Raw genomic sequence first — 44358 nt, forward strand, 5'->3', positions numbered from 1 at the left:
AGTGCCCATGTCGGCGGCGGAGCGTCGGTTGGGAAGGGTGTATCCGCCAGCGCCAGTGCACCCGTCGGCGTCGGTGTATCCGCACTTGTCGGAGTCGGCGGATTCGTCGGGGGCGATGCGACTCCCGCGGCGGTCAGCGCGGCGACGATTCTGGTCCACGCCCAGCCTGGTGGCACGCCGAGGTCGGCCGGGCTCTCACCACGTGCGGTGATCCAGCCGTCGGCCGCCAATGCGGTCGAGAGCTCCTCGGCCAGAGCGGTTTTCCCGGCACCTGCCTCGCCGGTCAGCAACACCAGCTGCGCGTGACCGTGCCGGACGGCGTCGTCGGCGGCACGGTGGAGCGCCCCTAACTCGGAGCTCCGACCGACAAAACCCTTTCTATGCACAGCGGTTCGAGCGGTCTTGGTCGTCGGCAGTAGTTGTGGTGCCTGCGCCAGGATGTCGGCTTCCACCTGTCGCAGCTCGGGACCAGGGTCGGCGCCCAACTCGGTGCGCAAAAACTCGCGGATGCGCCGCAGTGCAGCCAAAGCATCACTCTGCCTGCCGGATCGGTACATGGCGATGGCGAGCAGTTGCCAAGCGTGTTCGCGCAACGGGTGCTCGGCGACGAGGGACTCCAGCCCCGAGATGGCCTCGGCCGGCCGCGCGAGATCGACCAGCGCGGCGGCGCGATGTTCGACGGCGAGCTGTCGCAGGCCGTCGAGCCGGTCGACTTCGGCACGCGCCCAACCCTGTTCGGCGAACTCCGCGTAGGCAGGTCCGTGCCACAGGTCGAGCGCCGCATCGATCGTCGGCAACGCGGCATCGGCCTGTCCGGCAGCCAGCAGCTCGGCGGTGTGGCGGACGGCGGCAGCGAAGCGGTCCGCGTCAACGGCATCCGGGGCGGTGCGCAGCGCGTAGCCCGGCGCGGCCGTCACCAGGACCTCGGCCGGGGTCCTGGCCTGGCGCTCCGGCTCGAGTGCCCTGCGCAGATCGGCGACGAAGGTCTGGATCGCGCCGACCGCACCGCGCGGCGGTTGTTCCCACAGGTCGTCGATCAGCTGGTCCACCGAGACCATGCGCCCCCGTGCGACGAGCAGGCGCGCGAGCACCGCACGGTGCCGCGGCCCTTTCAAGGCCAGTGTCGACCCGGCCCGTTCGGCGCGAAGGGGACCGAGCACCCCGAAGCTCAGCTGCGCCACGCGACGGGTCCGATCCTTTCGACGAGAGCAGCCGTACTCAGTCGCTGCTGATCAGATGCTGAGTGCCAGAGCAAAGACTGTCCGGTGTCACCGACGAACACTGGAAGGACACCCGATGACATCGAAGATTACCGGATTCGACTACCAGCGGATCGCCGTCGCCGACGGCGTCGAGCTCAACGTTGCAGTGGGCGGCGCGGGCCGCCCGATCGTGCTGCTGCACGGGTTCCCGCAGACCCATCTGATGTGGCGCCACGTCGCGGCCGACCTGGCCGCCGATCACACCGTCATCTGCCCTGACCTGCGCGGTTACGGCGACAGCGACAAGCCGGCGGCGACCGACAGTGGTGTCTACTCGAAGCGGACCATGGCCGCGGATGCCGTGGCCGTCGCGCGCGCCCTCGGTCACGAGCGGTTCGCGCTCGCCGGGCACGATCGCGGCGCCCTGGTCGCGATCCGCGCCGGACTCGACCATCCCGACGCCGTCACCCATCTCGCCGCACTCGACACGCTGCCCACCCTGGACATGTGGGAGGTGCTGCGCGGTGTCACGGCGGCCGTCGGCTTCCACCTGTACCTGATGGCACAGCCGCCCGGCCTGCCCGAGCAGCTGATCGCCGCCGCTCCGGACGCGTTCTTCGGCCACTTTCTCGACATGTGGTCCGGCGACCCCGCCGCGATTCCGGCCGAGGTGCGCGCCGCCTACCTGCACGCCAGCGCCGCCGCGGTGCCGAGCATCGTCGCCGACTTCCGCGCGTCCGCAGGCATCGACCTCGAGCACGACCAGGCCGATCGCGCCGCGGGCAACCAGTTCCGCATGCCGGTCACTGTCCTGCAACAGGATTGGGGCGCTGCCCTCGGCTTCGATGCCGAAAGCCGCTGGCGCGCTTGGGCGCCCGACCTGAAGCACCACACCGTCAGCTGCGGTCACTTCATGGCGGAGGAGTCGCCGGCCACCGTCACCGACGCCGTGCGAGCACTGCTCGCGCGTTGACGGATTTCGTCGCGACGAGCCGAAGTCCCGGCCGGAATGTTGACGCAATATTGATGTGGCAATCATCACTCGCCAATTCCCCGAGTGGTGGTTGTACATTGGCGACGAGCACCTGTAGTCGAGGAAACCTCTCCGCTTCTACAGGTGGTTTGTCCGTAATTGTGCGATGCCGGTGACAATGTTGTCCGTATCGGCCGCAGAAATGGCGGAGGCAAGGTCGACGCAGCGGTCGAGCGACGCGGATGCGGCTCCACCTGCGTGTATGTCACTAATCAACGGCCCGGGGCCATATATCGGAAACGGGCAGCATCTCACCAGGAGCGACGATGGCAACCATCTCTCGCGACAGCAAGCAGACCGGACGAAAAACTGCTCTCCGAAATGGCGGAGCCGCTCCGGTTTACGTCAATCTCACCGACAAGGCGTTCTTGCGGTTGCATCACGGTTATGGACTGCCCGTCATTACTCAGACGCTGACCTTCGTCGAGCGCAGGCTTTCCGATGCGCAGTTGAATGCGATGTACACACTGTTGAAGGCGGGGCCGCTGACGCGACGCGTGCGCCGCCCTGCGGTGCCGTTCGCCCGCGCGCGGTGGGTGCCGACCGATTCGGCGCTGCCACTGTCGGTGGAATCGGATCCGATACCGGATGCCGACGCCATGGCATGGGCGAACCGTCAGGCGCAGTTCCCGCTCGATCCCGACGCGGGCTACGGCTGGCGGCTGTCTGCCGTGCCGACCAGTTCCGGCGGGATGATCGTCTGCCTCAGCAAGTCACACGCTGTCGCCGATGGTCACGCAGGTCTGATGGCCGAGGCCGGGCTTGTCGATCCGGAGCGGGCCACCAAGGGTGCGCTGGCCACCGCTGTCGGCTTCCGCGATGAACTTGCCGACGGCATGCACCGCGCCACCACCATTGCCAAGCAGGCCTTTTCGGAGATGCGCCGCGCAAACCAGGATCCATTGCATCGCAAGGCCGTCGTCACCGCGTTGACCACCCGGGAACCCAAGACCGCGCAGGGTTCCGCCGAATGGCAGGAGCAGTCGGCGGTGCTCACCTTCGACGCAGCACAGTGGCGGGCGATCGCGGCGCGCGACGGCGGCACCGCCAACACGCTGTACCTTGCGCTCACCGCCGATCTGCTGCGCAACTGCCCGCTCATCGACGGCATCCCGCCGGTGCTCACGCCCGCCGTCCGAATCCTGCGCGAGCACAACCAAAGTGACGCGAACTCCTTCACCAGGGTGCCGGTGGTGGTGCAGCGTGACTGGCTGGACAATCACGACCTGACCGCGCTCCGGGCAGCGAGCAAGGGCGCGTTCGCCGCCGCCGACACGGTGGGTGGCGGCGTTCTCTCGCGCCCGCGCAAGATGCCACCCGACCTGATCGACTTCCTGCCGGAGGGCGTCGTGCACCGGCTACTGGAGACACCGCCGATCACCATCGGAATGTGTTCCAACATGGGTGTTCTCGATGACTTCATCGCCCCCGAACTCCGCGAGTCCACCCCGCTACTGCATATGAAGCGCGCGGTAGTGCAAGGCCTCGATCTCCCCACCGCCGTCAAACAACCTGTCGCACTGGCGACCTGGCTCTCGGAAGCCGGCGAACGAATCCACTGGAACCTGGAAAGCCTCAAACCGGAGATGTCCCGTTCCGCAACAGAATTAGCGAATCAAGCGACAAAGGTCGCCGCCTCGTGGGGCTTACACCCGCTCCGTATCGACACGAGCGACTCCGGCGCATAGCGGGGCCAACCGCGATCATCTCCGGCTTCCGCGTAACCGTCTGCTCGGCACGGAGGATTCTGGGAGTCTGAGATCCATGACGTCCGATGCTCCGCTGCCCGCGGCTCGCCTCTTCGATATCCTCGGCGCCGATTACGAGCGGTCCTATCGGGATCTTCCCGAGCAGCGCGCTGCGCTCGAGTGGTTGTCTGCGCGCTTGCCTGCGGGCGCGGAGGTGCTGGACGTCGGGAGCGGCACTGGGGTGCCCACCGCACGTACCTTGTCCGACAATGGGTTTCGGGTGGTGGGTATCGATGTTTCCCCTGTCATGATCGATACCGCCAAGCGGCAGGTGCCCGGTGCCACCTTCTATCAGGCAGACGTGCGCGAATACTCGGTCGAGCCTTCTAGTTCGGCGGCCGTCTGCGCGTTCTTCCCGCTGCTGCAAATGACTCGCGCGGACATCGACGCCTCGTTGGCGCGCATGGCGAGCTGGCTGCGACCGGGCGGCTACCTGATCTTCGCCACCGTCCCCGCCGACCTCGAACAGGTCGACATCGTCTTCATGGGCCACCCGGCCGTGGTGAGCAGCTATGCGGCTCCCGATCTCCTCGACCGTCTCCGCGGCGCAGGTCTCGAAGTCGTCGAAGCGCGGGAGACCACCTTCACCCCGGACTACGAGGGCGCCACCCCCGAGCCCCACGTGTTCGTCTACTGCCGCCGTCCTGTGTGAGTCGTCCCGACCTTGCGGTCGGTCGCAACTACGCGAGGTGTGCACTGCCCGCCGACCGTGTCAGTTGGCGTGTCAGATCGCTGTCAGGTCGGTATCAGCCGGTCTGGCGAAAGTACTCACATCGACAACGCAGCACTCACGGCCACACCGGCCGCAGGGGCTGCCGCAGCAAGGAGTACTGCAATGCCTACTTTCCAGACCCTGGCACCGATCACCGTCATCGCCGACATCCTCTCCGGTGAGCTCACCGTGCGGGCCTCGGACCGCACCGACACCGTCGTGCAGGTCAACCCCGCCGATCCCTCGAAGAAGGCCGATGTGCGCGCCGCCGAGCAGACCCGTGTCGACTTCACCGGAGGCACCCTGACGGTCAAAGCATCCAAGGACTGGCGCACCCACACCCCCTTCGGCGGCAACCCCTCGATCGAGGTGCTCATCGAGGTGCCCACCGGCTCACTGCTCACAGCAGGCTCCGGCGTCGGCCGGCTGGTGGCCGTCGGCGAATTCGCCGACACCGACCTCGAAGTCGCGGCGGGCGACATCACCGTCGAACGCCCCCGCGGTGCGGTCAGCGCCAAGGTCGCCAAGGGCGACATCCACATTCACGACGCCGCCGCAGGCGAGCTGCGGCTGGAAACCTCCTACGGCGAGCTCGAGATCGGAATCGCCGCGGGCAGCGCCGTGCAGCTGGAAGTCAACGCCACCAGCGGCACCGTGCAGAACCTGATGCAACCGGTCGACCCGACCAACGCCGAAACCGTCCGCGTCCACGCACGTAACTCCTTCGGCAACATCATCATCCGCCACGCCGTCCTGGTCTGAACCGACCTGAAGCTACCGAGACTCTGAAGAAGGACTACGTCATGACAAGTGCAGTTAGCAGGACATCCGGTGTCGAGGACGGCTGGGGAAAGGTCGCCGACGCGTTCCATGCGAACTTCGACGGCAAACCCGGCGAAGTGGGCGCGGCGTGCTGCGTCTACGTCGGCGGCCGCAAAGTCGTCGACCTGTGGGCAGGGCAAGCCGACCGCGCGGCGAACCGGCCGTGGACCGCGGACACCATTGTCCAGGTCGCGTCGACGACCAAGGGTGCCACGGCGATCTGTGCCCATCTGCTTGCACAGCGGGGTCTGCTGGATCTCGATGCACCGGTGGTCGAGTACTGGCCGGAGTTCGGCGCCGCAGGCAAGGAACGAATTCCGGTGCGCTGGTTGCTTTCCCACCAGGCAGGTCTGCCTGCGATCGACGGACCGCTGACCTACGAGCAGGCGCTCGACTGGCATCCGGTCATCCGTGCACTCGAGGCGCAGAAGCCGCTGTGGGAGCCGGGGACCGAACACGTCTACCACGCTATGACTTTCGGGTTCCTGGTCGGTGAGGTCGTGCGTCGGATCTCCGGTAAGTCGCTCGGCACGTTCTTCGCCGACGAGGTGGCGGCGCCGCTCGGACTGAGCGCCTGGATCGGGCTGCCCGAACAGGAGGAGGCGCGGGTGGCGAAGCTCGAGTTCGCCGCGCCGTTCAGTGTGGAGGAGCTGACCGCAGGGATGGTCGCGACGTCCGGGCTCGACGCGGCAACGGTCACCGCATGGATCACCGCCATGTTCAGTCCCGGCTCGATCCAGATGCGCGCGGCCGATCTCGGCGGCGCCATCGACAACGGTTCTGATTACTTCACCCAGCGTCCTTGGCGCGCAGCCGAATTCCCGGCCGCGAACATGGTCGCCGACGCGGAGTCGGTGGCGCGGATGTATGCGGCAACGGTGAGCGAGATCGACGGGATGCGGCTGCTCGAGCCGTCCACTGTCGAGCGGATGACCGTCGTGCAGACCGACAAGACTCGGATGTACGGGCTGCCACCGGAATTGGACATCCCGGCCGAGCGTTCCTTCTACATGTCACTCGGCTTCATGCGCTCCAGCGTGATTCTCCCGATGGTCGGGCCGGGTTCGTTCGGTCACCCGGGCTCCGGCGGTTCGATCGGCTTCGCGGACCCGGACGCTGGTGTCGGCTTCGGCTACGTCACCAACCACTGGCACTTCCCGCCTGACGATCCGCGTGCGGCCAGTCTGGCCAAAGCGGTCCGTTCCTGCCTCTGATGACAAAGACCCTCCCGCTGAGCCTTCGGTGGGAGGGTCTTTCCATTTGTAGTGAAACGTCTTCTGTAGGAAGAGGGTTCAGCACCCCGCGGCGGTCAGCTGGTAGTCGGCTTCGAGCAGCATCCACCCGCTCAGCTGGATCGACAGATCGCGGCTCTGGTTGGCGGGCGGCGGTGTGAACGCGTTCGAGAGCTGGGGGAAGATTCCGCCATGCGCCGGAACCGTCACGGCGCGGGTCCAGTCGGCGCCGAACAGCGGCAGGCCGTCCACCTCGGCGCGATGCTCCCAGGCCGCCCGCGCCGAAGCGTGCACGATGTTCGCGGCGGTGGTGTCGCCGAGCGACAAGGCGGCGACGGTGAGATACCGGGCGAGGATGCCCATGAACAGCCCGCTGTCGTCCCCGGCGGCGCCGGTGATCACGCCGTCCTTGGTGAGCTTCGCCTCGACCGCTGCGACGATCGCGGCGGCGCGCCGACGGTGCTCGGATTCCCCTGTGCGCAGGGCCAGTTCGGTTTCCAGTCCGATGGCGACGCCCTGCGAGTAGGTGGTGATGGCCCGGTTCACGCGGGCGCCGGGTTCGTGGACGCCGTCGAGGATCAGCCCGCTGTCGGTGTCGCGCAATCGGGTGTGCAGGAATTCGGCGAGGCGACCGGCGCAGGTCAGCTCGCCAAGCCGTGCCAACGCGATGCCGGTCGGACCGATCGACGGGGTGTTGTAGTAGTCGTCGCCGATCCGCCACGGCACCGCGCCGACGTCCGGATTCCAGCCGCCGAGCAAGGCGGCCCGCAGATCTCCGACGGCATCGCCGAAGCGAATGCCGAGCAGCCGGTCGGCGCGTTCGAGCGCCAGCGCCAACCAGGCCATGTCGTCGTAGTACCGGTTGGTCCAGCCGGTGAGATTGCGGGTGCGGATGCCGCGCGCGAGTGCGGCGACCCGATCGATGCGCGCTACGGTGCGGTCGCGGTGCGCGGCGTCCACCGCGCAGTCGAGCAGGTGGGCTTGCCACCAGTAATTCCATTGCAGGAAGGACTGTTCCGCCAAGGGGCGTGGCCAATCGGACACACCGAGCCGCACCCCGGGCAGACCCCACAGGCTGCGCACGTGCCGCGTCACAATGGCCTGTTCCGCCAAGTCCACCCGTTGCCCGCAGGTATCGGCTCCCGCGGACACCTGCCGGGTGATCGGCGCCGCCTGTATCGGCCGCGACAGCACGGTGACTGCGATCCCGGTACCGGCGGCATACAAGAGGGTGCGCCGGCTCAGCCCCTTGTCCCGGCGTTCCATTCGCTCGGACTCCCCTTGCTGAACAACGATCATTAAAGCTGGAAACCGTGCACTGCGAGTTTATCTCGCTAAAACCACGACGGCACGACGCTCAGCGCCCGTGGTGAGCTAAGACACGGGACCGAGTTGCTAGTTCGCGCTGATTTCTTCGTGAATTCACGGACCGTTTCTGATCTACGTAAAGCAACGTTCAACTCTTTTGCCGGTGAATTGCCGCGTCGCCCGGAAATGCTGTGGCCAATGCGCGTTATGGCGCGCTGACGGCAGCAAGCTTCGCGGAGTTGAGCACCGCGTACAGCGCCACGACGTGCCCTGCGCTGTCGACCTCGAATGCGGCGACCAGGAACGGCACACCGCCACCGGTGACCAGCGCGCCGGGACCGCCGTTCACCGAGGTGACATCGACGCGCAGCGCTGCGGGCCAGAACGGCGCCGCGATACGGAACCACTCGGCGATTGCGACCGCGCCGTACATCGGCGCCCGCGGTGTCTCCCGCTGGCCGTCGGCATCGGCGCGGAACTCGGCATCGGGCGCAAGGAGTTTCACCAGCACTTCGATATCGCCATGCACGGCGGCGGCCATGAACCCCGCGACGAGTTCGCGGTGGTCGCCGTTGTCCGGCTCCTGGCGCGGTCGGCGGGCTTTGACGCGCTGGCGGGCGCGATACGCCAATTGCCGCACCCCGCGTTCGCTGCGGCCGAGCAACTCGGCGATCTCGGCGTGCGCGAAATCGAATGCCTCGTGCAGCACGAATACCGCCCGCTCATCCGGCGTGAGTGTCTCGAGCAACAGCAGTAGCCCGACTGATGCGGATTCCCGCAACGCGACCGCCTCCGCGAGGTCGCCGACCAGCGGTTCCGGCAGCCACGGGCCCACGTAGTCTTCCCGCCGTGCCCGCGCCCGCCGCAAGTGGTCGATGGACTCGTTGGCGACAAGCCGAAACACATAGGCACGCGCGTTCTCGACGGTGCTGCGATCGACGCGATGCCAGCGCAGCCACGCCTCCTGCAGCACGTCTTCGGCATCGCTTCGGGTGCCGAGCATGCGGTAGGCGACACCGAACAGTGCGGCACGGTCGAGCTCGAACGGATCCTCTGCCATCGCAAGTCGAACGTACCAGCGCGTGACGCGGGGCCGCCCGAATCCGTCTGTCCTACATGAGCAACCGAATGATCGTCGAAAAACTGCTGCACCTCATGTTCGACAAGCACGACCTGTCCGCCGCTTCGGCCCTCCTGCACGACGAGTTCCGCTCGCACAACCCTGTTGTCCCGCACGATCCCGCAGCAAGGACCGGCCGCGAAGCGTTCCTCGACTTCCTCGCTTCGCCGCAGGGCCAGGCAATGATGCACGCCGAATCCACCACCCGGCGCGTCCTCGCCGACGGCGACCTCGTCGCAGTGCACAGCAGCCTCACCTGGCCCGACGGATCGACGATGGCGATTGTCGACATCCTCCGTATCCGCGACGGCCTCGTCGTCGAGCACTGGGATGTCGTCCAGCCGGTCCCGGAAACCGCGGCCAACCCGCACGGCATGTTCTGAGCAACCGCTGTGAACAACCTGCGGTGCGGGACACCCCTCGCACTACCCGATGATCGGAGCATGACGTGTCGTTGATCGATGGCAAATAGTATGGCGCGCGAAGCTTTTCGGACATCGTACGAAGGACGGCATGACTACGCCCGACACCAACCAGGCCTCGACACGCGGCTCGTACCACGCGATCACCGAGGTCGGCAATCCCGTCTTGCACCAGCGCTGCCGCGATGTCACCGAGTTCGGGACCGAAGCGTTGGCTCGACTCGTCGACGACATGTTCCACACCATGTACGTCGCTCGTGGAGTCGGCTTGGCCGCCAACCAAATCGGCGTCGATCTGCAGGTCTTCGTCTACGACTGCCCGGATGACTACGACACCGCCGAGGACGAGAGCCGCCGCAACGTCGGCCACATCTGCAACCCGGTGCTCGAGAATGTCACCACCGAGCCGCAGATCGTCGGCAGGGAAGGCTGCCTTTCGGTACCGGGCCCGGTGGCACAGCTGGCCCGCGCCGCCCACACCATCGTGCGGGGCAAGGACATGCACGGAAACGACGTCACGCTCGAGGGCACCGGACTGTTCGCCCGATGCCTGCAGCACGAGACCGACCATCTGGCAGGCACGCTCTACATCGATCACCTCACCGATGCGGAGCGCGCCGACGTCCTGGCCGAAATGGCGCAGAACCGTGACGCTGTGCTGGCAGACCGCGAGGAGCGGGCACAGGCTTGTTAAGCGGAGTTACCGGTCCTCGTTAAGGCTCCCTCTCTACTGTCGCGGCGTAGTTTGCTCGACGTGGGGAGGGTTCCGTGCCGCAGGACGACGAGGCAGCGGTCGAGGCGCACTGGCATCCGCTGACGCGCATCGGATTTCGTTTCGGTGTGTGCTATTTCGGTGCGATCGGCCTCGCCGGTGTGCTCGGGCTGATCCCGATTCTGTTGGCGGGCTTGGGGATCGAAGCGGGCTCGGTGCTGCACGTTGTCACCCTCGCGCGCCCGCCGATCGAATGGACCGCCACCCATGTGCTCGGCCTGCGGGTGACGAGCACGCAGGTGGGCAGCGACAGCGCGTTCCAGTGGACCGGACTGTTCCTCCTGGTGGTGCTGTCCGCGGTGGCCACGGCGGCATGGTCGGTGCTGGATCGCCGACGGGCCAGCTACACCCGGCTGTTCGCCTGGACTCAGCTGTCGCTGCGGTTCGTCCTTGCGCTGGCGATGTTCTATTTCGGGATGGCCAAGGCGATCCCGACCCAGATGCCGTTCGTGCTGAACCGGTTGGTGGAGCCCTACGGCAATTTCAGCCCGCAAGGCGTGCTGTGGTCGCAGATCAGTGTGTCGCAGCCGTATGAAATCGCGCTCGGCGCAGCGGAATTGCTGGCAGGTCTGCTGTTGCTCGTGCCGAGGGCCACCGCTGCTGGGGCCTTGCTTTGCGCGGTGGACATGACGCAGGTGTTCCTGCTGAATATGACCTATGACGTCCGCCTGAAAACAGTCTCGTCGCAGTTTCTGCTGCTGAGCCTGTTCCTGCTCGCACCGTATGGGCGCCGGTTGCTGGCTGCGCTGTTCGCGGGCCGTCCCACGCAGGCGACCCGGCCCGTGCCGCTGTTCGGTTCCGCGCGGGCCAACCGGATCGCGCTCGTGGCACAGCTGGTGGTCGGCCTGCTCTTGCTCGGCGTGATCGGGGCACAGAACTGGCGGCAGTGGTCGAAGGAGACCCCCGAGCTGTACGGCATCTACCGAGTGGACGGCTTCTCCTCCGAGGGCTATGCCCGCGACCCGCTGCTGACCGACGAATTGCGTTGGCGCCGAGTCATTATCGACCGCCCCTTCCACGTCTCCGACCCGATGGTGCTCACCATCCAGCACATGGATGACTCCTTCGAGGTGTACGGCGGCACCATCGACCCGAAGCGCCACCACATCGACCTGCGCCACCGCATCGCCCTCGGCACCTTCGAAGAGACCCCGATCCGGGTACGGCTCACCTACTGGTGGCCCGAACCCGGCCGCATGGTCATCGACGCCGACGACTATGCCGGGCACCGCATCCACGCCTGGTTCACCGAACTCGATCCGCAGTCCTTCCCGCTGCTCGAACGCGGCTTCAGCTGGGTCCAGGAGACGCCCTACAACCGGTGAGCCCCGCCCATGAGCTACTCTTCGGCAATCGCGATCGACGAGCTTGATCCTGCCCAGCGCAGCGTTTGTCCGCACAAGCGAGAGGAGCATGATGCTCGAGCAGGCGCGTCTGGAAGTAGTGCACGAACCGCTGGCCGACCGCACGCCGGAGGCACCGTATTTCGAAGCGAACTATCGCGTTCGCGCCGGTGACATCGATCAAGAGATGCGGTTGCGGTTGGACGGCGTCGCTCGGTACCTCCAGGATGTCGCCAACGACAATCTGGAAGCCACGGACTTCGCGAACACCGACCCCTTCTGGGTCGTCAGGCGCACCGTGATCGACGTGATCGAACCGATCTCCTGGCCTGCCACGGTTACCTTGCAGCGATGGTGCTCCGGACTGTCGACGCGATGGGCGAATATGCGCGTGCGAATGACCGCGACCCATGAAACAAGTCGCCTCAATCCGGTGCAGCGCCCCGACGGCCTCGTGGAAACCGAGGCCTTCTGGATCAATGTGAACGAGAACGGCATGCCGACGAGAATCAGCGACGGCGGGTTCGCGTGGCTGAGTTCGATGAACGACAACCATCGGTTACGAATGCCGATGAGTCCGCGAGCAGTGCCCGACCATGATCCCGGTATGCCCGCTGACCGCAGCCATATCCTCCGCACCGCGGACTTCGACCCGTTCAAGCACGTGAACAATGCGGCGTACTGGGTAGTCGTCGAGGACGAATTGGTCGAGCACCCAGATATTCTCGATGCCCCGCATCGCGCCGTGATCGATTACCTGCGCCCGATCGCGCCCGGATCCGACGTGATCGTTCGGCGGCGCCGCGACGGCGAGCAGCTCCAGATCTGGATGATCGTCGACGACCGAATCGTCACTACCATGACAGTAGACAAGCTGAGTCCTGAACACAGCCGTGGCCGGTAGCCTCAGCCAACCCGCGCGGAATGTGCTGAGAGAGAAGGCAGCCCCGAGGGGGCGCGATTCGACCGCGTGAACGCGCATCAGGCCATACCCGTTCGGGCCGGTCGTCAAGCCAAGAAATGTTGCGGGTTTCATCGACCCAACGAATGGTGTATTGCTCGGATTCGAGGAATGTTAACGGTCTCCAAAGCTCGATCGCTGGACGAGTCGGCGGTAGGGGTTGTCCGATAGGATGAACGACGTGGGTGCGATCTTGCTGGTGACTTCGTACAACGATGCCAGCGCATGCGAGGCCGGGCGGGGGGAGACCACCGGTCTGGTGCTCTCCTGGAGCGATAGCGCGCCGAACAATCACTTCGACAGCCACCTGTGCCAGTCCGTGCAGGGTTGGGCCGACCCCATTTTTCCGAGTACTCCGTCGTAGAAGGATCGACCGATGGCAGACGACAGCGAATTCGACGGCCTCACCAAAGCCGCGAAGGGACGCCACATCCGGCTGAAGCCAGACGCCGCGCAGAACTGCGCCAAGCTGTGCAGTGACATGATCATTGAGCTCAACAGTGCGATCGGCAACGCAAGCAAGCTCGCCAACACCCAGGGTTTCGGCAACAACATCACGAACGCGAACGATCTCGCCAAGCGCTACAACGACCGCGCGACCACCGGCGACTCCTCGCTCCATCACGCGCTGACGAAGCACCGTGAGATGGTCAACGACATGATGGAGACCTTCATCGCGTCCGGTCGCGCCTACCTGGAAAACGAAAAAGCCTCTGCCGCAGAGCTTTCCAAGTACGAGACGGCGATCAAGGAACTCCGGCCGAAGTCGTAGGATTCCGACTGTCCTTGCGCCATGGAGGTGACCAATGGGTGACTCAGCACCGAACAATCCGAAGCGATACAACCTGGAAGAGTTCAAGCCGAAGAACGCGGGCAACGACAAAACCACCGTGCTCGGCGACAAGTCGGTTGCGACCGAGAACGGCCAAATCGCCTGGGAGACATACGGCAAGGACCTGGACACCCTTGTCGGATTCCGCGATTCGATCAATACCGGATCGGTACGCGGAATGGCGAACAGTTGGCGCGGGCACGGCACCAAACTGGCCGAACTCGCCGGCAAATTCTCGAACGCTGTGAAAGCGACGATCGTCGATTCCTGGGATTCCGAGGGAGGTCGCATCGCGTCGGCGGCGGTGCAGCGCTACGCCGATCAGTTGTCAGCGCTCCCCACCGTCATCAACGCGGTCGCGAACAGTCTGGATTACTCGGCGAATTTCCTCGACACCACGCGAAACAATATCCCGGACGGCAAGGGCAACCTGGCCAACGGCAAGTCGATCGTGACGAGCTCCGGCCAGTACGACAACGAGCAGACACGTAACCAAATGCGGCAACTGCTCACGCAGCGGGCCAACGACGTCATGAACCAGGTCTTCGTTGCCGGCGGGAAGTCCGTGGACGCGGCCATGCCGATATTCCCGCTGCCGCAACCGGTGACGCAGGGGCTCCCTGACCCAACGCAGGTTGGTAACCCCGGTCCTCCTGGTCCCCCCGGGCCTCCCGGACCTCCCGGACCCGGTGTGAAACTCGGGCCAGGACCTGGGTTGAACAAGGCCGCGCTCAAACAACAGCAGCAGCAACTCGACGATGCGCGCAAGCGGGCGGAACAGGACGCCAAGGACCGGGCGGCGGAGATCGCCAGGCAGAACAAAGAGGCCCAGCAGCGGGCGGCAGATCAGGCCGCGCAGCAGAAGGCGCAGGCAGCCCAGCAGGCTGGACTGCAGGGCCTGCAGGCCGCGCAGCAGGCGGCGGAAAAGGGTCTGTCGGCCGCGCAGCAGGCGGCGGCGGAAAAGGGTCTGCAGACCGCAAGCGCGGCAGGTTTGCCCAGCTCGCTGGCCGGTTTGAATCCTGAGCTGAGCAAGGAGCTGAACAAGAAGGCAGGCGGCCCAGGTCCCGGTCCCGGCAAGCTCGGCGGGCCCGGTGCGCCGACCAGCGCGCTCGGCACGGAGGTTTCGAAGCTGTTCCCGCGGGCGTCGGTCACCGGAACGGCTGCTTCGGCACTCGGCCGGGCAGGCCTGGCCGCTACTCCTGGTATGCCGGGTTCGCCAGGTGCCGCGGGTTCACCCGGTGGTGCCCACGGTCAGAACAAGGAGCACAAGCGGGCGGACTACCTCGACTCCGTCGAGCATATCGAAGAAGCTCTCGGCGATGCCCCGGTGACGTCGAAGCCAGTCGTCGAAGGATGACCGTTCATCGGGGGCGGCTGACGTCGCTCGAGCTCGTGGTGCTGTGGGAGCTGATGTCGAACGACAAGCTGCCGTTCCCGCTGACCCACTGGCCGACGCACCAGTACGAGGAGGACTACTACCGCGCGAAAAGGGCGACAGCTGAACGGCTTCTGCAGTATCTGCCTGCCGACGCGGAGCAGCTGTGGGAGGCAGCGGTCAACCCGGACATCGTCATCTGGGCGGCGGGCGAGTCGCCCGATGACGAGACGGACATGTCGGCGATGACACGTGTCGTCGGATTGCGGCGCGAGGGCTATGCGGTGGTCCTGGTCCAGCAACCTGGCGAGACTGCCGACCGCGGCGGCGACATCGACGTCTACGAGACCGACGTCGCCGGGCTGGCAAAGGCGGTGATCGGCCAGCTGCCGAAGGTCGAGCGCGGTAAACAGGGCGAAATTCCGATCCTCTCGGAACAGTCGAACGCAATCTCGGCGCAGTCGGACGACATGGATTACAGCTACGGCTCCTCGCAGGTGCTCGAGGCGATCGATCCGCCGCAAACGCGCTCCGACCGTTGGCGCAACGCGAAGGCGACCCAGATCGGCGAGCTGAAGGTCGAGCCGGGCAGCGGGGCGCACTGGATTCAGGACCGTCGTGGCTATCTCGTGCGCTGGCGCGACCTCGTCGACGACGGCCGCTACCTGATCGAGCCCAAGCCGAATCCGATCGCGATTCCGGTGGACGACAAGGCCTTCGAGCGGTTCGTCAACCAGCGGGTTGTCGAACTGGTCCAGCGGATCCGGGAGAATCGGCCTGCGGAACGCGACTTCCGAGTCCTCTGATCATGGCTACGCAGAGGGAGTGTGATGCTCGACGAGATGGCGCGTGACACGCTCGAGTTCCTCCTCGAGACGAAGTTCTACGAGCAGCGCCTGCCCGGTCTCGGCGCGGTCGTCGAAGTGGGCGATCAGCGGTGGGAGCTTGCGCTCGGCGTCGCGGACCTGGCCACCGGCGAACCGTTTCGCCTCGGCGACCACTACCGCGTCGGATGTGTCACGAAGTCGTTCACCGCGACCGCCGTACTGCAGCAGATCGACAGTGGCCTACTCGGTTTCGACGACACGCTCGAACCGTTCGTCCCCGGCATCCCGAACGGTGCGCGCATCACGATCAGGCACCTGCTGAACATGACGTCCGGTGTCGCCAACTTTGTCGGTGTGCCGGACTGGCTGCCGACGCGCGACGAACTGTCCTTCGACACGCCGGACGCGGACTGGCCGCAGGAGCGCAAGGTCGACCTGATGCGAAGCAGGCCTGCGGCTTTCGAGCCGGGGGCCAAGGCAGACTACTGCGACAGCAACTACATCCTGCTCGGCCTCGTGCTCGAGCAGGTGACCGGCAAGCCCGCCGCCGACGTGATCAACGGCGCTGTCGTCGCTGCGGTGCCCGGCTTGACGAGCACCGAATTCCCGTCGGTCGCAAAGCTTCCCGACCCTCATCCGACGTCCTACGCGCTCATGCCCGACGGTCGAACGCTGCGCAGGCTCGGCGACATGAACCCCAATGCCCTGTGGGCGACCGGCGCGATGACCTCGACGGTCGACGACCTCTTGATCTGGGTGCGCGAGCTCGCCGACGGGACGCTGCTGTCTGAGGACCTGCAGCGTGCGCGCTTGACGTCGACGCACCTGGACCGCAGGCGGGCCTTCCATCGGTACGGGCTCGGCGTGCAGCGACTCGGCGCGCTGGTCGGCCACAACGGCATCATGCCCGGTGCGTCCTGCGCGGTGTACCGCTATCCCGCCGAGGATGCGTCGGTCGCCGTTGTGACCAACGTGTCGGCGAACGTCGACGCCATCAGCATGGAGATCGCGCTCGAGCTCGTGCGGGCGCTCTACCCCAGGTTCGTCGATGGCTGAGCAGGCCGACCCGATCGCGATCGTCGGCATCGGGTGCCGGTATCCGGGCGGCATCGCCTCGTCGGCGGATCTCTGGCTGTTCGCCGCCGAAGGGCACAGTGCCACTTCGGCATTCCCGACCGATCGGGGCTGGGATCGGGCCAGGCTGCAGGCCACGGTCAACTCCGGGCGCGGGAACTTCCTCGATGCGGCGGACGCGTTCGATGCGGCGTTCTTCGGCATCAGCCCGCGCGAGGCGGTGGCGATGGACCCGCAGCAGCGGCTGCTGCTCGAGACCTCGTGGGAAGCCTTGGAGCGCAGCGGCATCGATCCGCTGTCGCTTGCCGGGACGGAAACCGGCGTCTATTTCGGCGTCGTCGCACAGGATTACGGCGGTCGGGTCGCTTCCGAGCGCATGGGCCTTGCGGGGCACCTCGCCACCGGCATCTCGGCCGCTGTCGCATCCGGGCGGGTCGCGTACTCGCTCGGGCTGGCGGGTCCGGCGATCACCGTGGACACGGCATGTTCCTCGTCGCTCGTCGCGATCCACCTTGCGGCGCAGGCATTGCGGACCGGTGATTGCACGCTGGCGCTGGCCGGTGGCGCGACGGTGCTGAGCTCGCCGAGCGCCATCCTCGGGCTTGCCGAGCTCGGTGCGCTCGCCGAAGACGGCCGGAGCAAGCCGTTCTCGGCCGCCGCCGACGGGTTCGGGATCGGTGAAGGCGTCGGCGTACTTGTCCTGGAACGACTTTCCGACGCTCGCCGGCACGGTCATCCGGTGCTCGCCCTGCTTCGCGGCTCGGCGACCGGCCAGGACGGCGCTTCGAACGGACTGACGGTACCGAGCGGCCCCGCGCAGGAACGGGTCATCCGCAAGGCGCTCGCCGACGCCGGGCTCACGCCTGGCGATGTCGACGTCGTGGAGGCGCACGGCACCGGAACCACGGTCGGCGACCCGATCGAGGCGGCCGCCTTGATCGCGACCTACGGCGAAAAGCGCTCGGACACAACACCGCTGCTGGTCGGTTCGGTGAAATCGAATATCGGTCACGCGCAGGCCGCCGCCGGCGTCGCCGGGGTGATCAAGATGGTCGAGGCCATTCGGCGCGGGACGGTCCCGCCGACACTGTATGCCGATCGGTTGACCACCGCGGTCGACTGGTCCGCCAGCCCGGTGCGGGTGGTGGCCGAGCCGACGGCATGGCCTGCGGGGTCGCACGTTCGTCGCGCGGGTGTCTCGGCGTTCGGCATCAGCGGCACCAACGCTCATGTGATTCTGGAACAGGCGCCCGCCGGGTCAACGGCCGCCACATCGACGCAGCGTCGGCCGCCTGGCGTTGTTCCGCTCGCGCTGTCGGCGAAGACGGGACAAGCGTTGGCGGAGTACGCTTCCCGGCTGCTTGCGGTGCTCGACCACGAACCGGTGGACGTCGCGTGGTCGCTGGCGACCGGCCGGGCGAGCCTCGCCTGCCGGGCCGTCGTCGTCGGCACGGACCGCGACGAACTGCGTGCGGGTCTCACCGCGATCGCCGAGGGGCAAGCGGCTGAGAACGTCGTCACGAACGGCATCCCACCCGGCGACACCGTGTTCGTGTTCCCAGGCCAAGGGTCGCAGTGGGTGCGGATGGCGGCCGAATTGCTCGACACCGCACCGGCATTCGCCGAGCACATCGACCGATGCGCTGCCGTGTTCGCCGACCTGGTCGACTGGTCGCTGCTCGACGTGCTGCGAAACGAGCCGGATGCGCCAGGACTCGAACGAGTCGACGTGGTGCAGCCGGTGCTGTTCGCTGTCATGACCTCGCTGGCCCGGCTGTGGCAGTCGATCGGTGTCGAACCGGCCGCCGTGGTCGGTCATTCGCAGGGCGAGATCGCCGCCGTCTACGTCGCGGGCGCGCTGTCGCTTGCCGACGCCGCACGCGTCGTCATCGTGCGCAGCCGCGCGCTCGTCGCGATCGCAGGCGACGGCGGCATGGTTTCGGTGCCGCAACCGGTCGACGAGGTCGGCGTGCTTGTCGAAAAGTGGCCCGGTCGACTGGGTGTCGCCGCGATCAACGGCCCGCGTTCGACCGTGGTCGCCGGTGAGGCGGCCGCCGTCGCGGAACTTCTCGCGCACAGCGACGCCAACGACCTTCGTGCCAAACAGATTCCGGTGAACTACGCCGCGCATTCGGCACAGGTCGATTCGATCGCCGCCGACTTGCGGTCGGCACTGGCCGACATCGAAACCGCTGCCCCGAGTGTCCCGCTCTTCTCGACGGTCACCGGCGGACTGCTCGACCCGACCACGATGGACGCCGGATACTGGTTCCAAAACCTCAGGCAGCCGGTGCGATTCGAGTCAGCGATACGAGCCGCCTACGAGCATGGGTACCGCGGCTTCGTCGAGGTGAGCCCGCACCCGGTGCTGACCGTCGGCATCGAGGAAACGCTCGACACCGACGACGTCACGGTCGTCGAAACGCTGCGGCGCGATCAGGGTGGCCTGCGACGCTTCCTCCTTTCCGCGGCGCACGTGACCGCCTCGTGGCGGACCTATCTCCAAGCGCGGCAACCACAGCGGGTCGATCTGCCGGTCTACCCGTTCCAGCACAACCGATTCTGGCTCGCGCCCGACGAGGGCGGGGCAGGTGCCGTGCACCCGTTCATCGATGCGGTAGTCGAGCATCCCGAATCCGGCGAAATGACGTTCGCCGGTGAGGTGTCCGTCGACCGCCAGCCTTGGCTGGCCGACCACGCCGTCGCCGGAACGGTGCTGTTGCCGGGTGCCGCGACGGTCGAGCTTGTCCTGTCGGCAGGCACGCGGGCCGGGTGCCCGTCGCTGTCCGAACTCGTGCTGCACACGCCGCTCACCGTTCCCGAATCCGGTGCGGTGCAGCTGCAAACGGTCCTCGGCACGCCGGAGTCTTCGGGTAGGCGACCGGTCCGGTGCTACATGCGAACCGACGAATCGGCGCAGTGGACGCTGCACGCCTCCGGCGCGGTATCCACCCGCACCACCAGTTCGCCGCCGGTGGTCGCGGCCTGGCCGCCGGAAGACGCAACGCCGGTCGACGTCGCCGACTTCTACGAACGATCCGCGGCCAGCGGCTACGAATACGGGCCGGTGTTCCGCGGGCTGCGTGCTGTTTGGGTGAAGGGCGCTTCGGCCGCGGACCGGGAGCTCTTCGCGGAGGTTGTTGCGCCACTCCCTTCCAGCACAGCGGGATTCGGCATGCACCCGGCACTGCTGGACGCGGCGTTGCACGTACTGATTGAGCAGTTCGCCAGTCGCGACGCCGCGACGGTGAGCATGCCGTTCGCCTGGGAGGGCGTCGAGCTGTATTCAACAGGCGCGACAGCCCTGCGTGTGCACGCGACGATAGCGGCCGATGACCGCGCCACGTTGACACTGTCCGACACCGCCGGATCCGTCGTCGCCAGGATCGAGTCGCTGGTGACCAGGCCGATCGACCGACGGCAGTTGGCTGGCGAGTCGGTGTTCGGCATCGATTGGCTGCCTGTCGCGATTCCGGAGCACCGCGGCGGCCGAAGCGGCCAGGCTCCCAACGTATTACGTTGCCAAGCAACGCCGGTAACCGACGGCGATCTCCCACGGGCGGTACGCGCGCGGCTGGCCGAGATCCTCGATCAGATCCAGCGGTGGCGCCAACGGGACGACGACAGCACGCTCGTGGTCGTCACCTGTCGTGCGGTCGCGGTGCACAGCGGCGAGGACGTGGCAGATCTCGTGCACGCACCGGTGTGGGGGCTGCTGCGGAGTGCGCAGAACGAGCACCCTGGGCGAATCACACTCGTAGACGTCGACGACTGGGTACACCGCCGCGTTGCGATAGCGGCGGCACTGGCCTGCGACGAACCACAGCTCGCGTACCGGCGCGGAATCGCTTACGCGCCAAGGCTTGTTCGTGCCCGCACCGACTTGGTCGGCAATTCCGAGCTGGTCGATGCCGGGTCTTGGCAGTTGCGGACGGCAGGTACCGGAACGCTCCAGTCGACCAACCTGCGCCTGGCGGCGCTGCCGGAGCCGGAACGGGCGCTGTGGGACGGCGAAATCCGGATCGCGGTTCGCGCGGCCGGGCTGAACTTCCGCGACGTCATGATCGCGCTCGTCGTAGACGCCGAAGCCAGCGCCGATTTCGGGGTCGACTTCGGCGGGTACAGCGACGTCCACGCCGAAATCGGCGCCGACGGTGCGGGTGTCGTCGTCGAGGTTGCCGCCGACGTCACGACGGTTGCGCCGGGGGACCGGGTGATGGGTCTGCTCGGTCCGATCGCGTCGACGGTGATCGTCGATCACCGGTTGGTGGTCCCGATTCCGGTCGGCCTGTCGTTCGCGGAAGCGGCCACAACGCCCGCGGTGTTCCTGACCGCCTACATCGCGCTGCGTGACTTGACGCGGATGGCACCGGGCGAGCGGTTGCTGGTGCACGCGGCGACCGGCGGCGTCGGCCTGGCGGCGATTGCGCTGGCTCGGCATTGGGGCGCAGAACTATTCGTCACGGCGAGCCCTGGCAAGCAGCACCTGCTGCGGGCGCTCGGATTCGACGACGACCATATCGCCAACTCCCGCACCGTCGAGTTCGAGCAGGCATTTCTCGCGACCACCGACGGTGCCGGTGTCGACGTCGTACTCGACTCGCTCGCAGGCGATTTCGTCGATGCCGCACTGCGACTGCTGCCCCGCGGCGGCCGGTTCGTCGAGCTGGGCAAGACCGACGTCCGTGACCCGGCGACCGTCGCAGCGGCACATCCCGGCGTGGCGTATCAGGCGTTCACCGTGCTCGATGTCGGTCCCGACCTGATCCAGCAGCGGCTCGCCGACATCGCGGCGATGTTCGAATCCGGTGTGCTCCAGCCGTTGCCGGTCGGCCGCTGGGATATCCGTCGTGCGCCGGAAGCCCTGCGCTACCTCGGTCAGGCGCGGCATGTCGGCAAGTTGGCACTCATGATCCCCGCGCGACAGCGGCAGGCAGGCACCGTCCTGATCACCGGCGGCACCGGCGTCATCGGCGCGACGCTCGCGCGGCACCTCGTGCGTCGCCACGGTGTCCGAAACCTCGTGCTGCTCAGTCGCCGTGGCATGGACGCACCCGGTGCGACCGAGCTGCACAGCGAGCTCAGCGCGCTCGGGGCCGCCGTACAGGTGGTGGCATGTGATGCCGCGCAGCGTGATTCGCTCAGGGCGGTGATCGCGCGGATCGACCCGCCGCTGGTCGGCGTGATCCACGCGGCAGGTGTGCTCGACGACGCGGTGATCGACTCGATGACCCCCGAGCAGCTCGAGACTGTGCTCCGGCCGAAAGTCGACGCCGCCTGGCACCTGCACGAGGCGACGGCCGAATCCGACCTGTCGATGTTCGTCCTGTTCTCCTCGATCGCAGGCATCTCCGGTGCCGTCGGTCAGGCAAACTATGCCGCGGCCAACACATTCATCGATGCGTTGGCCGCACACCGTCACCAACTCGGCCTGCCCGCCGTTGCACTCGGCTGGGGTTTCTGGGCAGCGGCCACCGGCATGACCGGCCATCTCCGCGAACAGGATCGGGCTCGCCTGGAGCGAACCGGATCCATCGCCATGTCCTCCGCCGAGGCCCTCGACATGTTCGACGAGGCGATCGGCCTCGGCCGCCCGTTCGTCCTGCCCGCCCGACTCGACATCGCCGCCATGCAATCCGGAGAGATCCTCCCCGCGCTGGTCCGCGGCCTGGTGCGAGCAGCGCCGAAGTCACGCGTCACGCCGGGCGTGCCAGCGGCCAACCGCCTAGCCGGACTCGACCCTGCACAGAAACGCGACCAGGTCTTCGCTCTCGTACGCTCAGCCGCAGCCGCAGTGCTCGGCTACGACGGCCCTGACGCAATCGGACCCGACCAATCCTTCAAGGACCTCGGCTTCGACTCTCTCAGCGCGGTCGAATTCCGCAATCGCCTCCGCGCCGCACTAGGTATCTCCGTCCCGACCACAGTCGTCTTCGAATACCCCACCGCCGCAACATTGACGAACCACCTCTGCGAAGCCCTGGATTGATCAGGTGGGTCACGCGCCAGGTCACTAGGCGGGCTCGCGCCGGCGCCGGCGGGCAGGAATTGGCGGCGACAGCTATTCGGTCCGCGGCCGGGAATGGAATCCGATGCCCTCGTCCTGTGCACAAATCCAGACCGCCTCGTCGGACTTGCTGTCCGGGACGTAGATGATCCGCTCTTGGCGGCGCTGCACCTGTGGCGGCGGCGACTGCTCGAGCTCGTCGGCGTCGAAGGCGAGCCGTTCGAGGTCGTTCTCCAGTCGCCGCACCATGTTCGCATCGCCATAGTGGTTGCGCAGTACGTCGAGGGATTGCCGGAGCTGGCCGACCGCGAAGCGCAGCTCCGCGATTTCACTGCTTGTCATCAATAGTTCCTGTGTTCTTGGTCTTCGTCAGGATGCTGCCCACCGATTGCGGCGCGGGCACGCCGGAGTGCGGCGACCAGATCGAGAGCAACCGGCAGCGACAAGGCGTGTGGGCCGCCAGCAGTCAGATCGGCGGTAAGAACGGAATCACGCCGCCTTCGAGCACGATCGCGCAACCCGAGTCGCCCACCAACCGTGCTGCGAACTGCACTTCGTATTTCTCCGTAATCTCTCTTACTGTGTTTTCGGCGATCGGTGTAGTCTCTCCGCGACTGACGACCATGCCGTTTCGTGCTGCCCCTGACTGGATAAGCCGGTCGAGGACGTAGACGCCGGTCAACATTCCGGCACCGGCACTGGAAATATCAAAGGTAATCGCCTTTTTCGCGCCGAGGTGCGCGCCGATCGAGGAGGCGAACGACGGTTCCATATACATGCGAGTCGCGTGTTTGCTCCGCGTGATCGAGGTCGAGATGATCACATCGAGCTCCGCCGGATTATATCGGGACCTGGATAGGCAATCTTCCGCAGCGTTGACTGCGAGTGTGAAGGAATCGTGGCAACTTTCCCCGATTGATTCGAATCGAGAGTGCAACATGTGTGCTCCTGGACATCGTCGTCAAGATGTGGTTTCTGAAGTTTCTGATCTTCATTTGGACAGCAAGCAGCCAGGCAGTAACCGAAGATTCGTTGCGCATGGACTGCCGCTGATTACGCTGTGCTTGGTGATCGAGGTCTGTGCCTTATCGCAGCCGGTTGACATAGGCGATTGTCTGGCTACCCTGAGGTGTCAGTTGACTGATTGAGCTCTGACCAGGTAGGAAACGATTCTGGTCTCCAGATGCTCACTCGATGGATGGTGGTTGTGTGAGGATTCGATTGTCTAGCAATGATTGGGCTATGCAGGAATGGACATTAACATTCGGCGCCTTGAAGGGGCAATGGTTCTTTTGGTGAACGGAAGATGTGATCTACGTCACCGCCATTACTTGTGTGTGCTAACGGTTTTGGCGCGGCGTGACGCCAGGTGGCCTCGATCCTGGTCCGCTCACCGTCTAGCGGGTGCACCGGCTCTCAGTGGACGCGGGTGCCTGGGCTGAATGAGGCTGACTCAATAACACACCCAAGACTCTGATGCTCTCGGACTCTCAGCAGGCTTCTTCAGCTGAAGGCTGAGGGAATCGCCGACGGAGGGAGAAGGGCTTTCCAGCCACAGAATTTGCTTTCCGTCCGCGAAGTAGATTTTGCGAGAAGTGCCGTCCAATTCATGGAAGGCTTCGGCGAATTTCGCTGCCAGCGGGCTTCGGCCGACGTCACCACACACCATGACGAGGGAGTGTCCTGGGTTTTCGGAAAGGGCCTGGCGGAGATCCCGCTCGACCTGCTTCGCGAAGACCTCAGGCGCGCAGGACACCAGCTGACCGCCGGGATCTGTGTCGAGATTTGTGGGGTCGATGGACGGAGCGTCGGCTCGCACAAAGAAATTCCCGTTGTGCGTCTCCGCGCCGATAAAGAACACGCCATCGTCGTCGTACCAGGGCGTTGCCCTCGAGTCGCCCCAACCTTCATCTCCGAAGATGCGTCGGAACTTCTGCCATGCCCCTTTAGGCTCTGGATCGATCGACGTATAGTGGCGCGTCAATTCTTGATGCCATTGTCCCAGTCTTCTGAAGTAGGGTATGTCCTCCTCCATGAGAGGGTAGGCGACTCCTGCTACTTTGCGATTTGGTTCATGTTCGGCGCCGGCATAAAGGATGTCCTTGCTCACGTCGCCGGTTCGTATCGGGAAGTCGCCAACCGCAGGGTTGTTGACCGTGATCAATTCACCCTCGGGGGCGCGGGGCGCGCTGTCGGGTACTTTCCACTGTGACGGTTGACGTCGGATCAGGTCCCTACCGACCCCATCCTCATCCAAATGCCGCAGGGCGGCGTAACGAAACGAACTACCGACATGTTGGAGCCGGTTTCGAAGAAAAGAGTGGGCCACCTTGTCGATGCCGGTGGTCAATCGTGCGCACAGCACATGGCCGATCCCGCTCAATTTTTCCGGATCGCCGCCGTGTATGGACCGCAACGAGGGCCTTCCAATCCTGGGTTCCAGCCTCTGCGCAGCAGAAGCTTAGTCACCTGCCGAGCTCACCGATACCCATCGCCAGGTGCAGCTATCGCGCGAGAAGTCGGTCGATCAACGCCAGGTCGGCCTCGAGATGGGCGCGGCCGTTGGCCAGCAGCGCGGCGATGAGGTCGGCTTGGTCGAGTCCGCTCTTGGCGGCGGTGGCGGCGGACCACACCTCGAGTTCGGACCGGAGTCGGTCACGAAGATCGAGTAGTTCGTCGCGGGGGAGGGGCTCGGCGAAAGTGAGCATCGTATACAGGTCACGCGGGTAGCTGCCGCGGATCCGCCCCCAGCCCACCCTGAGTAGATCGGTCAACTCCGCCCGTCCGGCGGCGGTGATGCGGTAGACCGTGCGGGCTGTCGAGTCGGTGGCGGACTCGGGCGTCTCGACCACGTCGGCCATGCCGGCCCGCGCGAGGCTGCCCAACGCGTGATACACCGAACCGCGTTTGACATCGGTCCACCGCTCGGCGTGGCTGGACTCCAACCAGCGGCGAATCTCGTAGCCGTGCTTGGGTCCCTGCGCGAGCAGGCCGAGCACGAGAATCCTGGTGGCGGCACTCATGATCGGGCGGTGTCTTTGAGTTTGGTCATCACGAACCAGCAGGACGGCCCGCCGTATCCGAAGGTCGTCGGGCGCTCGACCCGGACACCGTGGCGATCCTCCGAGGCAGCGTCCATCCATGCGGTGTCGAAGTCGCAGAATGTCGGCAACAGCTCCTCGGCGTCGGCGGCAATCAAAATCTGCTGGTAGTAACACTTTCGGACGACCGCAATGTAGCCGTTCGCGTCGTCTTGGGGATGGTCGAAGGTGAAGGTATCGCCGAAGAAGTCATGTTCGCGCTGTTTGGAACCCGCGCGCAGCACGTCGAGGGGATTGCCGGAAGCGTCGAGCGCGGTCTCGGTATCGCGGCGGACCCAGTCGTAGAACGGGTCGAGGAATGCAGAGCGGAACTGCTCGATCGCTTCTTGTCGAGTGTTGCGGTGCCGCAAGTTTCGATAGGCGGCGATCGAGAGGGCGGTGAACCAGAGAATATCGAGGGCTGGTTTGTCTACGGCGGTGTGCCGCTGTTCGTCGACGATCACTGCGGCCTCGGTCATCACTGCGGCTTCGTCGGGTGGGTCTAGGGCGGCGAGGAACGGTCTGCTGAACCAAGTGACATCTGTAGGAATCATGTCAGTAAGGTAAGTCAAATTTGACCTATGGTCAAATTTGACTGCCGGACAGGGTGGCCACAATCGTTCGTGCGGCGTGTTGAACTTGGCGTTGGCGGTCGGCTCCCGTGATGCCTTGCAGGTGGAATGCCCAGTGCGCCTCGAACAGGCAGGTCAGCGCGTATGCCGCGCGGGCGATGTCGTCGGCGTCTGCCGCGGGGTATTCGGCGGCGAGTTGCCGTTCGAGCTCCGGTAGCCATCGCTCAGTCCACAAGGCGCGCAAGCGTTCTCGCACCGTGGCGTCGCGGGCGCTCAACGCTACGAGCTCGATCCAGATGACGAGTTCTTCCGGGCTGCGATAGGCGCCGGGTTCGAACATCGCGTCTATCCGGCGATCCACGGGCTGCTCGGCGTCGGCGCGGAGCATCGAGGCGCCGTACGCGCCGACGGCCTCGTTGACGAAAGCTTGCATCAGGCCGTCACGACTGCCGAAGTAGTGCAGCACAAGGGTTCGCTGCATGCCGGCCGCGGAAGCCACCTGGGACAGGGTCGCGTTCGCCAGCCCGTCGCTGGCCACCACGCCGGCCATCGCCCGCAGGATGTGCGCTATCCGTTCCCTGGCCTTGCTCGGCCGACCTACTTTGTTTACTGTCATGATAGTAAATATATCCGGAAGGTGAGCTGATGCGGATTCTGGCGCTGGGTGGGGCCGGGGAGATGGGCCGTGTCGCGGTCCGCGCTCTTGTTGATGACGACAGGGTCGATCAGGTGGTGGTGACCGATCTCGATCAGCGACAAGCAGTGCGAGTCGCACATGCGTTGGGTCCCAAGGTGTCGGGCCTGGGCCTGAATGTGGCTGATCGCGGTGAGCTGTTGGCTGCGATCAGGGACTGCACTGTCGTCGTCAACACAGTGGGTCCCTATTTCCGATTCGGTGTCCCGATCTTGTCCGCAGCGATCGAGGCGGGCCGCGACTACGTCGACATCTGCGACGACTGGGAACCCACCCTGGACATGCTGGCAATGAACGATCGTGCGCGCGCGGCGGGTGTGACGGCACTGGTGGGGATGGGTGCCAGCCCAGGTATCGCCAATCTTCTTGCGGTGACTGCAGCGCGGGAACTCGACACCGTCGAAACCATCATCACCGGCTGGAATATCCAAGCGGCACAACATGACCCCAGCCCGAGTAACGCGCCCAGCGCGGCCATCGTGCACGGAATACGGCAGATCAGCGGCGCGATCAGGGTCACCCGAAGCGGTGTCCTCGTCGATCGGCCAGCGCTGGAGCGAATCGAGTTCGAATACCCGGGCATCGGTGCTGCTTGCGGTCGTAGCTTCGGACATCCAGAAGCGGTCACCCTCAACAGCGTCTACCCAGATCTGCAGAACAACACCAACATCGTCGTCGGTGACCGGTTCACTCTCGCGGGCCTATCGGCCGTGCGGTTCTGCGTCGATCACCGGATCCTCAGTCCCACCCAGGCCGCCCGTGTCGTCGCGTCCGCCGAACGTATGCTGCCCGCCAACCCGGCGAATCTCCTCAAACCAGGCGGACTTCCACCACTTTTCGCGGTCGCGACCGGCACCCACGGGAACGCTCCCGCCACCGCCGCGACAGCGCTGGCACAGATCCCCGGACTCACCATGGCGGAAAACACCGGCATACCGTTGGCAGCCGCGACACTCTTGCTCGCGTCTATACGACGACCAGGTGTCCACACCCCCGAAACCCTGATCGACCCCGACACATTCTTCGCCACGCTGGCACCCCATTGCATCGGCAACCCAGCTCCTACAGCGATGACCTCCACAACCCGCTCCTGGTCGACACCCCGAGCAAATGCCGACAGCTTGGCCACATCCGTGCTCACCGCCTTCCTGACACCCAACCCGAACCGGCCGCCCGCTGAGAGTCAGTGTGGGAGTTGCTGGTAGAGCCCGATGAGTCCTTCGGCTGTGGCACGGGCCGCGGCGCAGCCGTTGAAGGCATCGATCGTGATGATCTCGGACTTCAGGTGATCGTCGAAAATACTGCCCAGGTGCGCTGGGGTGAACACTGCGTCAGAAGGCGGCTGCAGCGCGGTCGACACACTGATCCGACAGCGGCTGTCCGGCCCCCATTCGCCTTTGCTTTGCACGGCCCGCAGGCCACCGATCGTGGTTTCCTTCGCGGTGCTGTCGCGTTCTCTGACGAACTCGATGTCCATCTGTGTGCGGTCTCTGCTGAACTCGTACTGGATGTCCTGGTATGTCGAATCGTCGTTGCCGTCGAGCTGGAACCGGCATTGCCAGGGCAGGTCGTTCCCGTCTTCCGCTAGCGCAGGATGGTGTCCCTGCCCGATCGTGCCGAGCACGGCGCACGGGTCGAGTGCGGCCAGCGGGGAGTTCATGTGTGCATATTTCGAGGTCGCTCGTAAGGGTGGGTCGAGCCGGCGCGTGAGGGCTGCGGTGGCGATGTCCCGAGCTGCCGCACACGGATCGCCGGAGTCCACCGTGAAGCTGATATACCAGCGGTCACCCACCGGCGCATCCGCAAAACAGTGGTCGGGCTTGGCCTTGTTGTCGTCATAGGTGTCAGTCGTGATCACGCTCTCATCGCCCTGGCGTTGGCCGGTGATGCCGGGAACCATCGAGGCCATGATCGTGCTGCCAGGCCCAATGTCGGGAGATTTGAATGACACACTGCACCGGCTGAATTCGCGGTCGGCACCGAAGTAGTTGGGCGTCCCGATCAGGTGTATCACGGCGTCGTCGAGGTAGCCGCACGGATCAAGCGGACGCAGGGTATCGCGGTAGGCGATCATCATCTGATCCTGCGGTGACAGCACCGTCGCCCACGCCGGGATCGGTCCCGGCGGTGCCGTCAGCGGTGGCGCGGCGAGTGTCGGCAGTGGCGCGGCGGGTGTCGATGTGGACGTACACGACGAGGTGCCGACCACACCTGACAACAGCATCGCCACAGCAACGAGCACTTTTCTCACGGCGGCGAATGCTACAACCGATTCGACTCGTCCTCCCGATTCGACCATCACGAACAGATCATCGGATCCGCTCCCACCAACCCTGGACGAACCGGTCAATCTGGCCGGGCGTTAGCACAGAGTTGATGTGGCGGAACCGGATAGGTACGGCCGAACTGGACTGCATCCGTGTTGGGGCCCGCGATGCGAACGATCTCGCGCGCATGTGAGGGTCCTGCGGAGATGTCCCAGACCCGGACTCCGTGCTCGGTCCCTGCGGCCAGGTAGCGGCCGTCGTCGCTCACGGTCATCAGCCGGACGAGATCGTCTGTGTCGATGACACAGATGAATGTGGCTGGGTGGGATTGGTGCGGTCGTAGGCGGCGATGCCGGGTACCTCTCGCGCACTCCGAGATCCGGTCGAGCTGTAGTGCGCGCATATCCGGTTCGAGCTTGACCAATATTCTTTTGAGAAAGAGAGATGTCCATATCAATCCTTACCCTATAAAGCGGGCTGATTTCCAGCCATACGCATTACCAGCCACCGACTGTTCTCGACAAGTCCGCAAACGTCAGTCACTCGTGTAACGATTCTTCGCCAACGACCGGGAGGCAGCAAGCCTGGTGAGTCGGTCATGGAGCGCGATATCTTCGCGATTCTGAATTTCGTGCTCGGTGATGGCACACGCAACTACGAGGTTGGCGGGCACTACGAGCTTCGAGCCGACACGATGTTTCCTATCGGCGAACCTCACAACTACCGGCTTGTTGTCGAGTGCCCGGACCCGCGCTAGAAAACGGGTCCCACTCCCCGTATCCACTGTGTGGCGATTTCCCGCTACGGATACTCGCCGCGTGATTGAGTACCATCCGGTCGGTTCTTTATTTGCTCAACTGCCCAACCGAGAACCGTGCAGAGTCGGATTGCGGTGCCCATTTCCAGTGCTGGGAAGGTGATCATTGGGGTGTAGCGTTTTGCCCGATTCCAGGATTGCGCAGGGCCGAGGGCCGGTCTCGAACGAGCGAACTCGGCCGCAATCGAAACCGAAGGAATCCGCACGAAGCTGTTCACTGGCCGTCGGCCGGTAAACGGGAGTTCGACCGAGGAGAGCCGAAGGTGCCGCAACCGCCGGGCAAGATCGAGGCCGCTGTCATCTCCTTCGATCCGGGTGACTCCGGCACGGTCGAAACCGCCCGGGGAGCGTTGCCGGTGCGGGTCGCATGCAGCGATCCTCACCTGACCGGAGTTGGAGTTGCTTTGACCATCACCTATCCGAAATCAGTTGTCCGGCAGGGAGATTGCAACTAGCTCGCCTACTGACAATGGATATTCCTGCTCTGCAAGCAAGTTGGCGCAACGTGGAAGTGATCGGCGCCGAAGCTATTCTCTACTTCTACTCGCATCTGTTCATGGCACATCCCGAGGTACGGGCCATGTTTCCGGTGTCGATGTCGGATCAACGGGGCCGATTCTTCACCGCCCTCGGACACATTGTCACCAATGTCGACAGAATTGCTGATGATCCGCGTTTCGTCGAGCAACTCGGCCGCGACCATCGCCGTTTCGGTGTCGTCGCCGACCACTACCCCGCCGCGGGCGCTTCGTTGCTGGCTACCCTGCAGTACTTCCTGGGCGAGGCCTGGACCGATAGCCTTGCCGCCGATTGGGCCGAGGCGTTCGGGACCATCGCGACCCTCATGGTGCAGTCCGCCGAAGCCGACGAACGGACCTCGCCGGCCTGGTGGGACGCGGAGGTGATCGGCACCGAACGCCGCAGTATCGATATGGCGGTGGTGCGGATCAGGCCGTCGCAGCCGTACTCATACCTGCCCGGTCAGTCGATGGCCATAGAGATCCCGCAGCGCCCGCGACTGTGGCGCTACTACTCACCCGCTGGCGTCCCGCACGCCGACGGCACGATCGAACTGCACGTGCAAATCGTCGCGGGAGGACAGGTCAGCACGGTGCTGGCCCGCTCGCTCGAGCCCGGCGAGTGGATCCGGCTCGGCGCCCCCGTCGGCACCGCGCTCACACTCGCCGAAGACGACAGCGATCTGTTGATGGTGGCAGGCGGCTCCGGTCTTGCACCGCTGCGGGCGGTGATCGAGCAGATCGACGCCCGCCGTTACGAATCCCGCAGCGGGGGAAACGTGCATCTCTTCCACGGCGCGCGCACTCAGTGGCACCTGTACGACCACCGGCAGCTGTCGGAGTGGGCGGAGACCCGGCCGTGGTTCCGATACACCCCAGCCGTTTCCGAGGATCCCACCTTCCCCGGCGCGCGTGGTCTCGTCGGCACCATCGCCGCCCAGACACACCACTGGGCCGGATACACAGCGCTGGTTTGCGGTTCGCCGGGGATGGTCGAACACACGGCAAACGAACTCGTCGCGGCAGGCATGGCCCGCATGGCGGTCCGATTCGAGCAGTTCCACCAACAGGCGCCGACGCGGCTTCCGTAGACGCCAGACACGAGGTACCCCCATGGCGATGAACCCCTCCGAGATCACACCCGAGAGCATCAGAGACACACAGTTCAAGCGCTCCGCCCTCGGCCGTCGCGGCTACGACGAAGCCCAAGTGGATCAATTTCTTCGCCGACTCTCTACCGTGATGGGCCAGGTCGTCGCCGCCAACGACCGGCTGACCAGCCAACTCCAACGCGGGGGCAGGGCGGACCTGGTCGCCGCCAACAACTATCTCCAGGAGCAGGTCGCGGAACTGGAGCGCCAGCTCCTCGATCGCGATACCAACCCGATCGGTGGCGGCCCGACCGTCGCGATGCTGTGGGACGAGGTCGAGGCTCTGCGCCGCGAGAACGAGCGGCTACACGAGGAGGCGCACGACGATGTGCTCGGCGTGAATATCCGCGCGGTCAATATGCTCAGCCAAGCTCAGACAGCCGCGGAGGCAACGGTCAACGAGGCCGAGCGGTACGCGACCGAACTCGTCATCGAGGCCAGACAGCATTATGCCGAAATCCTCCGTCAGGCACAGGATTCCGCGGGACAGGCCGTCGGCGAGCTAGCCGCGCTCACCCAGGCGCCAGCGCCCGGGACCGCGGTGTCGCAGGCCGAAGTCGACTATCTCCGTGCCTACACGCAGATCGCTCAGAAACAGCTGCAGTCGATCGTCGACGCAATGTGCTTCGAAGTCGACAAGCTCGGTCGCAGCGCTCCACCGGGAATCCGTGGCCAGTCGATATCGACTGCGGCACAGCACCCTTCGACGATCCCATCGCTGCCGGGTGAGTCGGAGCAGCAGCCGTGGAATGAGCCGAGGCCTTCCGGCGGCGGCGAAGTGGACCACTATCACCACGCCGCGTCCTAACCGTCCAACTGCGCGCGCAGCGCTGGAATCGCCGCCCTCGCTCGGAGTCGCGGCGGATGAATCACAATGAGAGGGAAGTCGTTGTCCATCTATGAGAAGCTCGGCGGAGCCGAGGCCATCGCCGCCGTTGTCGACGACTTCTACGTCCGCGTCCTTGCCGACGACCGATTGGCCGGTTTCTTCACCGGCGTCAATCTGGCTCGGCTGCAGGGAAAGCAAACCGAATTCTTCTGCGCGGCCCTCGGCGGACCGGAGTCGTACACGGGCGTATCGATGAGACAGGTCCATAAAGGCCGCGGCATCATGCAGAGCCATTTCGACTTGGTCGCAGGCTATCTCAACGATGCCCTGCTGGGCGCCGGGGTGCCGGCAGACCTGGCCGCGCAGGTCCTCGAGGCCATAGCACCCCTGGCAGACGACATCGTCAGCGCTCGTGCCTGACGCATCCGGTCCAGCGAGGTGGGCTGCATCCGCTCCAACCGCCCCCCATCTCGCCCGCCGCCCGCCAACGCCATTGCACATCACCTGATCCGCAATGGTGAACCCGCACACCGGAATCAACGCAACGCACGGCACTGGTCTTTGCACGTCCGAGCGAGCTCGGTGCCGCGTTCGGTGCGCGAGTTGGATGAAAGCTGTTGCTTACAAACAGGATTCGCCTGAGGTCGGAGGCTCGTCGCCTCGGCAGGGCTCCATGCAGATGGGAACAGTACCGGCCAGCATCTTCTTGCTGGCCGGTTGTTGGTTGAAGCCGAATTCGCCCTGAATTGCGGCAGGCAAGTAGAGGACGCCGTCTCGATCTCCACCCACACCCCTTCGCTTGCCTGGCATTCCAGGCAGGCGAAGGGGCGCTGGGCAGCAAAGTAGTGCGGGTGCCGATAGGTGATGATTCATATACCGATCTTCAAGCACTCTCTTGACAAGTGATCGATATATGAATCTTTTCGGTATATACGTGTTATGATCGATATATGGATCATGCTAGGGCTGTCACCTCGGCCGAGTTCGGCCAAGCAGTGCGCAGCGCTCGGGAGCAGCGAGGCCTGCACCAAGCAGATCTTGCCGAGCGGCTCGGCGTCACGAGGATGACTGTGTCGCGGCTGGAAAGAGGAGGCGCGGTCCGTATGGAAACCGCCATTCGTGCGCTGTCCGAGTGCGGCTACGAAATCGTTGTAGTACCCAAGTTCAGCCGGGTCACCGTCGAGGGACGGTAGCTCGATGGCCCGCAACAAGGTCCCCGGTTTGGATGTGTGGTTGTACGGACATCGCGTCGCCCACCTCACTGAACCCAGCACCTACCGATACAAGCTCGAGTTCACCGACGAGGCGCTGGATGTTTTCGGTCAGGGAGCGCGAGTGCTGTCGCTTGCCCTGCCTTTCGATACCAAGGCGGTCGCTGACGCAAAGGGGGTGGGTGGTCGACCTGTGGCCGCGTTCCTGGAAGGACTCCTCCCCGAAGGGAATCTCCGCCGCCATCTCGCCGCGAGCCTCGGGGTTACCTCCATCGACAAGCTGGAGCTCCTGCGAGCAGTGGGTGCCGAATGCGCGGGTGCGGTGCAGTTCATCCCCGAAGGCGAAGTGCCGTCCACTGGGACGATCAGGGAGCTCTCCGATGACGAAGTGAACCGGCTCGTTGCTGATCTCCCCACTTATCACCTCCCCGAAGGAACTGTTCCGCAAGCGTCGCTTGCGGGAATTCAGGACAAGGTGCTGTTGGTTGCGCGACCGGACGGATCCTGGGGATGGCCCGAAGGCGGCGCGGTGTCATCACACATCATCAAACCTGAGCCGTTGGGTGGCGCGACCGTGCCGCATCTCATTCAGGCCGAACATTGGGCGATGTCGGTAGCTGGCGCCGCGGGCCTTAGTGCCGCACAGACCACTGTCGAATCCTTCGACGGACGTAGCGCTCTCGTCGTCGCCCGCTATGACCGGACCCAAGCCGGGGACAGGCTGCACCAGGAAGATTTCTGTCAGTCGCTCGGCCTGGACCCCGACGCAAAGTATGAAAGCACAGCAGAGTCCGAACAGCTCGGATCCAGGCTGCGCCGCCTCGCGTCTGTGGCGGCCGACCGTGCGATGGATCCCCAGGCGTTCCGCGTCGATCTGCTGTCGGCGGTGACCTTCAACGTCATCATGGGCAATGGTGACGCGCATTCGAAGAACTATTCACTGCTACTCGGCCGTCGCGGCGAAGTATCCCTGGCGCCGATGTATGACTCCGCACCGGTCATGTACCTGGATCCTAGATTCAAAGGCACAGGCCACATCATCAACGGTCGCACCAACATCGACTCTGTCGACGAAGCCGACCTTGTGGCCGAAGCCCGCTCGTGGGGGCTGGCGCCGCGAATCGCGCAAGGCACGGTCCGCACCGTCATGGCGAATGTTTGGGACGCTGTGCACTCGATCCCCCTGCCGCCCGGCACCGAGTCGGTCTCGAACAGGCTCGAAGCGCTCTGGGCTCGGCGTCAGTGGACCGTGCCATGACCCCGAAAGCGCCATCCAAATCGCCTTGAACTACAAGAACACCGAGATGAGCGACGGTGCGGTGATCGGTGAAGCGCATCTGAAACTTGCACGGACAGTAGACAACCTCACGCCCGCAGCCTTCCACGGCGAGATCGGATTCACTGAGTCGTGCCCGGTCACTAAGCGGGCTAAGGCGGCCGAAGCGACTTAGTTCCTACGGGGCGCGGTGTGGCCCCAACAGCCAGCGAGTTCGTTGCAGCGCTGCTTCAGCTTCGTCGGCGAGTTGGCGCATGCCGGACTTGATCGCAGCTCGGATTGTCCGCTGAATTTGATGGGGTAGACGGTGCTGCTCGGCCGCTTCGATTGCCTCTGTGAACGCTTCGGTTGCGGCACTGGGCTCTTCGATCGCAACCAGTACTTCGCCGGTTGTTACTCGTTCGATGATGCGCCATTGAGGAGCGGACGGCGTGCCGACGGTGACGGCTACCAGCCTGCCTGCCTCGAGGACACGTCCGGTTCCGAGTAACCCGCGAAGCTCTATCTCGCGCAGCGTGAACGGCTGAAACAACAAGCCACTAAAAGTGTTTCGATCCAGCAGACACCGATAGTGTCGCAGAGCGGCGTCAAATCGTTCACCGTCGCCGAGTTCGCCGGCCGCACGACACAGGAACGCAAGGGTCGAGCCCTGGTCTGCGGGCTCGTTCGATAGCTCCAATGACTGTTCCAGTCGGGCGACTGCTGCGCCGATGTGGCCTGCTTTGCGCAGTTCGTTCCCGTGCATGCGGAGGGTGTGAGCGTAGAACGTTGGGTCGCCGAGATGAGCGGCTACCTTCACGGCCTGCCCAGTCCATCGGGCGGCGGATGAAAGACGTTCTTCCGGCAGGACTGTTCCGAGCGAGACACCAAGTGCGACACGGGCATGGGCGAGCAAAACGAGGCTGTCGCGTTCCATCCGCCCTTCCGATGCTCTGGCTTCCAGCCGAGCTACCAGGGGCCACAGCTCGTTGACGGCTTCGACGGCTTGCCCGGACTTTCGGGCAATCTCAGCGAGTCGCACTGTGCTATCTCCGAATTGGAGCATGGCCCGATACTCCGCGTCGTCTGTGTCGGTCACTCCGAGTATGTGTGCCGGTATGCCCAACCGTGCTGCGATGTGACGGCGCGACGCCAGGTCGGTGATCGCGCGGCGGCCGGTTTCGAGCATCGACACATATGACTTGTCGTAGCCGAGTAGCTCGGCCAACGCGATTTGGTTGAGCCCGTTGATCCGACGATAGGTACGAAGGATTGTCGGTAGGTCGCGAGTCGCCATAGCGGTTGTCGCCTCAGGTGCTGCCCATAGCCAAATCGCGGAAGCGATTGGGGTGGAGCGGATTACGGCATGACCGGCAGCGCCAGTGTTCGCCGAACAGGTGGGACACACGGGCTCGCTTACGTAGCGGCTGATGGTGACGCCGCAAGCCTGGCATCTGTCGCCGCTCATAGTGCCCCTCTAGGCGTTCTCCGCTGCCCGGAGTTGGGCGAACCAGGTCATGACAGAACGCTTGTAGCCGTCCGGCATGTTCAAGCCCGCTATCTCGTCTTCACGAAACAGGCCGACTTCTTTGTGTTCGTGCGACAAGACCGGCTCGGCGTCAGTGTCCGGGTAACAGCCGTAGGTCACGATGAACACATGCTTCTCGACCACGTTGATGTAGTAGATCCACGAGTCGAGGATCGGCCCAGTGGTGACAGGCCATTGCGTTTCTTCGGTGATCTCCCTGGCGACGCATTCTTCCGGTGTCTCGTCGGGTTCGATCCTGCCGCCCGGCAATTCCCACTCTTCGCGCTCGTTCTTCAGCAGCAGCACCCGCCCGTCCCGAACAACGACGCCCTTAACCGAGATCGAGTACATGTGCGGCACGTATCCGGAAGCAGTCATGCCGCGACGCTAGCACCGGCCGATCGATAGAAACCGCTGGTTGGCGTTGACAGTCTGTCAGTGAACTGGCGTGTGCACCACAGCGCACCGTTGGCCCATGTCGGTTGACTTACAGCAGGATTGGGCGGCACGAGTGGCGGCAACGCTCGCTGCTGACGGGTTCGCCCGCTTCGAACGGATCAGCACCCGAGCTCAGCTCGTGACTCTCGGGGCATCACTAGGTCGCATCATCGCCCACCGCGACAGCGACAACGACGGCGTGACCATACTCGAGAACCGAGGCGGGATCGCCAAGAGGATCGGATACGAAGGATTCGGCGCCGGTGCCCTCCCGCCACACACCGACCGATCCGGCGTCGCGGAACCGCCTGCCCTGCTGGTTGTTGTCTGTAGGCAGAGAAGTAGTTCAGGTGGTGAGTGCATTGCGATCGACGGACGCAGCGTCTACGTCGATCTCGCAATGAAGGACCGCGAAGCAGCACACGCCCTATCGCAGCCCCGCACAGCGCTTTTCGGCGGCGCGACCGGGTATCTCGGCTCGATTTTCGAGTACGCCCAAGGAGGTCGGATCCGGATCCGATATCGCACTGACCGATTGGCCAAATACTCACCAGAGATCACCCGTTACCTGCCAGTTCTCGCAGCCGCGATCAAACGGCACACCCTCCGCTTCGGCCTCGAACCAGGCCAGGGATACGTCCTGCACAACCATCGCTGGCTGCATGGCCGAACGGCGTTCACCGGTGATCGCGTCGTGTACCGGCTAAGCCTCGACCCCCACCCCGAATTCGCGATTCCATCTGGCTTCGCGAGACCGGACCTGCCGGTGGTGGTGACCGGATGAACGTCGACTTCGACACGATCCGCCTGACCGTGCGCTTCGAGAACGGCTCCGACGACCCGAATGCGTACCCGCACTACGACCACTGCGGATTCGACCCCGGTCCGCTCACCGTCGAGCAGGCACATCGGCTCTCACAGATCCACGTGCATAACGAGTCTGTGCAGTGCAGGCAGAAGCAAGCCGCGTTGTCGGCATTGGAAGCGGCAGGTCGGCTGCGCCGCATCTCGCGATCAGGACTTTGATCATGGGCCAGCAATGCCCGGCGGGTCGCTGTCGCTATTGGGCTTCCGCGGTGGCTGAGGCCGCGTACGGCGGAAGAGAGTTGAGAGCGCGTGGATTATCTCTGGACGTTGACCTGGCTCGGTGCCCCACAACGCGACGGTGCTGACCACGATGACTGCGAGTGCGAAAGATCCTGGGGCACTGCCCATGACGATGGCGACGGCTGTTCCTGCATCCATTGGGTCCCTGTGTTCTCCCGCTGATCGAGCGAGGGGCACAGGGCAACCTCAGCTCGACCAGGCAACTGGCTGGTTGAACTAAGGTTCAGTCCCGGCGTGACAAGAACCCGAGTCGACAAGAACCGGTGTTCTCGGGAGTCGGCGCAGTCCAATGTGTGCTCGCCGGGCACGATTGGAGTTTCTGGACGCCGAACTCAGACGACCTGGACGATACGCTACATCGCCTGCTGATACGGCGGCAAGAACTGGCCTGCACCGGTCTGGACCTTGCGAGAGTAGCCTGGCCGTGAGCATGCGAAAGGGCGCTGAACTGCAGAGATGCTGTGCCCTCGGCAGGATTCGAACCTGCGACACCCGCTTTAGGAGAGCGGTGCTCTATCCCCTGAGCTACGAGGGCTGACCTGGGGGCGATGGGGTGCCCGCCGGGACTTCCGGGGAGTCTACCGGGTCGGTGACGGAGAGGCCGCATCGATTCCTTCGGGCTTGGTCGCCTTGGCGATGATGTAGTCGGCCCATGGGCCCCAGAGGGTGAGGCCGGGGCGGCTGAAGGCGAGGCGGAGGGCGGGGTTGACGCGGCGCATGTCGGGGTCGCGGAGGCGCTTGCTGAGATAGTCGGCGAGGGGCGCGTAGACGTGGCGGCGGATCGAGTAGGTGGTGACGTCGGTGAAGCCTGCGGCGACGAGCGCCTGGCGGTAGCGGTGGATGTCGAAGAAGTCGCGGTCGCGCACGGCGCCTGGCATGCGGCGGACGCCGGGCCGGTCGGTGAGCTGGACCATGGCCTTGGCGGCGTTGTTCGTGCGCGGCACGATATCGGCGGTGACCAGCATGCCGCCGGGCTGGAGGACACGGTGCGCTTCGGCGAAAAACCTTGGGTAGGAGGGGAAGTGGAAGGCCGACTCGAGTGCGGTGACTTTCGTGCACGATTCGGCCGGTCGGGGGAGCGCGATGGCGGAGCCGTATTCGTAGTGAATGCGGTCGCTGAGTCCGAGTTCGTCGGCACGCTTGCGGGCGATCTCGATTTGTTCGACGGCGATGTTCACGCCGATGATATGGGCTGGTCCGAATTCCTTGGCCCACAGGAAGTCTTGGTCGCCGTAGCCGAAGCCGACGTCGAGTTGGATGTCGTCGGGGCCGAGTTCGGCTTCGCGGCCGACCAGCCGCGCCAGGTCCCTGCTCGCTTCATCGAGGGTGGCCGGATTGTCGCGCCAGTAGCCGAGATTGATGAAGAGCGAGTCTTCGCCGAAGAGGTTCTGCGGCCCGACTACGTCGTAGGCCCGGCCGACGCGTTCACCGGACGGCAGGAACGGTACTTTCGCCCATTCGTAGCATTCGCGGGCCCAGCGCAGCGATCGGTTGCGCAGATCCTCGACCGGGATATCGGCAGTGGTCAGCGTCATGAGACCTCCAGCGCTCAGCTCTCGACCGGTTGCCGCCAGCCAATCCGGTATCGAGATGTTGACAGTCTCAGACAGTTTCGCGCTGCCGTCAAGAGTCGCTGGTCAGCCGGTTGTCAGAGGTCGACCCGCTCCCATGGCAACGCTTCGCGCCAGCCGTCGCGCTCCGCCACCCAGTCGTTGAGGATCCGGACCATCTGCTCGAAGGCAGGTGAATGGGCCATGTCCCATGGTGTTTGATCACGGATGGTGGCGCCGAAGTGCTTGTCGGGCCCGCCCTCTCGATACTCGATGGAATAGCCGTGGCCGTCCTCTGTCGGCACCTCCTCATCGAGGTGCACCTGAATGTAGTGCTGCCCCACCGGTGTCAGATCCAAGCGTTCCACGATGGCGAACGGACAGCTGAAGTTCATATCTGCGAGCAGATCGTGCAACGCCGTCTCGGAGGGGTCGTCGATGACTTGGTTGGGATCCGCGGTCGTCACTCGAATGCGGGCGGTCTCGCTCATGCTGTGCCATCCTGCCGGTTGCTGCCGGAGCGTGTCACTTGCCGCCGGTGAGAAGCCAGCGCACCGCGCGATCGAAGGCGGAGTCGCGGTCCGCGCTGAATTCGGCGTCGGTGAAGACCGGTTCGATCAGTTCGGGCGGTATTCCGGTGCCGTCGAAGGTGTGTCCGTCCGAGGTCAGGAATTCCTCGTTCGGCACGCCGAACCACCAGTCCGCGTGCCGGGCGCCCGGCAGCTTGCGCTGCATCACATCGGAGAACACGCCCTGCGTCGGCTGGCCGATTCGTGTTGTCGGCCATGGCCGTTCGAGCATGGCCTGGGTGAAGGTCTCGCCAGCGCTGACGGTGGAGCCACCGGTCAGCAGCGCGACGGGACCGGTGAACGCGGCGCGGGCAGGCTCGACGCGCTGCGGCTGCGGACTGCTGGTTCGGGTCTTCTTCGCGTAGGCGAAGTAGGGGCGATCGGTGAGCCGGGCGGCCAACTGCAGGCCGAGACTGTCCGAGCCGCCGCCGTTGACGCGCAGATCCAGCACCAGCCCGCGCAGCGTGGCCAGTCGGTCGGTGGTGAAGATCGCGTCGAGGGCGCGGTCGAGTTCGGCACTGTCGGCGGCGAAGGTGCGTTCGGCGGTGTAGCCGCTGAACCCGGACACCCGCAGGTATCCATATCCCTGCTGTCCCGGCAGGTCCGCATAGCCGATGCGGCCGTTGGCGTACTCGGTGAGCGGCTGCTGGAGGTCGCGGCGTTGGACGAATTCCCGGACCTGCTGGTCGAATTGGGGACTCGGCATGGTGGTGCCTGGCCGGGACATGCCGAAAAAGCCGGTGTCCCCGGCCGATACCGTCACGTGCATGTCGTGTAACGGTGCGACCATGTCGCGCAAGACGGCAAACAGTTCGGCGTCTTCGCCGCGCTCATCGGCGCTGCGGGCGCGGTCCCGGAAGGTCTCCCGAACCTGTTGCCAGTCAATACCTTTCGCCGCGAAGAACGGGTAGTTCTCTTGGAACGTCTGCCAGAAGACGTCGAACGTGGGCGGTTCGGCCGGGTCGGCGCACGGCGCAGGCAGCCCGGGTATTCGCGTCAGCGCACGGTCGCCGGGGGATCCATCGATGTGCAGCGCCGCCCGATCCGGATTGTCGCCACGGCGGAGGGTGAGGACGTCCTTGTCCTCGGTGACGTACCTGCCCGGATTCCCGGCGCGGGTCGCCGTGGTGTCCTTCAGGCAGCTGAGCGCGGTCAGCTGGTAGGTCTGCATGGTGTCGCCGTGCAGCGCGAGTGCGGTCCCGTAGTCGTCCACCTGCCAGAATCCGGCCGGAAAGTCGACGTCGGCCGGACGCTCGGCGGGTCGACCGCAGGCGGTGGTGAGCGCACCGACCGCAACGAGTGCGGCGACGATGGCCGCGGTTCTTTTGCGCAGCATAGGCATTCGTCAAAGGTCCAGCACAGTGGTCGGTCGCGGCAACCGTGTGGGCACGTGAGTGCGCGGTGTGGCTAGCCGTAGTACGGGTGTAGCGCGGGTTCCTCAGAACCCGCCGTCGAATCCGCCGCCGTCGAAACCATCGAACCCGCCATCGTCGAATCCGCCTGCGTCGCCACCGGATTCGTAACCGCCCGCGTCCGAACCAGGGTCGTACCCGGCGGGCTCGGCGCCGGATTCGTAACCGCTGCCGTCGAACCCACCGTTGTCGCCGGCGGCCAGCCCGTCCTGGTACCCGTCGCCGTACCCGCTCTCGAACCCTTGCGCGTCGTATCCGACGCCGGACATCCCGGAGAACAGCGAGGAGAACAGCAGCGCAGAACCGAGACCCCAGGCCCCGGCGACCAGGGCGGGCTTCCACCACGGCTCGGAGTACCAGCCCGCGGGCACCGGGCGGCCCGCGACCCGCCCGCCCGGGTAGTAGTTGGGCGTCGCCGGCGAGGGGTTCGGCGAGGCCGCGATCTCCCGGCCGTCGTGTTCGACGACCCGGTCCTCGGTGACCTTGCCAGCGGCGTCCTGTCCGTCGAGCGCGGGGACGGCAGGACCCGGGTCCATGCCCATCGCCTCGCGCGCGGCCCGAATGTAGTAGAGCCCTTCCAGCGCAGTCTGTTTCGCCAGCCGCGCCTGGGCGGGTGTGCGTGCCTGGTCGAGCTGCGACCCGGCGGCCAGATGTCGCTCGGACGCGTCGACCAGCGCCTGATTGGCGGCATCGTTGCTGCCGCTGAGGTTGTAGACCTGGCCGCCGAGCCGCTCGTTGACTTGGCGCGCGTCGGCCAGTGCGTCGGCGAGCTGGGTCGCCGTCCGCTGCTTGTTCTGCCGGGACAGCACGACGGCGACGGCGGCAATCGCCACGATCACCACGATGAGCACGAGCCACAACACCGCAGGCACCTCTTCCGTCGCCGAGTCCAGATACCGTCCAGTTTACTGGGCGCTTGCTGAGACTCCGCTGAAACGAGGGCACCGCCACACCGGTGGCATCGCCTGGATTACGGGGTGACGGCCTGCGCCTCTTCGTAATCTGCCGGGTCGAAAGCCCTTGTCTTCCAACGGTAGAGCACGGTGGCCCCGGGCCAGTTGTTGGTGATGCGGCCCGCGGCGTTGCGATACCAGCTCGAGCAGAAGTTCCACGGCGTATCTTTCAGCCGCTGCTGCAGCCAGTCGTCCCACTGCTGCTCGGCGCCCGCGCGGGCGGCGAGATGGCGGCCGGGCCGGTCGGTGAGGTACTGCGCGACCTGGCGAATGTAGCGGGCCTGCGATTCGAGCATGTAGATGATCGAGCCGGAGCCGACGTTGGTGTTCGGGCCGTACATCATGAACAGGTTCGGGAAGTTCGGCACGGAAAGGCCGAGGAAGGCACGCGCTCCTTCCTCGCCCCAGACGTCGGCGAGCTTGCGGCCGCCGATGCCGTAGATGTTCATCGGCGCGAGGAACTCGGTGCCCTTGAATCCGGTGCCGTAGACGATCACGTCGACCTCGTGGTCGACGCCGTCGGCGGTGCGGATGCCGGTCGGGGTGATCGCCTCGATCGCGGTGGTTTCCACCGTGACGTTCGGCTGGGCCAGCGCAGGGAAGTATTCGTTGGAGAACAGGCCGCGCTTGCAGCCCGCCGCGTAATCGGGGGTCAGCTTCGCCCGCAGGCCGGGGTCGGGGACCTGCTTGTCGCGATGGCGGTCGGCGAGTGCGATCACCGGGGTCTTCATCGCCGGAATATCGGTCAACGCCAGCGCGAGCACCTCGAAGATCGACCAGATCGCGAACCGCTCGGCGAGCCGGGTCGGCGGCAGGTACTTGAACACCGCCTTGTGCATGCCGCTGTATTCGGTGTCGAACTTCGGCAGCACCCAGGCCGCCGACCGCTGGAACAGCGTGAGGTGCGCGGCCGTCGGCTGGAGGCGCGGAATGTATTGGATCGCACTGGCTCCGGTGCCGATGCAGGCGATGCGCTTGCCGGTCAGCTCGACGTTGTGGTCCCACTCGGCGGAGTGGAAGGCGGGGCCCGCGAAGGTATCGATGCCAGGAATGTTGGGCATGGCCGGCCGCGACAGCTGACCGACTGCAGGCACCAGAATGTCTGCGGTGAGCTGGGCGCCGTCGGCGGTGGTCACGGTCCACCGGCCGGTCTGCTCGTCGAACTCGGCGTCGGTCACCTCGGTGCCGAACCGGATGAAGCGCGGCAGATCGTGTTTCTCGGCGACCCCGCGCATGTACTCGTGGATATCGCGTTGCTCCGAAAACCGCCGTGGCCAATCGGTTTTGGGCTCGAACGACCACGAGTACAGCGGCGAAGGCACATCGCACGCCGCGCCGGGGTAGGTGTTCTCCCGCCAGACGCCGCCCAGATCCTCGGCGCGTTCCAGGATGGTGAAGGTGTCCAGCCCGGCCCGCCGCAGCTCCAGCGCGATGCCGAGCCCGGCGAACCCGGCGCCGATGATGATGATGGACGGGGTCGTCATGATCTGAGCGTAGGACCCGAACCCGCAGGTCCGAAGAGATCCCCGGTCATGGAATCAACATTTTCGGCCATGTCGCACCGGTGGATCCGCACCCTTTCCGTGAATCCGCACTGGCTCTGGGCCGTCAGAGCCA

General features: G+C 65.2%; 42 protein-coding genes and 1 tRNA gene (1 of these 43 running past the window's edge). 25 read left to right on the forward strand and 18 right to left on the reverse strand.

Features of this window, described 5'->3' with window-relative positions; translation table 11 throughout:
- A protein-coding gene (locus tag NA11_RS13620) for an ATP-binding protein (protein ID WP_218023294.1) crosses the window boundary here: on the reverse strand, positions 1–1181 show its 5' portion. The gene continues 2137 nt to the left of window position 1, outside the view; the window shows 1181 of its 3318 coding nt (coding positions 1–1181); its start codon is at positions 1179–1181; its stop codon lies off the left edge, out of view.
- 115 nt (positions 1182–1296) lie between these two features.
- Between NA11_RS13620 and NA11_RS13625 the strand changes: the two genes are divergently transcribed.
- The 5 genes from NA11_RS13625 (at position 1297) to NA11_RS13645 (ending at position 6731) form a co-directional block, all read left to right on the forward strand.
- A complete protein-coding gene (locus tag NA11_RS13625; RefSeq protein ID WP_069162216.1) occupies positions 1297–2175 on the forward strand; it encodes an alpha/beta fold hydrolase in 879 nt (292 codons plus the stop codon).
- 326 nt (positions 2176–2501) lie between these two features.
- Positions 2502–3923: a hypothetical protein gene (locus NA11_RS13630; RefSeq protein ID WP_069162217.1), complete on the forward strand. Its 1422-nt coding sequence runs from the start codon at positions 2502–2504 to the stop codon at positions 3921–3923.
- Between the two features lie 76 nt (positions 3924–3999).
- Entirely contained in the window at positions 4000–4635 is a 636-nt protein-coding gene (locus NA11_RS13635; protein WP_069162218.1) for a class I SAM-dependent methyltransferase, read from the forward strand.
- 183 nt (positions 4636–4818) lie between these two features.
- Complete coding sequence (locus NA11_RS13640) at positions 4819–5457, forward strand: DUF4097 family beta strand repeat-containing protein (RefSeq protein WP_069162219.1); 639 nt, start codon at positions 4819–4821, stop codon at positions 5455–5457.
- A 41-nt stretch (positions 5458–5498) separates the two neighbouring features.
- On the forward strand, positions 5499–6731 hold the full coding sequence (locus NA11_RS13645; protein WP_069162220.1) for a serine hydrolase domain-containing protein: 1233 nt from the start codon (positions 5499–5501) through the stop codon (positions 6729–6731).
- Positions 6732–6809: 78 nt separating this feature from the next.
- Here NA11_RS13645 and NA11_RS13650 read toward each other — a convergent pair whose 3' ends face one another.
- Positions 6810–8015 carry a glycoside hydrolase family 76 protein gene (locus NA11_RS13650; RefSeq protein WP_084654585.1) on the reverse strand — a complete coding sequence of 402 codons (1206 nt, stop codon included), beginning with the start codon at positions 8013–8015 and terminating at the stop codon, positions 6810–6812.
- A gap of 247 nt (positions 8016–8262) precedes the next feature.
- Entirely contained in the window at positions 8263–9117 is an 855-nt protein-coding gene (sigJ, locus tag NA11_RS13655) for an RNA polymerase sigma factor SigJ (protein ID WP_069162221.1), read from the reverse strand.
- Positions 9118–9185: 68 nt separating this feature from the next.
- Here sigJ and NA11_RS13660 point away from each other — a divergent pair, with 68 nt between their 5' ends.
- The 9 genes from NA11_RS13660 (at position 9186) to NA11_RS13705 (ending at position 22772) form a co-directional block, all read left to right on the forward strand.
- Positions 9186–9560: a nuclear transport factor 2 family protein gene (locus NA11_RS13660; RefSeq protein WP_069162222.1), complete on the forward strand. Its 375-nt coding sequence runs from the start codon at positions 9186–9188 to the stop codon at positions 9558–9560.
- A gap of 130 nt (positions 9561–9690) precedes the next feature.
- The gene (gene def / locus NA11_RS13665; protein WP_069162223.1) at positions 9691–10293 is read left to right on the forward strand and encodes a peptide deformylase; all 603 of its coding nucleotides are present in this window, start codon (positions 9691–9693) and stop codon (positions 10291–10293) included.
- Between the two features lie 74 nt (positions 10294–10367).
- The gene (locus tag NA11_RS13670) at positions 10368–11696 is read left to right on the forward strand and encodes a DoxX family protein (protein ID WP_069162224.1); all 1329 of its coding nucleotides are present in this window, start codon (positions 10368–10370) and stop codon (positions 11694–11696) included.
- An 88-nt stretch (positions 11697–11784) separates the two neighbouring features.
- Positions 11785–12618, forward strand: a complete 834-nt coding sequence (locus tag NA11_RS13675; RefSeq protein ID WP_084654587.1) for an acyl-[acyl-carrier-protein] thioesterase — start codon at positions 11785–11787, stop codon at positions 12616–12618.
- Between the two features lie 433 nt (positions 12619–13051).
- Positions 13052–13447 carry a hypothetical protein gene (locus NA11_RS13685; RefSeq protein ID WP_069162226.1) on the forward strand — a complete coding sequence of 132 codons (396 nt, stop codon included), beginning with the start codon at positions 13052–13054 and terminating at the stop codon, positions 13445–13447.
- Between the two features lie 34 nt (positions 13448–13481).
- Entirely contained in the window at positions 13482–14864 is a 1383-nt protein-coding gene (locus NA11_RS45605; protein ID WP_069162227.1) for a hypothetical protein, read from the forward strand.
- Positions 14861–15688: an ESX secretion-associated protein EspG gene (locus NA11_RS13695; protein WP_069162228.1), complete on the forward strand. Its 828-nt coding sequence runs from the start codon at positions 14861–14863 to the stop codon at positions 15686–15688. The genes NA11_RS45605 and NA11_RS13695 overlap by 4 nt, the downstream gene beginning before the upstream one ends.
- Before the next feature lie 24 nt (positions 15689–15712).
- Positions 15713–16765 carry a serine hydrolase domain-containing protein gene (locus tag NA11_RS13700; RefSeq protein WP_069162229.1) on the forward strand — a complete coding sequence of 351 codons (1053 nt, stop codon included), beginning with the start codon at positions 15713–15715 and terminating at the stop codon, positions 16763–16765.
- Positions 16758–22772: a type I polyketide synthase gene (locus NA11_RS13705; RefSeq protein WP_069162230.1), complete on the forward strand. Its 6015-nt coding sequence runs from the start codon at positions 16758–16760 to the stop codon at positions 22770–22772. Before NA11_RS13700 ends, NA11_RS13705 begins: the two co-directional genes overlap by 8 nt.
- 72 nt (positions 22773–22844) lie before the next feature.
- Here the strand turns inward: NA11_RS13705 and NA11_RS13710 are convergent, their stop codons facing one another.
- The 6 genes from NA11_RS13710 to NA11_RS13740 form a co-directional block, all read right to left on the reverse strand.
- Positions 22845–23132: an Rv0250c family protein gene (locus tag NA11_RS13710; RefSeq protein ID WP_069162231.1), complete on the reverse strand. Its 288-nt coding sequence runs from the start codon at positions 23130–23132 to the stop codon at positions 22845–22847.
- Positions 23133–23256: 124 nt separating this feature from the next.
- Positions 23257–23613, reverse strand: coding sequence for a hypothetical protein (locus NA11_RS13715; protein WP_245745862.1), 357 nt, complete (start codon positions 23611–23613; stop codon positions 23257–23259).
- Between the two features lie 630 nt (positions 23614–24243).
- Positions 24244–25206 carry a hypothetical protein gene (locus NA11_RS44750; RefSeq protein ID WP_141717569.1) on the reverse strand — a complete coding sequence of 321 codons (963 nt, stop codon included), beginning with the start codon at positions 25204–25206 and terminating at the stop codon, positions 24244–24246.
- Between the two features lie 88 nt (positions 25207–25294).
- The gene (locus NA11_RS13730) at positions 25295–25813 is read right to left on the reverse strand and encodes a PadR family transcriptional regulator (protein WP_069162234.1); all 519 of its coding nucleotides are present in this window, start codon (positions 25811–25813) and stop codon (positions 25295–25297) included.
- Positions 25810–26424, reverse strand: a complete 615-nt coding sequence (locus NA11_RS13735) for an L-2-amino-thiazoline-4-carboxylic acid hydrolase (protein WP_084654592.1) — start codon at positions 26422–26424, stop codon at positions 25810–25812. The genes NA11_RS13730 and NA11_RS13735 overlap by 4 nt, the downstream gene beginning before the upstream one ends.
- Positions 26425–26455: 31 nt before the next feature.
- Complete coding sequence (locus NA11_RS13740; RefSeq protein ID WP_069162236.1) at positions 26456–27058, reverse strand: TetR family transcriptional regulator; 603 nt, start codon at positions 27056–27058, stop codon at positions 26456–26458.
- Positions 27059–27087: 29 nt separating this feature from the next.
- Between NA11_RS13740 and NA11_RS13745 the strand changes: the two genes are divergently transcribed.
- Complete coding sequence (locus tag NA11_RS13745) at positions 27088–28341, forward strand: saccharopine dehydrogenase family protein (RefSeq protein WP_069162237.1); 1254 nt, start codon at positions 27088–27090, stop codon at positions 28339–28341.
- Here the strand turns inward: NA11_RS13745 and NA11_RS13750 are convergent.
- A complete protein-coding gene (locus NA11_RS13750) occupies positions 28320–29438 on the reverse strand; it encodes a hypothetical protein (protein WP_141717571.1) in 1119 nt (372 codons plus the stop codon). The genes NA11_RS13745 and NA11_RS13750 overlap by 22 nt on opposite strands.
- A 563-nt stretch (positions 29439–30001) precedes the next feature.
- Here NA11_RS13750 and NA11_RS45610 point away from each other — a divergent pair.
- From NA11_RS45610 to NA11_RS45620, 8 genes are all read left to right on the forward strand, one after another.
- Positions 30002–30160 (forward strand): hypothetical protein, encoded by a 159-nt coding sequence (locus NA11_RS45610; protein ID WP_167837637.1) that lies wholly within the window; start codon positions 30002–30004, stop codon positions 30158–30160.
- A gap of 323 nt (positions 30161–30483) precedes the next feature.
- Positions 30484–30675 carry a hypothetical protein gene (locus NA11_RS45615; protein WP_069162240.1) on the forward strand — a complete coding sequence of 64 codons (192 nt, stop codon included), beginning with the start codon at positions 30484–30486 and terminating at the stop codon, positions 30673–30675.
- 14 nt (positions 30676–30689) lie between these two features.
- Positions 30690–31829 (forward strand): FAD-binding oxidoreductase, encoded by a 1140-nt coding sequence (locus NA11_RS13765; protein WP_069162241.1) that lies wholly within the window; start codon positions 30690–30692, stop codon positions 31827–31829.
- Between the two features lie 22 nt (positions 31830–31851).
- Positions 31852–32697, forward strand: a complete 846-nt coding sequence (locus tag NA11_RS13770; protein WP_069162242.1) for a DivIVA domain-containing protein — start codon at positions 31852–31854, stop codon at positions 32695–32697.
- A 66-nt stretch (positions 32698–32763) separates the two neighbouring features.
- Positions 32764–33138, forward strand: a complete 375-nt coding sequence (locus tag NA11_RS13775) for a group I truncated hemoglobin (protein WP_069162243.1) — start codon at positions 32764–32766, stop codon at positions 33136–33138.
- Between the two features lie 530 nt (positions 33139–33668).
- Positions 33669–33911: a helix-turn-helix transcriptional regulator gene (locus tag NA11_RS13780; RefSeq protein ID WP_069162244.1), complete on the forward strand. Its 243-nt coding sequence runs from the start codon at positions 33669–33671 to the stop codon at positions 33909–33911.
- Between the two features lie 4 nt (positions 33912–33915).
- Positions 33916–35187, forward strand: a complete 1272-nt coding sequence (locus NA11_RS13785) for a type II toxin-antitoxin system HipA family toxin (protein ID WP_069162245.1) — start codon at positions 33916–33918, stop codon at positions 35185–35187.
- A 25-nt stretch (positions 35188–35212) separates the two neighbouring features.
- Positions 35213–35380 carry a hypothetical protein gene (locus tag NA11_RS45620; RefSeq protein WP_167837638.1) on the forward strand — a complete coding sequence of 56 codons (168 nt, stop codon included), beginning with the start codon at positions 35213–35215 and terminating at the stop codon, positions 35378–35380.
- Positions 35381–35383: 3 nt separating this feature from the next.
- On the opposite strand, the gene NA11_RS13790 is transcribed toward NA11_RS45620, so the two are convergent.
- Both NA11_RS13790 and NA11_RS13795 read right to left on the reverse strand, forming a co-directional pair.
- Entirely contained in the window at positions 35384–36481 is a 1098-nt protein-coding gene (locus NA11_RS13790; RefSeq protein ID WP_218023295.1) for a helix-turn-helix domain-containing protein, read from the reverse strand.
- Positions 36482–36661: 180 nt separating this feature from the next.
- Positions 36662–37090, reverse strand: coding sequence for an NUDIX hydrolase (locus NA11_RS13795; RefSeq protein WP_069162246.1), 429 nt, complete (start codon positions 37088–37090; stop codon positions 36662–36664).
- A 97-nt stretch (positions 37091–37187) separates the two neighbouring features.
- Here NA11_RS13795 and NA11_RS13800 point away from each other — a divergent pair, with 97 nt between their 5' ends.
- Positions 37188–37934 (forward strand): TauD/TfdA family dioxygenase, encoded by a 747-nt coding sequence (locus NA11_RS13800; protein ID WP_069162247.1) that lies wholly within the window; start codon positions 37188–37190, stop codon positions 37932–37934.
- On the forward strand, positions 37931–38176 hold the full coding sequence (locus tag NA11_RS13805; protein WP_069162248.1) for a hypothetical protein: 246 nt from the start codon (positions 37931–37933) through the stop codon (positions 38174–38176). The genes NA11_RS13800 and NA11_RS13805 overlap by 4 nt, the downstream gene beginning before the upstream one ends.
- A 543-nt stretch (positions 38177–38719) precedes the next feature.
- Here NA11_RS13805 and NA11_RS13810 read toward each other — a convergent pair.
- From NA11_RS13810 to NA11_RS13835, 6 genes are all read right to left on the reverse strand, one after another.
- Positions 38720–38792: transfer RNA gene (locus NA11_RS13810), tRNA-Arg, on the reverse strand.
- Positions 38793–38835: 43 nt separating this feature from the next.
- A complete protein-coding gene (locus NA11_RS13815) occupies positions 38836–39792 on the reverse strand; it encodes an SAM-dependent methyltransferase (protein WP_069162249.1) in 957 nt (318 codons plus the stop codon).
- 113 nt (positions 39793–39905) lie between these two features.
- Positions 39906–40298, reverse strand: coding sequence for a hypothetical protein (locus tag NA11_RS13820; RefSeq protein WP_069162250.1), 393 nt, complete (start codon positions 40296–40298; stop codon positions 39906–39908).
- Between the two features lie 34 nt (positions 40299–40332).
- Complete coding sequence (locus NA11_RS13825; RefSeq protein WP_245745863.1) at positions 40333–41712, reverse strand: S41 family peptidase; 1380 nt, start codon at positions 41710–41712, stop codon at positions 40333–40335.
- Positions 41713–41814: 102 nt separating this feature from the next.
- A complete protein-coding gene (locus NA11_RS13830; RefSeq protein ID WP_084654600.1) occupies positions 41815–42648 on the reverse strand; it encodes a hypothetical protein in 834 nt (277 codons plus the stop codon).
- A gap of 110 nt (positions 42649–42758) precedes the next feature.
- Positions 42759–44225, reverse strand: a complete 1467-nt coding sequence (locus NA11_RS13835; RefSeq protein WP_069162253.1) for a flavin-containing monooxygenase — start codon at positions 44223–44225, stop codon at positions 42759–42761.
- Positions 44226–44358: the final 133 nt, after the last annotated feature.

Origin of the sequence: Nocardia altamirensis NBRC 108246 (assembly GCF_001612685.1) — a bacterium.
Taxonomy (GTDB): domain Bacteria; phylum Actinomycetota; class Actinomycetes; order Mycobacteriales; family Mycobacteriaceae; genus Nocardia; species Nocardia altamirensis.

Coding starts and splice junctions, on each gene's coding strand:
- NA11_RS13835 (WP_069162253.1), bottom strand. CDS start 44,225: ATGACGACCCCGTCCATCATCATCATCGGCGCCGGGTTCGCCGGGCTC.
- sigJ (WP_069162221.1), bottom strand. CDS start 9,117: ATGGCAGAGGATCCGTTCGAGCTCGACCGTGCCGCACTGTTCGGTGTC.
- NA11_RS13630 (WP_069162217.1), top strand. CDS start 2,502: ATGGCAACCATCTCTCGCGACAGCAAGCAGACCGGACGAAAAACTGCT.
- NA11_RS13625 (WP_069162216.1), top strand. CDS start 1,297: ATGACATCGAAGATTACCGGATTCGACTACCAGCGGATCGCCGTCGCC.
- def (WP_069162223.1), top strand. CDS start 9,691: ATGACTACGCCCGACACCAACCAGGCCTCGACACGCGGCTCGTACCAC.
- NA11_RS13780 (WP_069162244.1), top strand. CDS start 33,669: ATGGATCATGCTAGGGCTGTCACCTCGGCCGAGTTCGGCCAAGCAGTG.
- NA11_RS13685 (WP_069162226.1), top strand. CDS start 13,052: ATGGCAGACGACAGCGAATTCGACGGCCTCACCAAAGCCGCGAAGGGA.
- NA11_RS13735 (WP_084654592.1), bottom strand. CDS start 26,424: ATGATTCCTACAGATGTCACTTGGTTCAGCAGACCGTTCCTCGCCGCC.
- NA11_RS13705 (WP_069162230.1), top strand. CDS start 16,758: ATGGCTGAGCAGGCCGACCCGATCGCGATCGTCGGCATCGGGTGCCGG.
- NA11_RS13675 (WP_084654587.1), top strand. CDS start 11,785: ATGATGCTCGAGCAGGCGCGTCTGGAAGTAGTGCACGAACCGCTGGCC.
- NA11_RS13645 (WP_069162220.1), top strand. CDS start 5,499: ATGACAAGTGCAGTTAGCAGGACATCCGGTGTCGAGGACGGCTGGGGA.
- NA11_RS13815 (WP_069162249.1), bottom strand. CDS start 39,792: ATGACGCTGACCACTGCCGATATCCCGGTCGAGGATCTGCGCAACCGA.
- NA11_RS13785 (WP_069162245.1), top strand. CDS start 33,916: ATGGCCCGCAACAAGGTCCCCGGTTTGGATGTGTGGTTGTACGGACAT.
- NA11_RS13745 (WP_069162237.1), top strand. CDS start 27,088: ATGCGGATTCTGGCGCTGGGTGGGGCCGGGGAGATGGGCCGTGTCGCG.
- NA11_RS13800 (WP_069162247.1), top strand. CDS start 37,188: ATGTCGGTTGACTTACAGCAGGATTGGGCGGCACGAGTGGCGGCAACG.
- NA11_RS13775 (WP_069162243.1), top strand. CDS start 32,764: ATGAGAGGGAAGTCGTTGTCCATCTATGAGAAGCTCGGCGGAGCCGAG.
- NA11_RS13730 (WP_069162234.1), bottom strand. CDS start 25,813: ATGAGTGCCGCCACCAGGATTCTCGTGCTCGGCCTGCTCGCGCAGGGA.
- NA11_RS13650 (WP_084654585.1), bottom strand. CDS start 8,015: ATGGAACGCCGGGACAAGGGGCTGAGCCGGCGCACCCTCTTGTATGCC.
- NA11_RS45610 (WP_167837637.1), top strand. CDS start 30,002: ATGGAGCGCGATATCTTCGCGATTCTGAATTTCGTGCTCGGTGATGGC.
- NA11_RS13795 (WP_069162246.1), bottom strand. CDS start 37,090: ATGACTGCTTCCGGATACGTGCCGCACATGTACTCGATCTCGGTTAAG.
- NA11_RS45605 (WP_069162227.1), top strand. CDS start 13,482: ATGGGTGACTCAGCACCGAACAATCCGAAGCGATACAACCTGGAAGAG.
- NA11_RS13710 (WP_069162231.1), bottom strand. CDS start 23,132: ATGACAAGCAGTGAAATCGCGGAGCTGCGCTTCGCGGTCGGCCAGCTC.
- NA11_RS13765 (WP_069162241.1), top strand. CDS start 30,690: ATGGATATTCCTGCTCTGCAAGCAAGTTGGCGCAACGTGGAAGTGATC.
- NA11_RS13700 (WP_069162229.1), top strand. CDS start 15,713: ATGCTCGACGAGATGGCGCGTGACACGCTCGAGTTCCTCCTCGAGACG.
- NA11_RS13820 (WP_069162250.1), bottom strand. CDS start 40,298: ATGAGCGAGACCGCCCGCATTCGAGTGACGACCGCGGATCCCAACCAA.
- NA11_RS13635 (WP_069162218.1), top strand. CDS start 4,000: ATGACGTCCGATGCTCCGCTGCCCGCGGCTCGCCTCTTCGATATCCTC.
- NA11_RS13790 (WP_218023295.1), bottom strand. CDS start 36,481: ATGGCGACTCGCGACCTACCGACAATCCTTCGTACCTATCGTCGGATC.
- NA11_RS13660 (WP_069162222.1), top strand. CDS start 9,186: ATGATCGTCGAAAAACTGCTGCACCTCATGTTCGACAAGCACGACCTG.
- NA11_RS13640 (WP_069162219.1), top strand. CDS start 4,819: ATGCCTACTTTCCAGACCCTGGCACCGATCACCGTCATCGCCGACATC.
- NA11_RS13695 (WP_069162228.1), top strand. CDS start 14,861: ATGACCGTTCATCGGGGGCGGCTGACGTCGCTCGAGCTCGTGGTGCTG.
- NA11_RS13805 (WP_069162248.1), top strand. CDS start 37,931: ATGAACGTCGACTTCGACACGATCCGCCTGACCGTGCGCTTCGAGAAC.
- NA11_RS13740 (WP_069162236.1), bottom strand. CDS start 27,058: ATGACAGTAAACAAAGTAGGTCGGCCGAGCAAGGCCAGGGAACGGATA.
- NA11_RS13770 (WP_069162242.1), top strand. CDS start 31,852: ATGGCGATGAACCCCTCCGAGATCACACCCGAGAGCATCAGAGACACA.
- NA11_RS13825 (WP_245745863.1), bottom strand. CDS start 41,712: ATGCTGCGCAAAAGAACCGCGGCCATCGTCGCCGCACTCGTTGCGGTC.